The sequence below is a fragment of the Pseudomonas sp. SH10-3B genome (assembly GCF_019891415.1).
Classification (GTDB): Bacteria; Pseudomonadota; Gammaproteobacteria; order Pseudomonadales; family Pseudomonadaceae; genus Aquipseudomonas.
In genome coordinates this window covers 1-57,671 of the sequence record NZ_JAFLXD010000038.1, presented here as the reverse complement: position 1 = coordinate 57,671, position 57,671 = coordinate 1, and the positions used below count along the sequence as shown (strand labels likewise).

41 protein-coding genes (1 of these 41 running past the window's edge) are annotated in these 57,671 nt (G+C 61.5%); 9 read left to right on the top strand and 32 right to left on the bottom strand.

Going from position 1 to position 57,671, the window contains the following annotated elements:
• Together J1G35_RS23535 and J1G35_RS23530 are read right to left on the bottom strand one after the other, a co-directional pair.
• Positions 1–323: the 5' portion of a lactonase family protein gene (locus J1G35_RS23535; protein ID WP_223016148.1), read on the bottom strand. The gene continues 853 nt to the left of window position 1, outside the view; only the first 323 of its 1,176 coding nucleotides appear in the window; its start codon is at positions 321–323; the stop codon falls past the left edge of the window.
• On the bottom strand, positions 310–600 hold the full coding sequence (locus J1G35_RS23530; protein WP_053134006.1) for a DUF5629 family protein: 291 nt from the start codon (positions 598–600) through the stop codon (positions 310–312). Before J1G35_RS23530 ends, J1G35_RS23535 begins: the two co-directional genes overlap by 14 nt.
• 139 nt (positions 601–739) lie before the next feature.
• Between J1G35_RS23530 and J1G35_RS23525 the strand changes: the two genes are divergently transcribed.
• Both J1G35_RS23525 and J1G35_RS23520 read left to right on the top strand, forming a co-directional pair.
• The gene (locus tag J1G35_RS23525) at positions 740–5,521 is read left to right on the top strand and encodes a DUF6543 domain-containing protein (RefSeq protein WP_223016147.1); all 4,782 of its coding nucleotides are present in this window, start codon (positions 740–742) and stop codon (positions 5,519–5,521) included.
• A 40-nt stretch (positions 5,522–5,561) separates the two neighbouring features.
• Entirely contained in the window at positions 5,562–10,211 is a 4,650-nt protein-coding gene (locus J1G35_RS23520) for a hypothetical protein (protein WP_223016146.1), read from the top strand.
• A 128-nt stretch (positions 10,212–10,339) separates the two neighbouring features.
• On the opposite strand, the gene J1G35_RS23515 is transcribed toward J1G35_RS23520, so the two are convergent.
• Positions 10,340–12,715, bottom strand: a complete 2,376-nt coding sequence (locus J1G35_RS23515; RefSeq protein ID WP_053133968.1) for an RND family transporter — start codon at positions 12,713–12,715, stop codon at positions 10,340–10,342.
• Between the two features lie 15 nt (positions 12,716–12,730).
• Entirely contained in the window at positions 12,731–13,759 is a 1,029-nt protein-coding gene (locus tag J1G35_RS23510) for a YCF48-related protein (protein WP_223016151.1), read from the bottom strand.
• Positions 13,760–14,057: 298 nt separating this feature from the next.
• Between J1G35_RS23510 and J1G35_RS23505 the strand changes: the two genes are divergently transcribed.
• Positions 14,058–15,173 (top strand): Gfo/Idh/MocA family oxidoreductase, encoded by a 1,116-nt coding sequence (locus J1G35_RS23505; protein WP_223016145.1) that lies wholly within the window; start codon positions 14,058–14,060, stop codon positions 15,171–15,173.
• Positions 15,174–15,470: 297 nt separating this feature from the next.
• On the opposite strand, the gene J1G35_RS23500 is transcribed toward J1G35_RS23505, so the two are convergent.
• From J1G35_RS23500 to J1G35_RS23455, 10 genes are all read right to left on the bottom strand, one after another.
• Complete coding sequence (locus J1G35_RS23500; protein ID WP_223016144.1) at positions 15,471–17,174, bottom strand: AMP-binding protein; 1,704 nt, start codon at positions 17,172–17,174, stop codon at positions 15,471–15,473.
• Positions 17,175–17,205: 31 nt separating this feature from the next.
• The gene (locus tag J1G35_RS23495; RefSeq protein ID WP_053133979.1) at positions 17,206–18,504 is read right to left on the bottom strand and encodes an acetyl-CoA C-acetyltransferase; all 1,299 of its coding nucleotides are present in this window, start codon (positions 18,502–18,504) and stop codon (positions 17,206–17,208) included.
• A complete protein-coding gene (locus tag J1G35_RS23490; RefSeq protein ID WP_223016143.1) occupies positions 18,501–19,391 on the bottom strand; it encodes a MaoC/PaaZ C-terminal domain-containing protein in 891 nt (296 codons plus the stop codon). Before J1G35_RS23490 ends, J1G35_RS23495 begins: the two co-directional genes overlap by 4 nt.
• 3 nt (positions 19,392–19,394) lie before the next feature.
• Entirely contained in the window at positions 19,395–20,738 is a 1,344-nt protein-coding gene (locus J1G35_RS23485; RefSeq protein WP_223016142.1) for a 3-oxoacyl-ACP reductase, read from the bottom strand.
• Positions 20,739–20,853: 115 nt separating this feature from the next.
• On the bottom strand, positions 20,854–23,379 hold the full coding sequence (locus J1G35_RS23480; RefSeq protein ID WP_223016141.1) for an acyl-CoA dehydrogenase: 2,526 nt from the start codon (positions 23,377–23,379) through the stop codon (positions 20,854–20,856).
• A 289-nt stretch (positions 23,380–23,668) separates the two neighbouring features.
• Positions 23,669–25,084 carry an outer membrane protein transport protein gene (locus J1G35_RS23475; protein WP_223016150.1) on the bottom strand — a complete coding sequence of 472 codons (1,416 nt, stop codon included), beginning with the start codon at positions 25,082–25,084 and terminating at the stop codon, positions 23,669–23,671.
• A gap of 111 nt (positions 25,085–25,195) precedes the next feature.
• Entirely contained in the window at positions 25,196–25,699 is a 504-nt protein-coding gene (gene praB / locus J1G35_RS31050) for an alkane oxidation protein activator PraB (RefSeq protein ID WP_262417387.1), read from the bottom strand.
• 122 nt (positions 25,700–25,821) lie between these two features.
• Positions 25,822–26,316 carry an alkane oxidation protein activator PraA gene (praA, locus tag J1G35_RS23465; RefSeq protein ID WP_053133994.1) on the bottom strand — a complete coding sequence of 165 codons (495 nt, stop codon included), beginning with the start codon at positions 26,314–26,316 and terminating at the stop codon, positions 25,822–25,824.
• 117 nt (positions 26,317–26,433) lie between these two features.
• Positions 26,434–27,714 carry an alkane 1-monooxygenase gene (locus tag J1G35_RS23460; RefSeq protein ID WP_053133997.1) on the bottom strand — a complete coding sequence of 427 codons (1,281 nt, stop codon included), beginning with the start codon at positions 27,712–27,714 and terminating at the stop codon, positions 26,434–26,436.
• 306 nt (positions 27,715–28,020) lie between these two features.
• A complete protein-coding gene (locus J1G35_RS23455) occupies positions 28,021–29,019 on the bottom strand; it encodes an alpha/beta hydrolase (protein WP_053134001.1) in 999 nt (332 codons plus the stop codon).
• A 276-nt stretch (positions 29,020–29,295) separates the two neighbouring features.
• Here J1G35_RS23455 and J1G35_RS23450 point away from each other — a divergent pair, with 276 nt between their 5' ends.
• The 3 genes from J1G35_RS23450 to J1G35_RS23440 are packed head-to-tail and all read left to right on the top strand — an operon-like array spanning position 29,296 to position 32,570.
• Entirely contained in the window at positions 29,296–30,834 is a 1,539-nt protein-coding gene (locus J1G35_RS23450) for an NAD(P)/FAD-dependent oxidoreductase (RefSeq protein ID WP_223016139.1), read from the top strand.
• The gene (locus J1G35_RS23445; RefSeq protein WP_223016138.1) at positions 30,831–31,721 is read left to right on the top strand and encodes an SDR family NAD(P)-dependent oxidoreductase; all 891 of its coding nucleotides are present in this window, start codon (positions 30,831–30,833) and stop codon (positions 31,719–31,721) included. The genes J1G35_RS23450 and J1G35_RS23445 overlap by 4 nt, the downstream gene beginning before the upstream one ends.
• Positions 31,722–31,736: 15 nt before the next feature.
• Positions 31,737–32,570, top strand: a complete 834-nt coding sequence (locus J1G35_RS23440) for a metal-dependent hydrolase (protein ID WP_053128344.1) — start codon at positions 31,737–31,739, stop codon at positions 32,568–32,570.
• Here the strand turns inward: J1G35_RS23440 and J1G35_RS23435 are convergent.
• Positions 32,567–34,642 (bottom strand): EAL domain-containing protein, encoded by a 2,076-nt coding sequence (locus J1G35_RS23435; protein ID WP_223016137.1) that lies wholly within the window; start codon positions 34,640–34,642, stop codon positions 32,567–32,569. The genes J1G35_RS23440 and J1G35_RS23435 overlap by 4 nt on opposite strands.
• Before the next feature lie 290 nt (positions 34,643–34,932).
• Here J1G35_RS23435 and J1G35_RS23430 point away from each other — a divergent pair, with 290 nt between their 5' ends.
• Complete coding sequence (locus J1G35_RS23430; RefSeq protein ID WP_053128340.1) at positions 34,933–35,262, top strand: DUF6388 family protein; 330 nt, start codon at positions 34,933–34,935, stop codon at positions 35,260–35,262.
• Between the two features lie 7 nt (positions 35,263–35,269).
• On the opposite strand, the gene J1G35_RS23425 is transcribed toward J1G35_RS23430, so the two are convergent.
• The 16 genes from J1G35_RS23425 to tssA are packed head-to-tail and all read right to left on the bottom strand — an operon-like array spanning position 35,270 to position 55,017.
• Positions 35,270–36,112, bottom strand: coding sequence for a serine/threonine-protein kinase (locus J1G35_RS23425; RefSeq protein WP_053128338.1), 843 nt, complete (start codon positions 36,110–36,112; stop codon positions 35,270–35,272).
• Positions 36,109–36,834: a PP2C family serine/threonine-protein phosphatase gene (locus J1G35_RS23420; protein ID WP_053128336.1), complete on the bottom strand. Its 726-nt coding sequence runs from the start codon at positions 36,832–36,834 to the stop codon at positions 36,109–36,111. Before J1G35_RS23420 ends, J1G35_RS23425 begins: the two co-directional genes overlap by 4 nt.
• Complete coding sequence (gene tssM / locus J1G35_RS23415; protein ID WP_223016136.1) at positions 36,831–40,205, bottom strand: type VI secretion system membrane subunit TssM; 3,375 nt, start codon at positions 40,203–40,205, stop codon at positions 36,831–36,833. The genes J1G35_RS23420 and tssM overlap by 4 nt, the downstream gene beginning before the upstream one ends.
• A 15-nt stretch (positions 40,206–40,220) precedes the next feature.
• Positions 40,221–41,084, bottom strand: coding sequence for a type IVB secretion system protein IcmH/DotU (icmH, locus tag J1G35_RS23410; RefSeq protein ID WP_053128332.1), 864 nt, complete (start codon positions 41,082–41,084; stop codon positions 40,221–40,223).
• A 5-nt stretch (positions 41,085–41,089) separates the two neighbouring features.
• A complete protein-coding gene (tssK, locus tag J1G35_RS23405; protein WP_053128331.1) occupies positions 41,090–42,412 on the bottom strand; it encodes a type VI secretion system baseplate subunit TssK in 1,323 nt (440 codons plus the stop codon).
• Entirely contained in the window at positions 42,399–42,899 is a 501-nt protein-coding gene (gene tssJ, locus J1G35_RS23400) for a type VI secretion system lipoprotein TssJ (RefSeq protein ID WP_053128329.1), read from the bottom strand. Before tssJ ends, tssK begins: the two co-directional genes overlap by 14 nt.
• Positions 42,900–42,904: 5 nt before the next feature.
• Entirely contained in the window at positions 42,905–44,089 is a 1,185-nt protein-coding gene (gene tagH / locus J1G35_RS23395) for a type VI secretion system-associated FHA domain protein TagH (protein ID WP_223016135.1), read from the bottom strand.
• A 16-nt stretch (positions 44,090–44,105) separates the two neighbouring features.
• The gene (locus J1G35_RS31045; RefSeq protein WP_082340896.1) at positions 44,106–44,237 is read right to left on the bottom strand and encodes a type VI secretion protein; all 132 of its coding nucleotides are present in this window, start codon (positions 44,235–44,237) and stop codon (positions 44,106–44,108) included.
• Between the two features lie 55 nt (positions 44,238–44,292).
• Positions 44,293–45,828 carry a sigma 54-interacting transcriptional regulator gene (locus tag J1G35_RS23390; protein WP_223016134.1) on the bottom strand — a complete coding sequence of 512 codons (1,536 nt, stop codon included), beginning with the start codon at positions 45,826–45,828 and terminating at the stop codon, positions 44,293–44,295.
• Complete coding sequence (locus tag J1G35_RS23385) at positions 45,825–48,263, bottom strand: AAA family ATPase (RefSeq protein ID WP_223016133.1); 2,439 nt, start codon at positions 48,261–48,263, stop codon at positions 45,825–45,827. The genes J1G35_RS23390 and J1G35_RS23385 overlap by 4 nt, the downstream gene beginning before the upstream one ends.
• A 12-nt stretch (positions 48,264–48,275) precedes the next feature.
• Positions 48,276–49,283: a type VI secretion system baseplate subunit TssG gene (tssG, locus tag J1G35_RS23380; protein WP_223016132.1), complete on the bottom strand. Its 1,008-nt coding sequence runs from the start codon at positions 49,281–49,283 to the stop codon at positions 48,276–48,278.
• Positions 49,247–51,031, bottom strand: coding sequence for a type VI secretion system baseplate subunit TssF (gene tssF / locus J1G35_RS23375; RefSeq protein ID WP_223016131.1), 1,785 nt, complete (start codon positions 51,029–51,031; stop codon positions 49,247–49,249). The genes tssG and tssF overlap by 37 nt, the downstream gene beginning before the upstream one ends.
• Positions 51,021–51,422, bottom strand: coding sequence for a type VI secretion system baseplate subunit TssE (gene tssE, locus J1G35_RS23370; protein ID WP_223016130.1), 402 nt, complete (start codon positions 51,420–51,422; stop codon positions 51,021–51,023). Before tssE ends, tssF begins: the two co-directional genes overlap by 11 nt.
• A 14-nt stretch (positions 51,423–51,436) precedes the next feature.
• Positions 51,437–52,912 carry a type VI secretion system contractile sheath large subunit gene (gene tssC, locus J1G35_RS23365; protein WP_223016129.1) on the bottom strand — a complete coding sequence of 492 codons (1,476 nt, stop codon included), beginning with the start codon at positions 52,910–52,912 and terminating at the stop codon, positions 51,437–51,439.
• Between the two features lie 27 nt (positions 52,913–52,939).
• A complete protein-coding gene (tssB, locus tag J1G35_RS23360; protein ID WP_223016128.1) occupies positions 52,940–53,437 on the bottom strand; it encodes a type VI secretion system contractile sheath small subunit in 498 nt (165 codons plus the stop codon).
• 32 nt (positions 53,438–53,469) lie between these two features.
• Positions 53,470–55,017 carry a type VI secretion system protein TssA gene (tssA, locus tag J1G35_RS23355; protein WP_223016127.1) on the bottom strand — a complete coding sequence of 516 codons (1,548 nt, stop codon included), beginning with the start codon at positions 55,015–55,017 and terminating at the stop codon, positions 53,470–53,472.
• Positions 55,018–55,498: 481 nt separating this feature from the next.
• Between tssA and J1G35_RS23350 the strand changes: the two genes are divergently transcribed.
• Complete coding sequence (locus J1G35_RS23350; protein ID WP_053128310.1) at positions 55,499–56,014, top strand: Hcp family type VI secretion system effector; 516 nt, start codon at positions 55,499–55,501, stop codon at positions 56,012–56,014.
• Between the two features lie 52 nt (positions 56,015–56,066).
• Here the strand turns inward: J1G35_RS23350 and J1G35_RS23345 are convergent, their stop codons facing one another.
• Positions 56,067–56,888: an aldo/keto reductase gene (locus tag J1G35_RS23345; protein WP_223016126.1), complete on the bottom strand. Its 822-nt coding sequence runs from the start codon at positions 56,886–56,888 to the stop codon at positions 56,067–56,069.
• A gap of 106 nt (positions 56,889–56,994) precedes the next feature.
• On the opposite strand from J1G35_RS23345, the gene J1G35_RS23340 reads away from it, so the two are divergent.
• A complete protein-coding gene (locus tag J1G35_RS23340; protein ID WP_223016125.1) occupies positions 56,995–57,489 on the top strand; it encodes a DUF1543 domain-containing protein in 495 nt (164 codons plus the stop codon).
• The last annotated feature ends 182 nt before the right edge of the window (positions 57,490–57,671 follow it).

The window sequence follows — 57,671 nt, the reverse complement described above, 5'->3', positions numbered from 1 at the left end:
TGATGGTTCTGCGGATCGATGCTGTAGCTGCTCACGCGGCCAACCGGGTCTTTCTGGCCCGGGCCGTTTTCGTTGACCACGAACAAGTGCTTCTGGTCCTTGGACACGGTCAGCCACGACGGGTTGGCCGCCTTCGCCGCCAGCACCGGCTGGCCCTGGAAATGGCCGGTACGGCTGTCAAACTGCAGGCGGTAGATCCCTTGGCTGGTGCCAGCGGTGTAGCTGCCCACCAGCAGTTCGTAGGTGTCGGCCGGCGCGGCCTGTACCGACATCGCGCCGACACTGCCGGCCATCAGCAAGGGCCAGAATTTACGCATCATCATGCTCGTCTTCCTCGTCGTTATTGTTGCCGGTGAAGGCGGCCATGCACACCAGGCGGTGCTCGCCCGAATCACCGGTGAGGGTCCAACTTTGCAACGCGTCATCAAAGGTGGCGGCCTGCACTTGCGCCAGGCTGAAAGACCAACGTTTCTCAACGCGGCCGTCCATGGAGATGATCGACAGTTTTTGATCGTCGAGGGTGAAATCAAAGGCATGCAGGCCGTCGATTTCGAGCATGTCGCTGGCGTGAAGTTCAGTAAGCAGGGAGGCGGCAGTCATCAGGATCATTCATCACGGGAAAAAACGTTGATGATAGGCCAATCCATGGCCGGCGTCGTGTCGCGTTAACGGGCTACCGCACCCGGCCAACCACGGCTTGCCATTCTGAGGGCTGACCCTCCACAGAATGGATTCGCTGATGCCGGACACTTTATCCGCCCCCCTGCTGCTCCCCCATCGCAGCAACACCCAGGCCATGGCGGTGGCCCAACAGTTTGCCGGGCGCCCTACGTTGCGCCAGGTGCTCGAACGCCAATTGCATGAACGCCTGCTGGAACAATTCCCGTCGCTGGTGCTGGACATCTCCACCGTCAAGCTGGCGATCCCCAACCAGCGGCGCGGCTGGGACCTGCGGCGACTGACCGATGTGGTCCTCGACTACCTGGGCAACGGCACGCCGTTGAACCTCACCGAGGCGATCGACGAGCGCCGCTGCTTCCTCTCCCAGCGCCCACCGGCGCGCTTGACCTATGACACCGACGGTCCTCGCGAACCGGACATGGCGATTATCGAACAGTTGATTACGGACCTGCCCGCTACCCTGCCCGTCGGCTTTCAAGACGCCCTGAACACGTATTGGAACGGCGCCGGCGACACCGGTGCCAGCCGCTGGCAATGGCTCGGCGACCTGCTGGCCGACAACCTCAACAGCAGCGCCAGCCTGCTGCCGGCTGGACCCGCCCAGGACATGCTGTACGCCGTGAGCCGGCAACCGGATCGTCGCGAACGCCAGACCGTGCGCGCCTACTGCCTGGAAGGTTGTGTGATCCACCAGGGCCGCACCACACGCCTGCTGAGCACCGACCTGCTGTTGGTGCAAGCCAACCAGGTGCTGCTGTGCCAGGCCTCGGGCAATGTGGAAGGCTTTGCCTCACTGGACGCGTTCAATCAGGCCTGGGGCCAACGCCTGGCTGGCGGGTTGCTGGCCGACAAGATCCTGGTCAAGCACTACGAGCCTGACGGCAACGTGTTCGACATCCAGGCCGCTCTGCTGCTTAACCAGCAACTGGACGACCTCGACGCCATCCATCTGCCTGCCGCTGACGGTGTACGCGCCCTGGAGCAACGCTTCGCCGACGCCACCGACCCGGTACCGATGTTCGTCGACGCGCCGGCCCCCGACCCGACGCACCAGGAACGCATTCGCACAGCGCTGCCTGACTGGCTGAAAACGGCCAGCGCCGACCAGCGCTTTGCCTATCGCCAGGCGCTGGTGGACCAGGCGCGGGTGCAGCGACAAACCGGCGGCGCGTCGTTTGCAGACGGCATCGAGAGCCTGCAGGACTTCACCCTGCGCAGCTTGCGCGAACAGATGCGCCGCGATCATCCCGAGTCCAGCGTGGAACCCGGCAATCTGCAACTGACCTTTCATGTGCCAGTGGGCGATCTGCACGGCGGCTACCTGGCGCCGGTGAGCATGAGCCTCAGCGAATTGGCGATCAATAACCTCGCCGCCGCGCCACAGGGGCGCCTGACCCTGCACGACACCTCGGGCGCAGCCCTGCCCGCCTGGCTCAACGAAGACTATGTGCTGGGGGAGAAAGGCCTGTTAAGTAGCACACCGGGGCTGATTCGCCAGGTGGACATTGGCCGCCACTACCCACAAACGATCCGCGAACTGCTGCTGGGCGACAGCCCCGAGATACGCGAACGCGAAACGCTGTTTGGCGAGCAACTGGAGGTGCAACTGCCACGCCAGGCCCTGGAACACACGATGCGCCGGGAACACGGCTTCACCTTCGAGGGGTATCGCTACGTCAAGGCCGTGCTGCAGCGCAGCGCACCCGGGCGGGTGGTGGATGGCCAGGACATCGTCATCCGTCCGCTGGCCTTCGCCCGGGCTCCCGGTGCGCTGCCGGACATCGTCGCCCATATGTTTATCATCGAGCCCCGTGCCTCGGGCAGCGGCCCGCACCTGCTCTATCGGCCGTTGTACCAGGACGCGTTGCGGCAGTTCGCCAGCCGCCAGGCGCTGTTCGACGCCATTGCCGAGCCAGGCGCCCTGCAGGACAGTGTGCTGGCCTGGCTGACGGACAAGGCGCGGCCGATCTACAGCCATGGTGGCTTTCATAGCCCGCATATCCTGCGCTTCGGCCAGGGCGACGACACCGTACAGTGGCCCGCACCGCCGCCCGCGCAGTTGGCGCAGGACCCCAATGGCGGCGAAGTGCCGGGCTCCCTCGCGCAATCACTGGCGTCCGGCAACCTGACGCAATACCTGTACGGCAGCAATGCCCGGGCCCTGGTGGACCTGGCCGACCGAGACTCGGTATCGAATGCCGAAAGCCGCTGGGCGGTGCTGCTGGAAGGCGGCTGGTTGCTGTTCAACGCGCTGTTGATGCCGCTGTTGCGCGGCCCGGCGATGGCCGCGGGCTGGATCCTGCAACTGGCCGTCAGCCTCAAGCACGACATCACCGGCCTGCGAAGTGATGACGCGGCCGCCCGTGAACTGGCCTGGGTCGATGTGCTGTTGAATATCGGCTTGTTGGTGTTGCACGTGGCCTCTCCTACCGAGATCGCCCCGCGCATCCCCGCCGCGAGGATACGCACTGAACCCTCGCTGCCGACGTTGATAGAGCAAGGCCCGGTGGGCCTGCCGTCGGAGCCGGTGGCCGGCGACAACACGCAGGTGGACTTCGTACATTCCAACGCCCGCGATGCCTCACGCCGACGCCTGCTGGATGCCCTGCGCGAACTCCACGTGGCCTGGCCGGTGCCCGCGCCTTCGCCGGTGCAAGTTGGCCCGCACCGTGGTTTGTATGCGATCGGCCAGCGCTGGCATGCCTCCGTGGCCGGCTTGCTGTTCCAAGTGAAGATCGATGCAGAAACGGATGCCGTGTTTATCGTGCATCCGCAAAAACCTCTGCATCCAGGCTTTGAGCTCAAGACTGATGGCCAGGGCCACTGGTCACTGGAGCTGGGTTTGAAACTGCGCGGTGGCGGGCCCAAGAACCGGCTCAAGGCCAAACTGGCACAGATTGAACAACAACGCGCCCAGGCACGGGAGAACGCCCACCGCATTGAAGGCCTGATCGCGGCGGTCAGCGGCGAGCAACTGAGCTTTATCGACGGGATATTCCCCGCCAAGACCCTGCTTGAAACCCTCGACCAGCAACTGCTGGTCACCCACAGAGCGCTGCGGGCGTCGCCGGACAACCCGGTGCTTATGCAGGCGCACGCCACCACCGCGCGCTCCAGGGCCCAGGCCAAGGTGAGTTTCCAGGTGCTGCTGGAGCGCTTCGAACGCACCGCCGGCCCCCAACAGCAGCAGCGCCGCGACCTGCTGGAGGCCTACCGGCAAATCAAGGTGGCGGACGGCAAGTTCGACTATGAAGCCAATGCGCTGGAGCAATACACAAGCATGCTGGCCAGTGACGAGTTACGCGTTGCTTTCCGGGATGCCTTGCACCGAAGCACTTTCGTCTCTGACCAGGGTGAATCCCTCAGCGAGCTGGCCGGCGGGCCGGGCGACGCCCAGGCCATACGGTATGTCTACGACCTGGTGCAAACCAACTTTGCCGCCAGTGAGCGGCATTTAGAGGCGGTGATCGACATCGAAAACCTTCTCGAAACACTCGCCGGCGACCTCAAGAGCGGGCCGGCAGAGCGTTTGAAGTACCTCGGCGCAGAGCCCCACCGGCGCTTCTACAACAGCGTGAGCGGGACGCTGGAAAGCCTGGATCTGCTGTCACTGTTGAGCATCGACCTGGCATTCGAACCGACCACCGCAGAAGAGCTGCATTTCTTCCAGAACCAACGACTGCTGCACACCATCGAGTCCTCAAGGGTGGACACCCACCTTGAACTACTGAGCACCGAGGGCTTCACCGCCGCCGAACGCAAGGCGGTGCTGCTCAATCTGATTGACCATTACAGCCGGCGCCTGCAGATCTACCGCGCGCTGACGGACATCAATTCCCCGTTGGTCATGCCGCGTTATATGCCGCTGCTGATCGAACGCCTCGAGACCGTACGCAGCGCGGCCGAGGCTGACTTGGCCGAGGTGTTGCGCGAGGATGAGTTCCTGCCGCCGCAAACCGGTGCACTCAAGCGCCTGAAAATCGCCGCGCCGGGCAAGCGGGTATTCAAGTCCCGGGACAAGGGTGCACTGGTCGGCGAGTTGCAAGCGCCTGACGCAGACACGCCCTTCACCACCATCATCACCCGCAACCCGATCACTCAGCAGCCCAGTGGCCGCTTCATCGAACACCCAGGAGAAGGGTGGGTCGAGATCGTTGAGGCCAAGCCCAGCCACCCGGTAGCCCCCGCCCCGGCCCGTTCCCTGGCCAGCTTACGCACCCAGGCCCAGCAGTTACTGGACGACGTCGGCTCGATCGAGAGTTCCATCAAGTTCCAGAAAAGCAAACTCAAGGACCCACTGCGCCGCGACGACCTCAACCCCCACGACTGGGACGACATGCTCCAGTATCAGGCCCAGCGCATCGAGTCGATTGCCGATGAGATCCACCGACAGCACCAGGAGCCACAGACGGTGGAGCGCCTGCGCCAACGTGCCGGCGAGCTGCGCAACCAAGGTCGGCAACACTGCATCGAAGGGCTCAAGGCACAGCGGCCGCGCCAGGAAAATATCGACTACCTGCGCACCCACGCCGCCGTGGATATCGGCCTGGTCCACGGCCCGCAACGCACCGCCGCCGGCGACTATGTGAGCGAGTTTGCGGTGCGCGAGAAAAACGCGCTCACGGTGCTGTGGTACGCACATTTTCACTACGCGCGTGTCGGCGCACCGGCGGCTGAGTACACCAAGGCTCACCTCAAACGCCCCGAACACCGCTTTATCACCCTCAAGGATTTACTCGCCCAGGCCGGGCCCGACAGCCGCACCATCGCGCGCAACCTGTACAACCCGATCACCGCGCCGCTGGACCAGCGCCTGTTCCTGAGCCTGCAGCCCGCCTAGAACCTGCCATGAATGGCATTGAATTGCCAAAAGGATGTTTATGCAATCCCATGACTCTATTGCGCACGCCGTCAGCGCGCGCTTTGCTGATCGCCCCCTGCTGGAAAGCGTGATTCGCCAGCAACTCGCCACCGCCATCAGCGCCAGCTACCCCAGCCTGACGCTGGACCTGAGCCGCACGCGTCTGGCGAGGCCGCAACGCCGCAGTTGGTTGCTGCAACCGTTTATGCCGGTGGTCCAGGACGCCCTGGCCAGCGGCACGCCGCTGGACTTCAGCGATGTCGGCAACCTGGCCTGGTACCTCTCCGACGAACCACCCAAGCGCCTGAAACTCCCGGGTTTGACCCAGGAAAAACTCGATATGCAGGTCATCGCCAAGCTGGTGGGCGAAATCCCCCAGACCTTGCCCATCGCACTGCAAAACGCCCTGGCGGCCTATTGGGATGCTGGCCACTGGCGCTGGCTGGCCGATGTATTGAAGGACACCTTGCGCGCCGCCGCCCTGAGCCAGGCCGACCTGGATCACACGGCCCGCGAGACCCTCGACCAGTTATTGACCACCCCTGAGCGCGAGCCCCGCCTCGCTCGCCATCGCGAAGGTGCGGTGTTCGCCTACGGGCTCGAGGCCACCCTCAAGCGCGAGGCGCACAGTGTCAGCCTGCTGGGTCCGCAGCTGGTGCTGGCCCGCGCGCTCAACGGCAAGGTGTCGGTGTTGCTGTGCAGCCCGCAGACGGGTATCGAGGTATTCGCCAACATGGATGCACTGATCCAGACCGTGGGCCAACGCCTGGGCCATCAGTACCAGGTCGACGATATCGTGCTGCAACGCTATGAGCCCGACGGCGATCTTTTCGAGCACCAGGCCTCGTTGATCCTCAACCGCCAGCTCGAAGACCTCGGCAACCTGAGCCTGCCAACCGGCCAGCCCTTCAGGGTGTGGCAGGCGTTGTATAACGAGATCACCGACCCTGGGCGGTTTTTCCGTGACGCCCCGGCCACCCCGATCCTGGCGACCTTGCGCACCCATTTGCCGGCCTGGCTGCAAGGTGCCAGTGCCGACGACCAGGCCGCTTATCGCCGCTACACCCTGGCGCTGGCCGCAGCGAAACAGCGTGCTGCGGGCCGCACCGTGTTCAGCGGTATCGACGACCTCCACACCTACACCGTCAACGCGCTGTTGCAAGCCCTGCAAGGGGATGCAGTGACGTTTGAAAAGCTCGTGCCGACTGCGCCTTCCGTCGCGGCCCTGCATCCCGACGACCTGCTGCTGACCTTTTCCGTGACAGCCGGCTACCCAGGAACCGTCGGGATCACTCGCAACGAACGCATGAGCCTGACCCAACTCGCCATCGACAACCTGTCCAGCCGTCCCAGCGGCAGCGTAACCCTCGCCCACCGGCATGGCCTGCCCTTGCCGGCATGGCTGACCACAGAGTACCTGATGGGTGCCGGCGGCCTGGTGGAGCGGGTGGACATTGGTCAGCAGTACCCACGCCTGCTGGAAGCCCAACTGCTGGGTGACAATCGCGAGGCGCGCGAGCGTGAAGTGCTGTTCGCCGCACAGCAGGCCGTGCAATTGCCGTTGCTGGCCCTGGAACTGAGCCTGAAACAGCAAGGCGGTCTGAGCCCTCAGGGCGCGCGCCTGGTCGCGGCGGTGATGGAGCATGATATCGCCGACCAACAGGTCGACCGGCAGCCGGTGGTGATCCGCCACCTCGCCCTGCTGCAGATGCCTGGCGCCCAACCGGACGTGGTCAGCGCCATGTACCTGATCGAAGCCCAAGACCCCCGCATCGGTCCCCATGTGCTGTACCGACCGTTGTATGCCGAAGCCCTTCAGGAATTTGCCAGCCGCGGCGCGTTGTTCGAGGCCATCGCCGAACCGGGGCCGCTGCAGAACAGCGTCTTGACCTGGCTGAGCGACCCGGCCCGGCCGATTTACGCCAACGGCGGGTTCCGTGAGCCCCACTATGTGCGTTTCGGCCAGGGCGATGAGTTTGCGCCCCTGGGCAAACCGACGCCGGCGACGCTGTCCGCCGATGGCATCAACGACGAACTGCACCAATGCCTGGTGACCGGGCGACTGATGGCGTACTTGTTCAGTGACCATGCGCGAGCCTTGGTGGAGCAAGCCAACCGTGAGTCGGTGTCCAACAGCGAGAGCCGCTGGCAAGTGTTGCGCGAAGGCAGCAGCCTGTTGTTCGGTAACCTGCTGCTGCCCCTGCTGCGCGGCCCGGCCATGCTCACCGGCTGGCTGTTGGGGTTGATGGCCAGCCTGGGCCAGGATATTCCGGCGCTGGCCGCCGAAGACCCGCATGCCCGGGAGCTGGCGACCGTCGACCTGCTGCTCAACCTCGGACTGCTGTTACTGGAGGCCGTGCCGGTGGTGATCCCAACGCCCGCGCCGCTGGCAACGGGGCTCAAGCAGCAGGCGATGCCCTCGGCTTTGCGCCCGTGGATCGCCGAGCAATGGCCGCAACCGCCCGCGCCGAGCATTCGTGAAGGTGCAGTCCTGCTGCCCGAAGCACTGGCGCAGAAAGACAACACCGTGCTGGATTTCAGCTTTGCCCAGGCACGCCAGCGTCTGACCCCGACCCAACGCAACCGGCTGGCCACCTTCAAGGCCCCGCGCCCGGCACTCCTGCCCCAGCCGGTATTGAACGGACCGCGACGCGGCCTCTACCTCATCGAGAACACATGGCACGCGCTGGCAAACGGCGAGTGGCTGCAGGTCTCACTGGAGCCTGAGGGCGACATCCGAGTGGTGATGCCGAGCGATGCACGTGTGAATGGCCCTTACCTGCGCAGCGATGCCCAAGGCGTGTGGTCGGTGGACACGCGCCTGCACCTGCGCGGGGGCTTGCCACCCAAGCGGATTGCTGCCGAACGTCAACGGCGGGCGCAGCGCATCCGCGAGCTGCAGGACAGTTATGAACGGTTCATCCAGGGCCAGGTGGCGCGGCAAACCCGCATCGAAGTGATCCTCGGGGTCATGACCCGCGCTGCTGACGACCCGCGTTTCAGCGAGGCGCAACTGGCTGACAGCCGCCGGCGATTCGACACCGCCCTGCAAGAGCAGACCGAGGAATACCAGCAGCAACTGGACAACCTGAAAGAACGCAACGAGTTGGACATCGCCCTGCCGCCACAGTCCGTCGCGAGCCTGTTGGAAAATATGGTCAACAACGCGCGCAAGCATGTGGTGGTGGCCGAGAAAGACCGGGGCGCGCTGTACCGCACCCACGCTCATTTCACCTCCAAAGCCCCACGCCTGGCCGAAGCCATTCTTGGCGACTTCCCCGCTTACCAGCAGTTTATCCGCAGCATGATTGCTATCAATGAACGCTCGATCCGTTGGCTTGAGGTGCGTGATCGCTACCTGGACCAACTGTTCAAACTGGGCCCCGCCGGCAGCGACCATTACCGCCGCTTGACCTGGGAACGCCCGCAGGAAATCAGCGCCCTGGCGGTCAAGGACCTGCTGATGCGCAACTTTGAGCTGATGACCCACAAGCACCCGGGTCACGCCTTGGTCAGCGTGATGATCGATATCCTTGAGCCGCTGCAGGAGCACTTGCGCACCCACAGTGACCTGAACGAGCTGGAGCTGACGGCCGAGGAACGCATCAGCGTGTTGGAAAGCCTGGTGGAGCACTACGGCCGGGGCCTGGACGCTCTGGAGGGGGTTGGCATCGTGAATGCCGATGAGCTGGACGGCGAGTATTTCGCCAAGCTGGTCAAGCTGGTGGATGGGTTGTACCAGCAAGCGGCCCAGCAGTTGGCCAGTGAAATCAAGCCCGTCGCCCAAACCGCCCCGCGCCCAAGCCGGCGCCCTCCGGTGGTCGCCGGAAAACCGCCGAAAAAGGTCATTCGCACGGCGAAAAAGGGCACCTTTATCGGCGAGGTCAAACCCGTAGGCACACTGGAAACCGTCGAGCTTCGTTCAGAGGTCACCGGCGAGGTGTTGAGCACGTATTCACAACGAGGCGAGCAATGGATCGAGTTCAAGGACGCGACCCCGCCGCTTTCGCCCTTGACGCCGCGCAGTTTGAGCCTGGTCAAGGGTGAGGCGCGCAAGCTGCTGGGCATGCTGGAGAAACACCTGCTGCGCGGCGAGCAGTACAAGAAAGTGTCCCGGCACCCGCAGGAAGTCCAGGAGGTGCTGCAGTCTGAATCGGTGCGCTACGACAAGCTGGCCACCGAACTGCACCTGGCAATCCAGGCCCAACCCGCCGAAGCCCGCACGCCGGCTGACCTGGCCCTGGAAAATGACATGCGCCAGGCGGCAGTGCGCCTGAGTGAACGCGGCCAGGCGCTGCGCATTCAACTAAGCCTGGAACTGCCACCGACCCACGGCAACCTGGAATACCTGATCGAGCAGAAGCGCGCAAACATGGCGTTGCTCGGAGAGCGCATTCAACTGAGCGGCGAGCGCCGGGATTTTGTCCAGGAGTATGCGGTCAACGACTCGGGTGGCTATCCATTGTGGTACGCCCACTTCCACTACCCGGCCGCCGATACGCCCAAGGAAAACTACACCGCTGCCCACCTGAAAACCATTGAGCAACGCCGGGTCAGTTACTACTCGCAACTGGCCCGTGCACAAAGCCCACAGGCGGTGGTAGATGTGCATCGCGGCTTGCTTGGCAAGGCACTGGCCGAGCGCTGGTTCCTGCCGCTGGCCCGCTGAAAACGAGTCAAGGCTTTTTGTAGGAGCGAGCTTGCTCGCGAAGCACTCAGGGCCACCGCGTTTATGGAGCATGAACGCGTTGCCTGGGCGTTTTTCGCGAGCGAGCTCGCTCCTACATGACTGGCGCTTTAGTGGGCAAACAACGAGTTGCCCTTCTGCCCCGCCAGCTTCTCGGGCTTGATCAGGAAATGCGCGAGTGCCGGCAGCAGCCACAGTGCACCGAACATGTTCCACAGCAGCATGAAGGTCAGCATCAGGCCCATGTCGGCCTGGAACTTGATGGCCGAGAAGATCCAGGTGCACACGCCAATCGCCAGGCACAGCCCGGTGAACAGCACGGCTTTACCGGTGGACTTGAGCGTCTGGTAATAGGCTTCCTGCAACGGCAAACCCGCGCGCAGGAAGCTTTCCAGGCGGCTGTAGATGTAGATGCCGTAGTCCACGCCAATCCCCACGCCCAGGGCCACCACCGGCAAGGTCGCGACCTTGACGCCGATGCCCATGAACGCCATCAGCGCATTGCCCAACACCGAGGTCAGCACCAGCGGTAGCACGATGCACAGGGTTGCCGCCCAGGAGCGGAAGGTGATCATGCACATGGTCGCCACGCACAGGTACACCAGGATCAGGATGATCAGCTCCGATTCCTTGATCACCTCGTTGGTGGCCGCTTCGATCCCGGCATTACCCGCAGCGAGGATGAATTCCAGGCCGTCCTTGTTGTTCTCCTTGGCGAAGTCCTGCACCGCATGCACCGCGCGGTCTAGGGTTTCGGCCTTGTGGTCGTTGAGGAACACCAGCACCGGCGCCAGCGAGCAATTGTTGTTGTACAGGCCATCGGCACGGGCGATGGAGTTGTTCAGCACATCAGGGTTACGCGACAGGGTCTCCCACTTCAGGTTGCCCTCGTTCATGCCCTTGATCATCTGCTTGGAAACGGTCACCAGCGAGATCGCCGACTGCACGCCCTCGGTGTTCTGCATCTTCCACATCAACTGGTCGATGGGCGCCATGGCTTCATAGCGCGAGCAGCCTTCGGCCTTGGTCTTGACCATCACCACCAGCACGTCGGAGCTGGTGGAGTAGTTGCTGATGATGAAGTTGTTGTCCTTGTTGTAGCGCGAGTCGGGGCGCAATTCCGGCGCGCCCTGGTCGAGGTCGCCGATCTTCAGGTTCTGGCTGTACCAGAGGCCTCCGCCAAACGCCACCAACGCGAGCAGGACCGAGACCGGCGCGACTTTGGGGCTGGCGAATTTCGACAGCAGGCGCCAGAACGGATGTTCGCGGTGCGCGTCCTTTTTGCTCCGGGCGATGGCCCGCTTGCTGATACCCGCATAGGAAATCGCCACCGGCAGCAGGATCAGGTTGGTGAACACGATCACCGCCACGCCGATGGACGCGCCGATGGCCAGTTCGCGGATCACGCCGATATCGATGATCAGCAGCGTGATAAAGCCCACGGCGTCCGCGAGGATCGCGATCATCCCCGGCAGGAACAGTTGCCGGAAGGTACGCCGCGCGGCGGTCAGCGCGTTGTCCGCCTCGCTGGATTGCAGGGCGATACCGTTGATCTTCTGCACACCGTGGGAAATCCCGATGGCGAAAATCAGGAACGGCACCAGCATCGAATACGGGTCCAGCCCGAAGCCGAAGAAGTGCATCAGGCCGAGTTGCCAGACCACCGCCACCAGCGTGGTGCTCAACACCGCAATGGTGCTGCGCAGGCAGTTGGTGAACCACAGCAATAGAACCAGGGTGATGATGAACGCAACACCGAAGAACAGCACCACCATCACCAGGCCGTCGATCAGGTCGCCGACCTTCTTGGCGAAGCCGACGATGTGGATCTTGACGTTGGGGTTCTGGGCTTCGAACTTGTCGCGGATCTTGTCTTCGAGCTCATGGGAAAACTTGCGGTAATCCAGGGCCAGCAACTTGCCTTGGTCCTGCGGGTCCGGGTAGGACTCCAGCAGCGGGATATCGACGATGCTCGATTTGAAATCGTTGGCCACCAGGCGCCCGACCTGGCCGGACTTGAGCACGTTGTTGCGCAGTTGATCGAGGCTTTGCGCCGAGCCGTTGTAGCTCTGCGGGATCACTTCACCGCCGGCGAAGCCCTCTTCGGTGACTTCGGTCCAGCGTACGCTGGGGCTCCACAGCGACTTGAGGCCCGAACGATCGACGCCCGAGATGTAGAACACCTCGTCGTTGATCTGGCGCAGGGTCTCCATGTACTCCTTCGTGAAGATGTCACCGTCCTTGGCCTCCACCGAGATGCGCACCGTGTTGCCCAGGTTGGCCAGGTCGTTGCGGTGTTCCATCATCTTTTCGATGAAGGGGTGCTTGAGCGGGATCATCTTTTCAAAGCTGGTGGACGGGCGAATCAACGTCGCCTGCCAGAACAGGAAAATACTGACCAGCAGGCAGATCACGATGACTGCCGGGCGGTTGTTGAAGATCAGGCGCTCAAGAAAGGTCGCTTTATCGTTGTGATGACTGCTCATGCTTTCCCCGCCTTCTTATTGTTTTGTCGGTTCGGCGCCAGTGGCTGTAGCGACGCGAACACCACCCTGCCCGACCAGAATCAAGTTGCCATTGCCTGCCGCCGTGACGGCCGATAACGAAATGCGGTCCGGGCGGTTGAACACGCTGAAGGTCTGGCCGTCGTCATGGCTGACCACCACGCTGCCACCGTTACCGACGACCACGATGGCGCCGTCCTCCAGCAACGTCGCCCCCGACAGGCCGAACTCCAGGGCGCCGCGTGCGGCATTCAGTTCGACCTGTTCCCAGGTGCTGCCGAAATCCGTGGAACGGTAGAGATTGCCGCGCAAGCCGTAGGCCAGCAGGGTTTGGGGTTGTGCGGTGCTGATCACGCCAAACAGCGAACCCTCGTAGGGGCCTTCGAGTTTTTCCCAGGTCTGGCCGTCGTCGCTGGAGCGGAACATGCTGCCCTGCTCGCCGACGATAAACAGGCCGGCGTCCTTGATCTGGGCGATGGCGTTGAGGTGGAACTGGTCTTCGTTGTCGAGGCGGTCGCTGACGTCTTCCCAGGTCTTGCCGCCGTCGGTGGTTTCGATCAGCGCACCGTAGGCGCCGACGGCCAGGCCGTGGCTGGCGTCCTTGAACCAGATGTCGAGCAGCGGGGCTTCGCGCTTGAGGTCCTGGTATTGCTGGGTCCAGGTAGCGCCGCCGTCGGAACTGGCGAGGATTTGCGCATCATGGCCGACCGCCCAGCCCTGCTTGTCATCGACGAAATACACCGCCGTGAGCAGTTGCCGGGTGGGGACCTTGGCTTGGGTCCAGGTACTGCCCTGGTCATCGGAATAGAGGATGTGCCCGCGATCACCGACCGCCACCAGGCGCTTGCCGACATGAACCACATCGATCATCAGGCCTTTGGCGGCCTTGGGGGATTCAATCGCAAAAGGGGTATCGCTGGCGGCCTGGACGACGGTCGGCAACGCGACAGCCCCAAACAGCGAGAGCGCTGCGGCCAGCAACGCAACCTTGCGTGCGGCGCGTGGGCGGCAAACAACCCAACCCATGACAGGCTCACTCATAGACCTTTCTCCCATTTATTATTGTTAGGTCGTCTCGCCTTCCCGGGCCCTGAAACCTGCAATCTAGAGCGCCTGGAGGAAGCAGGGGCCATCCTATCGGGCTTTCGAATCGTCTGACAATCGGTGCTACGTTATCTTTTGTTAACTGGCGGCGTTTAGCCATGCCTGAATAGGAGGACATTAGCCAGACTGATTAATGAATTTTTATTCCATATCTTGAGTTATGCGAATTTTTATTCCATTAATAGCCTTCCTGAAAACAATAATCCAAAGGACCACGGCTATGCGTGAACTCGGAATCGGCTTGATCGGCACAGGCTTCATGGGCCGCGCCCATGCCCTGGCGTTCAACAACGCCCGGGCGGTTTTTGAACTGCCGGTACACCTCAAGCTGGCCGCCCTGGCCGATGCCGACACCGAACGCGCCCAGCGCTGCGCCACGGCCTGGGGGTTTGCCCAGGCCCACGGCGACTGGCAGGCGCTGATCAACGACCCGTCGGTGGACGTCGTGGCCATCACCACCCCCAACCACCTGCACTACCCCATGGCGATGGCGGCGATTGCGGCGGGCAAGGCGGTGTATTGCGAAAAACCCCTGGCGGTCAGCCTCGAACAGGCCGACGCGATGCGCCGCGCCGCCAGTGCGGCGGGGGTGGTGACACGGGTGGGCTACAACTATCAACACAACCCGATGGTCGGCCTGGCGCGGCAACTGATTGCCAAGGGCGACCTCGGCGACATCATCAGCTTCCAGGGCGAGTTCAGCGAAGACTTCATGGCCGACCCGGCGTCACCGTGGTCGTGGCGCTGTGAAGTGGAGCATGCCGGTGGCGCCCTGGCGGACCTGGGCAGCCACTTGCTGTCGATGGCGCGTTACCTGGTGGGCGACGTGACCAGCGTGTGTGCCGACACCCAGACCGTCCACGCCCAACGCCCGACCGTCAAAGGCAGCGCCGAGCAGAAAGCCATCGCCGTGGACGACCAGGTACACGCCCTGCTGCGCTTCGCCAACGGCGCGCGCGGCACGGTGAGCAGCAGTTGGCTCAAGCACGGTTACAAGAACCACCTGAGTTTCGAGATCAGCGGCACGAAGGGCACGTTGGCGTTCGATCAGGAACGCTTGAATGAACTGCGCCTGTGCCGTGTCGGCCAGGACGGTTTCCAGCGTTTGCTGGCCGGCCCTGCCCTGCCCGGCTACGCGGCCTTCAGCCCGGCTGCGGGGCATCAGCTGGGGTACAACGAGCTGAAGACTCTGGAAGTGCAGGAGTTGATCATGGCCGTGACGGGGCAAGGCGCGGATGGCACCGACTTTGAAGCCGCGTGGGAAGTGGAGCGGCTGGCGACGGCGATTCGCGTGGCTGCCCAGGAAGAACGCTGGGTCAACGTGAACTCGCTCTGAAGCACAATGCAAAACCCTTGTGGGAGGGGCAAGCCCTAACGCCAGTCAGTTAAGGAGGAACATCGTAACTGTGGCGAGCGGGCTTGCCCCGCGTTGGGCTGCGAAGCAGCCCCAAAACACAACCCCGGGGCTGTCTGGCACACAGCAGCGTTCTTACTTGGGGCTGCTCCGCAGCCCAACGCGGGACAAGCCCGCTCGCCACAGGGAGATTTGTCAGGGTCTGAAAAGTTGTGTGGATACCCAAGGCCATCGGGAGCAAGCCCCCTCCCACATTTAGATCGCCTACACACATTTAAATCAGCGCAAGGCTCGGCGCAGTACCTTGCCCACCGTGGTCTTGGGCAACTCGGTAGTGCGAAACTCCACATACCTGGGCACCTTGTACCCCGTCAGGTATTCCCGGCAGTGCTCAAGAATCTGCTCCTGGGTCAGGTTCGGATCCTTGCGCACCACGATGATCTTGACCTTCTCCCCCGTCACCCCGTCTTCCACCCCGATGGCCGCCACTTCACCGACGCCGGGGTGCAATGCCACCACGTCTTCGATTTCATTGGGGTACACGTTGAAGCCCGAGACCAGAATCATGTCTTTCTTGCGGTCCACCAGGCGGATATAGCCGCGTTCGTCCATCACGCCGATATCACCGGTCGACAGCCACCCCTCGGCATCCAGCACCTCGGCGGTCTCCTTCGGCCGTTGCCAGTACCCCTGCATCACCTGCGGACCGCGCACTTGCAGTTCGCCCTGCTCGCCGATATCGGCCAGTTCGCCGTCTTCACGCATGAACCGCACCCAGGTCGACGGCAGCGGGACGCCGATGCTGCCGGTGAATTCCATCTCGCGCATGCGCGCAATGTTGATCGGGCTGATGCTCACCACCGGCGAGCATTCGGTCAGGCCGTAGCCTTCGATGATCGGCAGCCCGGTGACTTCCTTCCAGCGCTTGGCCACCGCCGTGTGCGTGGCCATGCCGCCGGCAATCACCATGCGCAGGTCGGAGAAGTCCCGCGCACAGAACTCCTTGTTCTCCAGCAGGCCGTTGAACAGCGTATTGACCCCGGCGATGCCATTGAAGCGTTCCTTGCGCAGGATCATCTGCACCCGTTTCACATCCCGAGGGTTGGCGATGAGGATGTTGCGCCCGCCCAGGCACATGAACATCAGGCAATTCACCGTCAGCGAAAAGATGTGGTACAGCGGCAGCAGGGTAACGTTGGTTTCCTGTTTGTCCTGGTCCAATTGGTCGCCGACCCAGGCCTTGGCCTGCAGCAGGTTGGCGATGATGTTGCGATGACTGAGCATCACGCCCTTGGCGTCCCCCGTGGTGCCGCCGGTGTATTGCAGGAAGGCCAGGTCATCGAGGTGCATGTCCACCGGGAAGTGGTTGAGCGCGCGGCCCTGTTTCAACACCTGGTTGAACCGCACCGAACCAGCCAGATTGAAAGCCGGCACCTGTTTTTGCACGCGGCGCAGGATGAAGTTCATCGCCGCGCCCTTGAAGGTGCCGAGCAAGTCGCCGATGGCGGCCACCACCACGCGCTTGACGCTGCTGCCGGCAATGACTTTTTCCAGGGTGTGGGCGAAGTTTTCGAAGATCACCACGGTTTCCGCGCCGCTGTCCTTGAGCAGGTGCTTGAGCTCGTGGGAGGTGTACAACGGGTTGACGTTGACCACCACCGCGCCGGCCAGGATGGTGCCCAGCAAGCAGATCGGGTACTGCAAGCAGTTGGGCATCATCAGCGCAACGCGGTCGCCCTTCTTCACCCCTTGGCCCTGCAGCCAGGCGGCAAACGCAATGCCTTGCACCTGCCAGTCGGCGTAGGTCATTTCGGTGCCGATGCTGACGTAGGCGACCCGCTCGCGAAACTTCTCCAGGTGCTCCAGGAACACCTCGCGCAGCGACGGGTAATCCTCGATAGCGGCATCGATGTCCGCCGGGACGCCGGGCAGGTAAGCGTTCAACCAGACCCGTTCGGTGTGTTCCAGGCTGATAGCGTTCATGGCAGTCTCCTTATTGTTGTTTTTGATAGCGCTACTTTTCGACGATGGCGGTAATGCCCAGCCCGCCCGCCGCGCAGATGGATATCAGGCCGCGACCGCCGCCCCGCTCATGAATGGCCTTGGCCAGCGCCGCCAATTGCCGGCCACCGGTGGCGGCAAACGGGTGACCGCAGCCGAGGGAGCCACCGTTGACGTTCATTTTGGCGCGGTCGATGGCCCCCAGTGGCGCGTCCAGGCCGAGGCGTTCGCGACAGTAATCGGCGTCTTCCCAGGCCTTGAGCGTGCACAGCACCTGGGCGGCAAACGCTTCGTGGATCTCGAAGAAATCGAAGTCGGCGAAGCTCAGCCCTTCACGCTTGAGCATGCGCGGTACCGCATAGGCCGGGGCCATCAGCAGGCCTTCGCTGCCGTCGACAAAATTCACCGCCGCCGTCTCGCCCGTGCGCAGGTAGGCCAACACCGGCCAGCCATTGGCGGCCGCCCACTCTTCGCTGGCCAACAGCACCACCGAGGCGCCATCTGTCAGTGGCGTGGAGTTGCCCGCCGTCAGGGTGCCGTTCTGGCGATCGTAGGCCGGGGACAGCCCGGCGAGTTTCTCCAGGCTGGCGTCGGCGCGCAGGTTGTTGTCCCGCGCCAGGCCGCGATGGGGGCTGATCAGGTCGTCGAAGAAACCGCGCTTATACGCGGCGTCCAGGCGTTGGTGGCTGGTGAGGGTCAGCTCATCCTGGGCCAGGCGCTTGATCTGCCAGCGCTGGGCCATTGCTTCGCAATGCTCGCCCATGGACAGGCCGGTGCGCGGCTCGCCATTGCGCGGCAACAGCGGCTTGAACAACATCGACGGACGCACCTTCAGCAGCGCCTTCAACTTATCGCCCATGCCCTTGGCGCGGTTGGCCGCGAGCAAGGTGTGGCGCAGGGATTCATTGATGCCGATGGGCGCGTCGGAGGTGGTGTCGGCGCCACCGGCGATGCCCACCTCGATCTGGCCGAGGGCGATTTTATTCGCCACCAGCAAGGCTGCTTCCAGGCCGGTACCGCAGGCTTGCTGCACATCATAGGCCGGGGTCTGCGGTGACAAGGTGGTCGACAGCAGTGACTCACGCGCCAGGTTAAAATCCCGCGAATGCTTGATCACCGCGCCAGCGGCAAACTCGCCCAGGCGCTGGCCGTGCAGGTTGTAACGGTCGACCAGGCCTTGCAGCGCCGCCACCAACAGGTCCTGGTTGCTGTCGTGGGCGTACACCGTGTTGGAACGGGCAAACGGGATGCGGTTGCCGCCGATGATCGCCACGCGGCGGGTCGGGGCCGGATTGAAGCTGTAGTCACTCATGTAGGGCTCTCATTCCAGACAAATAGCCCGCGCATATGCGGTTTGTCGCCGGCGAAATTGCGCACTTCGAATTCGCGGCGCGGGCCGCTCACGGGGTGTTGCCACAGGGCGACCTGGCCGGGCAAAAAGATCGGTAGCTTGAAGTCGCAGTGAGCTTCGGCCTGATCCAGGCCAGCGGGCGGTTGTTGAGCGGCCAATGCGCGGCCGAGGGTCCACATGCCATGGGCAATGGCGCGGCGAAAGCCGAAGAGCCTGGCGCCGATCAGCGAGGTGTGAATCGGGTTGAAATCCCCCGAGACCTTGGCGAAGCGCCGGCCCAGATCGGCGGGCAACACCCAGCGCTGGGTGCGCAACAGGCCCTCCTCCTGCAACGCCAGCGCGTCTTCCCACAGCTCGCCGACGGGGCTTTTCACCTCGCGGCGCAGGTACAGGCTGTCGCTTTCCCACACCAGGGTGCCGTTGCTGTAGGCGCGGGTGGCGATGCTCAGCGCCTGGCCCTTGGCGTGGGCCACCCAGCGTTCGCAAAAGACTTCCAGGCGCAACGCCTGGCCTTCATGCAGGCGCTGGTGCTGCCGGATGCGGTTGGCCAGGTGCACCATGCCGCTGGCCGGGTACGGAAAACTCGGACGGGTCAACAGCATCAGGTGCAGCGGGAACGCCAGCACATGGGGGTAGGACAGCGGCACACCCTGCTCGCGGCGAAACCCACAGGCACGGCCATAGGCGGCGATGCCGCTGGCGGACAATTCCACCACCGAGCGCACCAGGCGCTCCTTGGGCAACGGCGGTGCGCCGTCGAGCTTGGGTTTGCGCAAGCCACGCACGCCGTCCAGCAGCAGGCGCATGCGCGAAGGCGGTGGGTCGATAATCTGCGTCACGTAGTCCATGGCTCAGGCTCCCAGCAGGCTTTGGCCGCACACGCGCACGACCTGGCCGTTGACCCCGCCCGACGCCGGGTGCGCCAGCCAGGCAATGGTCTCGGCCACATCGATCGGCTGACCGCCCTGGGACATCGAGTTCATGCGCCGCCCCGCTTCGCGAATCATCAGCGGGATCTTTGCGGTCATCTGGGTCTCGATAAACCCCGGCGCCACCGCATTCACCGTGACCTGTGCCGCCGCCGCACGCGGCGCCAGGCCTTGCACCAGGCCAATCACGCCGGCCTTGGAGGTGGCGTAGTTACTTTGCCCGAGATTGCCGGCAATACCGGAGATCGACGACACACACACGATGCGACCTCCAGGATTCAAACCCTGGTTGTCCAGCAAGGCATTGCTCAGGTTCAACGGCGCTTCAAGGTTGACAGCCAACACGCTGCGCCAGGCCGCTTCAGTCATCTTGGCGATGGTCTTGTCGCGGGTGATCCCGGCGTTGTGCACCACCACGTCGAAGGCGCCGTATTGGCTGACCTGGGCTTGAAGCTGTGCAGCGGCATCCGCCGCCGTGATGTCCAATGGCAGTGCCGAACCGTCCACACTGGCGGCCGCCTGTTGCAGCGATTCCTGGGCCTGGGGCACATCCACGCAAACCACGTGGGCGCCATCGCGGGCCAGTACCTGGGCAATCGCCAGGCCGATGCCACGGGAAGCCCCGGTCACCAGCGCGCGTCGGCCGGCAAAGGGTTTATCCCAGTTGACGCTGGGGTGGCCGTCCACCGGTTTTTCCAGGCGCACCACCTGCCCGGAGACGTAGGCCGAGCGGCGCGACAGGAAGAAACGCAGGCTGCTGTCCAACGCCGCTTCGGCACCCGGCGCGACATAGATCAACTGCACGGTGATCGCGCGGCGCAGCTCCTTGGCCAGCGAGCGCACCAGACCTTCGAGGGCACGCTGGGCGATGGCCTGGGGCAGGTCCGCGCAGTGTTCGGGCGCCGTGCCCAACACCACCACCCGACCGTGCTGGCCGAGGCGTTTGGCGTTGGCGTGGAAGAACTCGTACAGCTCATCCAACTGTTTCAGGTCGACCACAGCGCTGGCATCGAATACCGCGCCTTGCACCTTGACCGTGGACGGCGCCTTGAGCGTCGCCGGGGTGGCAGTGACCGTGTCGGTAGCGCTGAACACCTGTTGCACCTGCGCAGCCAGGCGCCCTGCCCCGGCGACAATCACCGGGTTGGCCAGGCCAGGCTGGCCGCTGCGATGGCGTTGCAACGGTACCGGTTGCGGTAAACCGACCGCCTGGGCCAGGCGACGGCCCCAGGGGGAATTGACGAACGATAGGTAGCTGTCACTCATAGATAGATCCACTCACAACACAAACTTGCCGTGTAAACCCGATCCATGTCGGAGGGGGCAAGCCCTACATGACTGGCATTGGACCCTCCCCCATCCCACATTGACCGCGTTTGTCCTAGTTGACCGAGGCGTTTTCGCTTTGGCTGCTGCGCCGCTTGGCGACCGGCTCCAACGCCTGCTTGCGCTGCTGCAACGCCTCCAGCAAACCGAAGTCCTGCGGGAAGTCATCCACCTGGATAGCGTGGTCGGCGTATTCCACATAGCGTCCCAGCAAGGCGTCTTCGTCTTCGCTGATCAGGTCCAGCGCCCGCGCCTTGACGCGCCAAGCGGTGAAGGCCGTGGCGGAGATCGGCATCGGGTCGAGCAGGCCCTGCTTGATGGCTGGCTTGAGTCGGGCGTCGATCAGTTCTACCTGCGGCAACAGGCGGAAACCCAACTCGCCGTAGGCCAGCTTGTCGATTTCCGGGCGCGGAATGTAGGAGTTGGCCAGCAGACGGTCGCGGGTTTCGCCGGGGATCTGCACCACATCCGCCACCTGGGCCAGCAGGCGATCCGAGGGTTTGTGCAGGGGAATGCCGAACGGGAAACTCAAGCCACGCACCACAGCTGCTGCGGCTTTCGACGGGTAGTTATCCAGCACTTCGGCCAGGGCTTCATGGGCCCGCAGCAACGCATCCTGCGCCGCCCAATGCACCAGCGGCAGATCCGCCTGGGGCCGGCCGTCGTCCTCAAAGCGCTTGAGCACGCAAGACAGGATGTACAGCTGCGAGAGAATATCGCCCAAACGCCCGGTGATACTTTCCTTGCGCTTGAGGGCACCGCCCAGCACGCCCATGGAAATATCCGAGATCAGCGCCAACACCACCGACAGACGATTGGCCTGGCGATAGTAGGTTGCCAGCGCCGGGTCGGTCTTGGCCGGTGCGGAAATCAGCCGCCCGCCGGTCAGAGAATGCACCGCCGCGCGTACGGTGTTGGCCAGCACAAAGCTCACATGACCGAACATCGCGCTGTCGAATTCCTCCAGCGCCTTGCGCCGATCCGGGTTGCGGGCGGCCTCCATTTCCCGGAACACATAGGGATGGCAGCGGATCAGGCCCTGGCCAAAGATGATCAGGCAGCGCGTCATGATGTTCGCGCCTTCCACCGTAATGGCGATGGGGCTTTGCTGGTAGGCGCGGGCCAGGAAGTTATTGGGGCCCATGCAGATGCCCTTGCCGGCAACAATGTCCATGCCGTCGTTGACGATCAGCCGCGCGCGTTCGGTGACGTGGTACTTGGCGATGGCCGAGATCACCGAGGGTTTCTCACCGGCATCCAGGGACGCCACCGAGACCTTGCGCACCGCATCGCAGGCATACAGGTGTCCGGCCATGCGTGCCAACGGCGCCTGCACGCCTTCGAATTTGCCGATGGGCAGGCCGAACTGTTTACGCATCGCCGCGTAGGCCGTGGTGCCGCGCACCGCGACCTTGCCCAGGCCAACGTTGGCCGACGGCAGGGAAATCGCGCGGCCGGCAGCCAGGCATTCCATCAGCATGCGCCAGCCGTTGCCGACCTGCTCACGGCCGCCGATCACCCATTCCAGCGGGATAAAGACATCCTTGCCGGTGGTCGGGCCGTTCTGGAACACCGCGTTGAGCGGCCAGTGACGACGGCCGCTGTTCACGCCGGGATGGGAGGTAGGAATCAGGGCGCAGGTAATGCCCAGCGAGCCTTTCGGCCCCAGCAAACCGTCCGGGTCTTCGGCACGAAACGCCAGGCCGAGTACCGTGGCGATCGGCCCCAGGGTGATATAGCGCTTGTCCCAGGTCACGCGAAAGCCCAGCACTTCCTGGCCTTCATGGGTGCCTTTGCAGACGATGCCCAGATCGGGAATCGCCCCGGCATCGGAGCCGGCATACGGGCTGGTCAGGGCAAAGCACGGGATGTCTTCGCCCCGGGCCAAGCGCGGCAGGTAGTAATTGCGCTGGGCGTCGGTGCCGTAGTGCAACAGCAACTCGGCCGGGCCCAGGGAGTTGGGCACCATCACCGAAATCGCCGCCGCCGAACAGCGTGTCGAGAGCTTCATCACCACCTGCGAGTGCGCATAGTGGGAGAAGCCTTTGCCGCCGTACTGCTTGGGAATGATCATGCCGAGAAAACCGGCATCCTTGGTGTACTGCCAGCCTTCGGGAGACATGTCCTGCCAGACCTGGGTGGTTTCCCAGTCGTTGGCGATGTCGCACAGGGTTTCCACTTCATTGTCGAGGAAGGCTTGTTCCTCGGCGCTGAGGCTCGCCGGGGCGGCTTGCAGCAGGCGCTGCCAGTTGGGTTTACCGCTGAACAGCTCAGCGTCCCACCACACCGTGCCGGACTCGATGGCGGCGCGTTCGGTGTCGGACATCGCCGGCATGATCGTGCGAAACAGGCCAAGAGCCTTGCTAGTCAACAGCGTGCGGCGCAGCGGTTTAATGGTCATGAGCAAAGCCGGTAACACCACCAGCACCGCCGCGACGGTGGCACCAAAAGCCGCCACCACGTTGAACAGGTAACCAATCGCCAGCCAGACCAGGCCAGCGCCCAACCACAGGGTGGCGGCGGCTTGTCGATACGCCAGGGCAATCGCAGCTGCGAAACCCACCAATAACCAGATAACCATGGGGATACCTCTACTCGATTCAGGGCGTGGTTTACGTGCGGAAGGTCGGATTGACCTTTGGCTTAAAGCCACACTACAAACTTGGAAAACTAAATTCAAATTTTGTTTTGAAATTTTTATTTAATGCTTGGGCGAAAAAATAGCGACTGAACCTATCAGCCGAATCAAAGCGTACTGAACGACTATCGGAACGGGTCGCGTGGGCGACCCGCTCGTTGCGCAAGCGGTGCAAAACCTGCAGAAAGATGCGCTGACTGCGGGTTTTTCATCGGCATGGCGTGACGCGGGATCAGAAGTTGTAGGTGATCCCCAAGCTCACGACATCACCATAGGCATCGGCCTTGCCGTCCAGAGTTGCCCCCCCCAGACGATCCTGGTTATGGGTTTTCAACTTGGCTTTTTCCACGAACTGGTGAGAGTAGGAACCGTCGATACCCAGGCCTGGAATAGCCCTGATTTTGTAACCGAAGCCCAGCGAGGTGAAGATCCGGTCGCCATCGGGGATACGAGGGTCACGGGTGGAGTTACGGGTAGGCGTCTGGTCCGTCGCGACACCGGCGCGCAACGTGAAATCATCGGTGAGCTTGTAGTCGCCACCGAGGGAGACCATCCAGACGTCCTTGTAGTTGTAAGGGATGGCGACGATGGTCGAACCCTCAGACTTCAAGGTCAGGTTTTTGAATGAAGACCATTGGGTCCACAAGACACTGGCACCGAGGGTAAAACGATCATTGAACTGGTGAACCCAATCGATCGCTGCGCTGGCAGGAACGTCCAATTGAGCACTGGCTTTCCCGCTCATCTGAAGGTTCAGACCTGGATACAAAATGCCCGGCAACCCCGCGTCGATCAGGCCCTGGGAGCCTTCGTCAGCGTAGATGTTGTATTTACCTTCGAGTTTGTTCTTGATCTTGGCGTGGTAGTTCAACCCCAGGGTGTCTTGTGGGGTTGGCTTCCAGGCCAGGCCGGCAAACCAGCCCACCGAGGTATTGTCGACTTTGACTCGCATCAACGAATAGCCTATGCCCGCAGGGAATGGGATCGAATTCGGAGCAAGTGCGGCGGCGGCGTAGAGGTCAACGTTCTGGCTGACGAACCCTTTGGTGTGCTGAACAATCGCGCCACCACCGATGGAAAACTCATCGTTGACCTTGAACGAAAGCGACCCCGTCAAGCCAACGGTTTCGATACGCGTGTCAACCGCAAAATCCCTTCCTTTCCAGTCATTGTCCCAGGTGGTACGCGCGCCCATCGGCACAACCTGGCTGAGACCAAAGGCGAAACGGTCACCGATGGGGATGACCATGAACCCAGTCGGCACCCATGCGGTGAAACCGCCTTGTCCTCCATCACCTTCGCGGGGCACGGAATTGAACTCAAAGGTATTAGGGTCAACGGTCGTTGTCGAAGTGGGGTTGCCCGCATAGTCTTTGGCGGTACCCTTGTAGTGGATATTGATCCGCGCGTAGTCAATGTTGAACTGCGAAATATTGTGATCAATGAACGCCATCGCCGCCGGGTTGTTATAGGCCGATGACGGATCATCCTTAAACATCGAACCACCACCAAACGCACGGCCCCAGCCCTCCGCCCCGAACGTCGGAGTAGAGAACCCACCGGCTTGCGCACCGCCAGTTATAACCATCAGGCCGCCGATAACGGCCACACTGATTAACGTGCGTGCGTGTGCTTTCTTATTATTCATGCCCGACTCCTTATTGTTGTATTCCACGCGTGCGATCTATTCAAACAAGTGCCTCTTGCGAGGCACTTGCCAGTTTCAACGTGTGATCATCACGTCAAGTACTCAGCGTACTTATGGGCTAACGGTAAACGCCGGACTTGGAACGGCGGTGAGGGCGGTAATTGTGCAAGAGCCCACGGTTTGAGGACCAGGAATGCTCAACGTGTTGGTGGAGTTCTTCCAGTTCACCGCGATACTCACTGGCGTAGTGTTGCAGTCGGACGCGATTTTGAATTTCACACCCGAAACAGTGCCGCTGAACGCATCAGGACCTGTGCCAGCGACGGTCAGCGGCCATGGCAGGTTGCTCAACACCGGAACGGCGCACAGCGGGTTGGAACCGCTGACCGTCGCGCCGGTAATCGAGGCGCCTGCACCGCCACTCGCCACGGTACCGGTAAAGATAATGCTGCAAGTGACCGGGATATTAAGGGAAGCCGGCGACTTTACGGTGATGGAACCCGCCGTGGTAAAAGCGGCGCCGGCAGGTGCAATGGTCGCCGCATTGGCCATCGAAACGGCGCCAAAGCACAGAGCAAAAGACGTTGCACAAACGAGGGTTTTCAAACTTTTCATTGTTTTTCCTCACATGTAATGGCGAGTCATTTCGCCAGGGGTAATGGCCATGAACGAGAGGTCACGGTGAATCTGCAGAACTTCCCTTTCCAGCCAAATTTCAATTCAATTACCGCAGCACGTTATTCAACAACTTTGAAGTTCGGTGGCATCTTGATCGACACCGTCTTGATCTTGCAGTCTTCGCCAATCGGTACATTGGCGGCTTCCAACTTGCCGGTGGCGTTATCCCAGGTGCCATCGGCGGTAGAAGGCCCGCACTTGCCGCCCAGGCCGAAGGCGTGAACATCGACGCTGATCTTCGACATGGAACCGCTCTTGGTATCTTTGGCGACCAGAATCCACGGCAAGTTGATGGCTTCGACCCGGCTGCACTTGAGGCCACCGTCGAATTCAACTTTGTCGACATTGACCGAGGTACCGTCAGGCGCCACTTTGCCGGCGACCTTGATGGTGCAGTCGGCGCTGATCAGCGCGCCTTTGGAGAAGCTGATCGGGCCTTGGGCGGTAAACGCGCTGCCGGCCGGTTCGATACGTGCGGCCTGGGCCTGGTGATAGGCGAGCAGGCCCAGCACGGCCAATACGATATGGGTGGTGAACTTGGCAGGTGTTTGCATGGTGTACGTCCTTCCCTTTAATTATTTTTGTTCGGGTCAAAGCACTTTCTCTGGGCGATAAAATCCTGCGCGGCAATTAGGCCCCGAGCACACAACGAAACTAAGTGTTACTTCAGATCAAAACGGCTTGGCACTGCCGCTGTACTTTTCCAGGTACTTCAAACGCTGTGAAGGTTGAAGATTGGTCAGGGTGATATCCCCGGCATAGTGGTTGAGGACTCGATGGTCCATGCGTCGTCGCCACAAGTAAGGCACATACGCCCAGACAATCATGCTCGCGTAGCCATAAGGCAGTTGTGGCGATTCATCAAAGTGACGCAACGACTGATAACTACGGGTGGGGTTGGCATGGTGGTCGGAATGCCGCTGCAACTGGAACAGAAAGATATTGGTGACAATCCGATTGCTGTTCCAGGAGTGCCGAGGCGAACAACGCTCATAACGACCGTTGGGCAACTTCTGGCGTTTAAGGCCGTAGTGCTCCACATAGTTCACCACTTCCAGCAACGAGAAGCCGTAGATGCCCTGGATAATCAGGAACGGAATCACCGCTGCCCCCAGCCAGGCAATCATCGCGCCCCACAACACCACGCTGTACATCCAGGCACTGAGCACAGCGTTTTTCCAATGCCAGGCCGGCAGGCCGAGTTTGCGCAGACGCTCGCGCTCCAGGTTCCAGGCTGAGTGTGCGCTGAACCACACCGAACGCGGCAGGAAAGCCCAGAAGCTCTCGCCCAGCCGCGAGCTGGCGGGGTCTTCCGGCGTGGCAACACGTACGTGATGGCCACGATTGTGTTCGGTGTAGAAGTGCCCGTAGAAGGTCGGCGCCAGGGTCACCTTGGCGAGGAACACCTCCAAAGCGTTGGGCTTGTGCCCCAGTTCATGGGCGGTATTGATCGCGATACCGGTGGCGGCACCGGTCGACATCGCCATGCCCAGGTAAGTGAACCAGCTCGGTTCGCCATGCAGTTGAGTGCGGGCGGTGATGTAGCTGGCGGCGTGGGACAGCCAGCTGGAAGGGTCCAGGTTCGCGGCAGCCTGCAACAGGCCACCCTGGATGATCCAGTCGATCCCGCCGGCGGCCAGCCAGCCGGTGATCACCACCGAGGAGATCACGAACAGCACGCCGGTATAGACGATCCAGCGGTAGTAACTTTGGGATTCGAGGTGGCCAACGGCGGATTCGGGCGGGTTGCTCACGTCTTCACCGAGCAGGCCGTCGATCAATGGGATCAGGCCGAAGATCACCAGCACGCCGACCCACCACAGTTGCTGGATACCGGTCGTGATCGCCAGGGTGCCGGACAACAGCGGCGTGGCCAGCGGCATGATGCCCAGCCACCACAGGTGACGCTTGCCGTCGGTCCACACGCTTGGGGCAGCCAATGTCTGATTCATGGCTGCCTCCGGATGAGGCGGGTTGGCAGGGACGCAAAAAACAGGTTCGAGGAATGCTGGGCACCCCAGGAAATCAACCATGCGATAAAAGACGTTTTTTTCATTTTTATTCGCTCTTAGGCATTTCAAAAATCATTTCAAAATAAATATTGAAATATTTTTTTAAATAAATAGCGCGGAATCGATAGGTCGTCAACTACTTTTTCGAGGCCTTTTGGGCGTGACTGAACAGTCGTTTTTTCAGCTGTTGGGTCAGGTCTCTAGGGCAGGCATTTCGGACATTCGATCCAGCAATCGGGGCCATGATTATTTGTTAGCCAGGGCAAAGGGCGCGTGCAACACCGTAGCGCTCTGGGCCGGTCGGACACGCTTGGCTATCTGCTCCACCACCGCCGCCACCCGTTCAGTCGCGGTAATGGGCAACATGTGGCCGCGTCCTTCCACCAGCTGCAATTTAAGCCCCGGCACCTTGCTGGCCAGGGCCTGACCATGTTTCTGGAAGTCCAGCACCTTGTCCCGCGCGCCATAGATCAGCCCGATCGGCAGGGTCAGTTGCGGGTAGCGCTTGACCATGTCCGGCAGGTGATCGTTGACCTGGTTGATCTCGGTGGACGCGGCATAGAAGTTATCCGGCCGCATGCCGAGCAGCCCACCGCCACGCGTGGCGAAATCGGCCGGGGCGGCATCGGGGGCGAACACGCCTTTGACCACCGAGCCTTTGGTCAGCAGGCCGATGGGCACCGTCAAGGTGTGCGACAGCCAGCGCCGCAGCCACGCCGGGCGCACCGCCAATGACAGGAACACCAGTGGCAACAGGCGTTGGGGATGGGTCAGTGGCGCCACCAGGATCAACCCGGACACCGCGTGAGGGTGGTCGAGGGCCAGCGCCAGGGCAATCGCGCCGCCGAGGGAGTGCCCCAGCACCAGCGGTTTTTCCAGGCCCAGCGTTTGGATAAAGGCCGCGATTTGCCGGGCCTGGGCCGGCAGGTCGGCCGGCGTCCCCGCGTGGCGGGTGGAATAGCCCGATCCCGGGCGGTCGAGGGTGATGACCCTGAAGTGCTCACGCAACTGGCCGGACAAGGCGTAGGTCAGGTTGCGGCTGCTGCCCATCAGCCCGTGAATCATCACCAGCGGCGGGCCCTTGCCCTCTTCGTAATAATGAAAGCGCTCGCCATCGACCTCCACAAAGCGCCCATTGCCTGGAACCGCTGCTTCAATCCGCCGTGTCATCCAGGCACTCAAGCCCCAAAACACGACGCTCGCCCCCACCAGCACACCCGCAGCAATCAACCATTGCACAGCCATAGCTCGGTCCTCTGCTTCCCTGCTGCCGCCGACCTGACCGGAATTGGTCAAGGCCTCGGCCAACGTCCACACCCTGGACCTGAACAGCGTGCGTACCTCGCTCGTCCGTCGGACAAGTCGCACATAAGGAACAAGGTCCTAGCGTAGGCGATATTTTCAGGTAGATTATTTAAAATCTTTTTTAAAATAATTAATTCATTTTTTCTTTGCAATGGTGTTCCATCTAAAAGACACAACAAAAACAGGAGCAGATCCGATGCCCAAGAGAACCTGCCTATGAATGCCCACAGCGAATCCATCGACATCGCCATCATCGGCTCGGGCTTTGCCGGCCTGTGCATGGCCATCAAGCTCAAGGAGGCGGGGTTCACCGACTTCTTTATCGCCGAGCAGGCCGACACCCTCGGCGGCACCTGGCGGGACAACCACTACCCCGGTTGCGCCTGCGATGTGCAGTCCCATGTGTATTCGTTTTCCTTTGCCCCCAACCCGGACTGGACACGGCAGTTCGCCCCGCAAGCGGAAATCCGCGCCTATCTGGAGCAATGCGCGGCGCGCTTCGGCTTGGCGCCCTATTTGCGTTTCGGTATGGGCCTTACCCGCGCGGTGTTCGATGAACCGCAGCAACGCTGGCAGTTGAGCTTCAGCGATGGCCGCCACGTCAGTGCGCGGGTGCTGGTGTCGGGGATGGGCGCGCTGGCACGCCCGGCGCTGCCGGATATCCCGGGGCTGGAAAGCTTCAAGGGCAAGCGCTTTCACTCCCAGCAGTGGGATCACGCGTACGCCTTGAAGGGTAAGCGCGTGGCGGTGATCGGCACTGGCGCCAGTGCCATCCAGTTCGTGCCGCAGATTGCACCCCAGGTGGCGCACCTGGACCTGTTCCAGCGCACCCCGCCGTGGATCATGCCCAAGCCCGACCGCGCGATTTCGCCGCTCGAACGCTGGCTTTTCAAACACGTGCCCTTCACCCAGCGCCTGGTGCGTGGCGCGTTCTACTGGGCACTGGAAGGCCGTGTGGTGGGCTTTGCGCTGCACCCACGATTGATGAAAATGGTACAGAAAATCGCCCGACGCCACCTGCACAAACATGTCACTCGCCCTTCCCTGCGCAAGGCCCTGACGCCGGACTACACCATCGGCTGCAAGCGTGTGCTGATCTCCAATGACTACTACCCGGCGCTGTCGCGCAGCAATGTCGAGGTGGTGACCGACAACATCCTGCGCATCGAAGCCGACGGCGTGATCACCGCCGACGGGATCAAGCACCCGGCCGATTGCCTGATCTTCGGCACCGGTTTCCAGGCCACCGACCCGCTGCCCCGCGACTGCATCGTCGGTCGCGACGGCGTTGACCTGATGGACACCTGGCGCGACGGCGCCCACGCCTACAAGGGCACCACGGTGCCAGGCTATCCCAACCTGTTTTTGATCATCGGGCCCAACACCGGCCTGGGGCATAACTCGATGATCCTGATGATCGAGGCGCAGGTCACCTACATCCTCGACGCGCTCAAGCAAATGCAGCGACATCGCATCGCCACCGTGGACGTCAAGCCCGCAGTGGAGAGCGCCTACAACCAGCACCTGCAAGACCAGCTCAAACGCACCATCTGGAACACCGGCGGGTGCCAGAGCTGGTACCTCGACCCACGCACCGGCAAGAACACCACCTTGTGGCCCGGCTCGACCTGGCGTTTCAAGCAGGTGACCCGGCAGTTTGCGCTCAAGGACTACGTGGCCGGCCTGGGGCCGGTCAATGCCCCTACCCGGCCGATGCCGGCGCCCCATTCCACCGCAGAAGGTAGCCTGTCATGAAGTCATTCAACGGCCGCGTGGCGGCGATTACCGGCGCGGCGTCCGGCATGGGCCGCGCCTTGGCCCTGGCCCTCGCGCGTGAAGGTTGCCACCTGGCGCTGGCAGACAAAAACAGCCAAGGGTTGGAGCAGACCCTGGGGTTGATCAAGACCTCGACCCTGTCGCCGGTGGTTGTCACCACCCAGGTGCTGGATGTGGCCGACCGCCAGGCCATGGAGGCTTGGGCCGCACGCTGCGTGGCCGACCACGGTCAGGTCAACCTGGTGTTCAACAATGCCGGCGTGGCCCTGTCGAGTACGGTCGAAGGCGTGGACTACGCCGACCTGGAATGGATCGTCGGCATCAACTTCTGGGGCGTGGTCCACGGCACCAAGGCGTTCCTGCCGCACCTCAAGGCCAGCGGTGACGGCCATGTGATCAACACGTCCAGTGTGTTCGGCCTGTTTGCCCAGCCTGGCATGAGCGGCTACAACGCCACCAAATTCGCCGTGCGCGGTTTTACCGAATCCCTGCGCCAGGAACTGGACATGCAACGCTGCGGCGTCTCGGCCACCTGCGTGCACCCGGGCGGCATTCGTACCGATATCTGTCGCAGCAGCCGTATCGACGCGAACATGACCGGCTTCCTGATCCACAGCGAACAGCAGGCCCGCGCCGACTTCGAAAAACTCTTCATCACCGATGCCGACCATGCCGCCAAGGTGATCCTGCAAGGCGTACGCAAAAACAAGCGCCGCGTGCTGATCGGCCGTGACGCCTATTTCCTCGACCTGCTCGCCCGCTGCCTGCCGGCGGCCTATCAAGCGCTGGTGGTATTGGCCAGCAAACGCATGGCGCCCAAGCCGCGCCCCCCGGTATTTGAAACCCACGACGAGCCCCGACTCTGAACAGGAGCACGCAGCATGTTGCCGATTCGCCGCGATATCCATTTCGACCTGCCCGCCGAACGCATCAAGAACTGGCACGAACAAGGTCCGTTCATTACGCATTTTTTCAATGCCCTGTCGCTGCTGTTCCCCCAGGGCGAGCTGTTTTTCATGGACAGCGTGCGCCACTACCGCCAGCGCATCGAGGACCCGGAACTGAAGAAACAGATCCAGGGTTTTATCGGCCAGGAGGCCATGCACAGCCGTGAGCACGTGGCCTACAACGACCTGATGCAAGCCGCCGGACTTCCAGCGCACACCCTGGACCGTCGGCTTAAATTCATTCTCGACCTGCAGAAAAAACACTTTCCGCCGGCCTTCAACCTGGCGATCACCATCGCCCTTGAGCACTACACGGCGATGCTGGCCGAAATCCTGCTCAGTGACCCGTCACGCTTCGGCGATTCGCTCAAGGGTTACCAGCAGATGTGGTACTGGCATGCCCTGGAGGAAACCGAACACAAAGCCGTGGCCTTTGATGTATGGAACACGGTGATCAAGCCTGGGCCTAAACGCTACCTGCTGCGCACGGGCGCCATGCTCACCACCACGGTGTTTTTTTGGCTGGTGGTGCTGGATTTTCATGTGCGTCTGTTGATAGCCGACCGCAAGGCGGGTGGGCACCTCAAAGGCTTCTGGCGCATGTTGAAATTTCTTTATGGTCCCAAGGGCGTTTTCCCACGGATGCTGGTGCCGTGGCTGCACTACTTCAAGCCCGGTTTTCACCCCTGGGACCACGACAACCGTGCACGCCTGGCGGGTATTGATCGCCTGGTCGAGGACATCGAACAGACCCAGCGCGGCTACTAGACCTGCGCCATGGCCGCACGCTGGCGCACAAAGCCTTCCAGCTGATCGCCCGGCAGCGCCTTGCTGAAATACCAGCCCTGGATAATCAGTTCGGTGCCGGTGTTCAGGAAGGCCAACTGCTCGGCGGTCTCCACGCCTTCCACCACCACGCCCAGGTTCAGCGCTTCACAGAAACGCAACATGCCGGTGAGGACCTGCGCGCCCTTGGGATCGTGCTGGGCCACCACGAAACTGCGGTCGATCTTGATGAAGTCCACCGGGAACTGGTGCAGGTAACTCAAGGCCGAAAACCCGGTGCCAAAATCGTCGATATAGACCTTGGCGCCGATGGCCTGCAATTTCTGGATGGTCTGGCGCGTGGCCGGGATATCGCTGACCAGTGCGTCTTCGGTGATCTCCACCGACACCTGCCCATGGGCCTGGGCGAGGATCTCCACCAGGCGCTCGCCATAGGCGGCGTCGGTCAGGGTCGCGCTGGAAATATTGATGGTCATCGGCAGGGCAAAGCCGAGCTTCTGCCATGTCTGGTACTGGCGGATCGCCTGGGACGCCACCCACATATCCACGTCCGGCATCAACCGCGCCTGGGCCAGCCACTGCAGGAACTCCCACGGTGAATGCACCGCGCCCTGCTCATCGCGGGCGCGCATCAGCGCTTCGCAACCCGTGCACAACCCGGTGCGGGTCGAGACCTGCGGCTGGAACTCAAGATAGAACTCGTAATCGCTGAGCTGTTGGATGTGGTTCAGTTCATTGGCCTGGCGCGCCAGGATCCGATGGGACGCCAGCACCGGGTCTAGCTCGCGCAGTCGGCCTTTTTCTTCCAGGCCGCGAAAGGTCATGTCCAGGGACTTGAGGTACACCGTGCCACCTTCGGTCGCCTGGCGATGAATCGCACGCACATAGGGTGCGTACACCAGCGTGCCCAGGACCAGGAGCGTCACTTGCAGTGCAACGGCCGCCAAGTCGCCGTGGGTACTCAGGTAGGCATTGAGCAGCACCGGTGCGGTAAACGGTACGCTGGCCACCGCCGGGGAAACCCACCCCAGTTGCACAACCGTAAGCGCCACCATTGCGTTCATCGCGGGCACCACCAGAAACGGAATGAACAAGCGCGGATTGAGGATGATCGGCAAGCCGAACAGCAGGACTTCACTGACGTTGAACAATGAGAGCGGCAAGCTCGCCACGGCCACCAGGCGCATGGACTGGCTCTTGGAAAACAGCAGGATTGCCAGCAACAGGCACAACGCTCCGCCCGAGCCGCCGATAAACGCAAAGCTGCCCAGCAGGCCGCTGTTCAACATGTATTTGATCGGCTCACCCGCTGCCAGCGCCGTGCTGTTGAGCACCACGGCCTGGTCCAGCACATCAAACAGCGGCTGCATGGCGTATACGCCGTGGATCCCGAAAAACCACAACAGCGAATTCATCAGGGTGACAAACAACCCGCTGCCGTAGGGCGACTCCAGCGCATCGAGCACCTGGGGGCCCTGCATCTGTGCCACGTAGGGCATTTGCAACAGCAAGGACAGCACCGCCACCAGCGCCAGGGCGGTGATGACCCCAGGCACCACCATATTGATCGTGCCTCGCAGGTTGTGCCCCACCAGGTCTTCATTGATCAGCCGCGTCCAGCGAAAACGGTGCAGCCAGGCCACCGCCGGTACATTCAGCAGCGGCGAAGCAATCGCAATGAACAGCACAAACGTCGCTGACGCCCGGGGGTACTCCCGCAGGATAAACGTCGCGACCACCACATGGGCCAGGCACAGGAACGCTACCGGCAGTTGCGGCAAGCGGTGCTGGATCGCCAGCATGTACCCAATGGATGCGGCCACCAGCAACGGGATCACCGAGCTGATCTGGTTGTGCAGCCCCGCCAGGAAGGTCACCACCTGCGGGGCCAAACCCATCACCCGGGCGCATTCGGACAGAATCAGAAAGCCCGCCGACACCAGCAGGCACGGCAGGATCCATAGCAGTCCTTCGCGGATCGCGCGCAATGAATCGGCACTGGCCAACGCTGCCAGACGCTGGGTAAAGAAAAGTTTGAACAGCGTTTGCGCCATGACCCATCCCTCTGCCCATCGCCCGCGGCCCTTGAAAGGCAGGGTCGGAAACATCGCGGCTAACGCTACACGTCCTGGCACCGGGTGCGAAAGTCTTTTGCCATGGGTATCGTTGAATTTTCAGCAAGGGGTGACAGGCACAGCCCTGTTTTCCCCAAAATAGTTGAATTTTCTGACCTGGACCGATCCTGGAATCTGCTTCAATACCTGTTATCTGTGTGCCGTGTGCCCACAGCGCTCGCCTCGAGCCAGAAACCGAGGCCTGATCCCACATGATTTGGAGTACACCCTTGTCACCTCCCGGCGATAACCACCAGCTCGCGCTGGATCGATTCTTGAACGAACACCCTGATGTGGCTGCAGAACTGAACACCCTGAACCCGCTGGCCGCGCAGGCCAAGGGCGAAACCCTGGAGCAGTACCGCGCCGAGCGGCTGCATGAAGCCTTCGAGGCCGAAGCCGAACGCCAGGGTTTGTTTGCCTGGGAGTTGACCCTCAAGCTGACCGCACAATCCCCCGCAGACTTCGAGACGCAGCGCCTGGAAGTGCACAAGGAAGTCGCCCAGATGGCCGGGCTGAGTTGGATCGAATACTGCCAACTGCATGATTTGAGCGACTGACGCGCCCCTAAAGAAACCAGCGGCGCCTGCGCCCATTCATTGCTTCACACAATTCCTCGACGCACATGGTGCGGTACTCAGGGTCCATGGCCAGCGCAGAATGCAGCGCCGACCAGCACTGCCGAGGCAGTTGCCGGGGCCTGGGCAGTGGCTTATCCGGCTCGCGCTCGCCGGGCCGTCGCCCCTGGGCCAGCGCATAAATCACGCAGGCGGCGGCATACACCTCGGCCCTGGCGGAGATGTCCTCCCCCGCCAGCAGTTCCGGCGCCGCATAGGCTGGGGTCCAAGCGTTCAAACGGCTGCGACTCAAGCTGGGCAACCCCGCAGCCTGCTGTGCCTGGGCATGGCCCAAGCCAAAATCGAACAGCCGCACGCCCTGCTCGCCCACCATGATATTGGCCGGCTTCACATCGCCATGCAGAACGCCCTGCTTGTGGGCATAAGCCAGTGCATCCAACAGTTGCAAGGCGATGGGTTGCAGCTCCTGCCACGGCAATCCGTCCGGATACTGCGGCAGCAGACAGTCCAGGGTCATGCCCTGCAGCAACTCCATGGTGAAGAACGCAATCTGGTGCGGCGTATCGACCTCGAAAGCAAACGTTCTGACCACGTGATCGTGCCGCAGGCTTCGGGTCATGGCGAACTCGCTATACAGCAATACATGGCCGTCGGGGCATTCAGCGAGGGTATCGCCCAACAGCTTCAGCGCCACCCACGCATTGGGCTCACCGAACGCCTCGTGCAACAGATCGCGGGCCCGGTAGACCACACCCATGCCGCCGGTGCCCAATATCCGCTCAAGGTGATAGCGCCCCGCAAGCAGTTTCGGCGGGGCGATGACGGCACTCATGGCTGCACCACCACGGCCGTCAGGTCATCCCGGGCCGGCCCCCGCAATACCTCGGTAAACAAGCGGTCCACGACCTGTCGGGACGTGCCCACACTCAGGGCACTGCCCAACTCGCCATGACTGAGGCCCTGATACAAACCATCGCTGCACAACAAAAACACATCCCCTGGCTGGGTAGTGAACTCCAGCACCGCCAGGCTCAACGGCTGCCGGCCGCCTATGGCGCGGGTCAAGGCCCTGGCATCCGGGTGGGCCAGGGCCTGTTCCAGGCTCAACTGCTGCTTGTCCATCAGTTGCTGCCACAGAGAATGGTCCCGCGACAGCTGGTACAAGCGTCGTCCCCGCCAAAGATAGCAACGGCTGTCCCCGACCCAAATACAGGCAGCGCGATTGCCCTCCAGCAGCAACGCAACCACGGTGCTGCCCATGATGCCGTCAGCAGCCTGCTCAGTCGTTGCTTGCCCCATTTGCCGGTCGAGCCCGCGCAAGCAGCGCCTCACTGCCTCGACCCGCTCGTCAAAGCTGCCCTGACAGGGCAACGACGCCAGGCTGCTGATGACCCAATGGCTGGCCACATCCCCAGCCTGGTGCCCCCCCATGCCGTCGGCCACCGCCCAGCAACCACGCTGGGGGCAATCGAGGAATGCGTCCTCATTGCGCGCACGCGCCTTGCCTCGCGCCGTTCGCCCGGCGCTACGCCCATCAGCAGGTACCTGGCTCACAGTTGCTCCGGCAAGCGGAAGGTGCGCCAGTTCGCCATCTGAAACGGGCTGGGATCGCGTTGACTGGTAAGCAGGAAGCTGGCGCGCATGCCCGAAAGCTCGGCCATGAGCACTTGTGCATCCCGATCACTCGCATGCTCACTGTGCATCAGCTCGATAAACCGGAACAACGACCAGGGGCCGGTGTTTTTCTCAATTCCTAATGGCCGCTCCTCGCCCCGCTCCAACACCAGGCTGCTACGGCCATTGGAGGCTTCGTTGGGCCATTGGAACGCCATGGGCACGATCGGGCCATGACGGTATTCCAGGTGTTGATCGGCAACGCTCAGGATCGCGCGGCTGACCCCCTGATCCAGGCTATAGGGTGCCAGCGTGAAGCGAACCGCCCACTCGCTCTGGTCTTCAGCGAAAAACCCCTGGCGAATCATCTGGGCTTTCGTCAGTTGCTCCAACAGCGAGCGCGACAGCGCCAGGCTACGGCCATCCAGGCCCCTTGGACGGTAGCGACTGCCCTCGACGCTGACAAAGGGCCGCAGGTAGCTTTCATAGAAGCGCACCATCGCGCCTTGGGGCTTGAAAAACGCCTGGAAGTCGCCAAGGGCGACATCACTGTTGGCCCGCGCGTTGAACGGATACCGACGCTGGATCGCCTTGGCGTAAAAGCCATAGACCTCGCTTTGGTAGCGCCGATTGACATACACATAGGCGTCATTGAGCAGCAGCCGCCAACTCTCATCGGCTATGTTTTCAAACCAGCCCTTGAGCGGTAACGGCAAGCGTGCGGACACATCACGCAAATGGCCCAGTAACGGCTGCTGCCCCTCCATACGTTGCTTGACCATCATGAATACCGCCTGCTCTGGCGTGCTCTCACGGTTAAGGGCCGCCAGTTGCAGATGCCATTCATCGAGCAGCCGCAAAGCCTGCGTCAGTTCAGCGCCTGGGTTCTGATCCGCGTCCAGCAATTGGTGCAAGTGCTCGAACCGACGCTGCAGTGCACGGCGGGCAGAATCAGGCGCGGCCTGATCATGCAGCTCGCTGAGCAACACAATGGAGGCCGTAGCGCCCAACTCGTCGGCCTGCTGGCTCACCGCTTCAAGGCGATCATTGGCCGACAGCAAGCGCGTGTTTTCCCGAACCTGCCGCAACAGTTTCAGCAACGGTGACTGCGCTGAGGCCAGGCTGGAAAGCCTGTCTGCATGCTGGCTCAGGCTGTCACTTTCCTGGAGGCGAACCTGGCCAATGGCGTGACTCCAGGTATCGGCGTACTCGTTGAAGTAGCGCTGCTCCAGCTCCTGCATCAACTGGCGCAGGTCCATTGGGCTGAGGTCAACGCTCTCCCCCAGCACCCAGTTATCCTGCGCAATGGCATTGACCAGCCGAGGGCCCTGCTTTTCGAAGTACTGCACATACCTTTTGGTATAGAAGCCGGGGATCGGCTGCTCGGCAACGGCTAATCCCCGCCCCTCGGCCAGCCGATAGGGCTCCAGGATCCGTGCCTGGTTACGCAGCGCCCTATAGACAACCCCCGCCAATGATTCCCCGCGCAGTTCCTTGCGGGCCTCGGCAACCAGCTCAGCGTTCATGGGCGTCACGAAGGGAAGCTCAAGCAAACGTGCGAGATGTTCGTTCAATCGTTTTTGCACGGACGCATCACCGGCATAACGGACAGACCAATGACTGGCCACGCGTTGCGCCAGCCAACCGTTATCGCGACGCTCGCGCAGGCTGAGCATCAGGTAAGCCCGCAGGATATCCAGTAGCCCCTCGCGGTCGCCCAGGCTGGTCCGTACCTGTTCTTCAAGCATCGTGGACACCAGGGGCAACAACTGCTGGTGCAGCAACGTTTCATAGGCACCGACCAGCACCGGCTGGCTCATCGTCCCCTGGTACAAGCCGCCACGCTCGCCCGGTCGAACGTCCGCCAACGCTGGAAACACCTGGGTAGCCGCCAAGCGAACGTCCAGCAGCGGCAGGAGCGCCAGGGTGGCGTCCAAACCGGATGAAGCGGGCAGCTGCGGTTTGCTCAATTGCGCCAGTTGCACCAGGCGCTGGTGATTGACCGAATAACTGTATGCCCATAGCGACCCCGCCCCGCCAATGACCAGGCACGCGGCCAACACCACTAACCCCTGATGTCGACGAATACGTTGTCGCTCCGGTGTCTGCAGCCCCGCAAGATTGGCCTCGGCAAAAATTACCCGGGTGAACAAGCCTTGGACGAAGTGGGAGCGCCGGTCGGCAGTCTGCGCACAGGTCAGGTAAAACCCGCGTAGTCCGTTAATACGCTGAAAACGGTGGGCGGAGAACGCAGACTCCACAAACCCGCACAAACGTTCACCGATTTGCGCGGCCTGCCGAGGGAAATCAAGCATCTGGCCACGGCGCTCGGCATTTCGCTCCTGATGCAAACGCGGGATCAGCTCCGCTGCGAGGCGCTGCAGCATCGCCTCGAACGCCTCGCGGACCTGGTTGATGGCGGTACCGGTCGTGCCCATGACCAAAGGTTCTCCGAGCAACGCTTCGGCACTGTCGCCCTGCGCCGTGTCAAAGAACTCGACAAAGCCTGGCAACCGGTCGGCCTGGGTCAATACAAGATAGATCGGCACATCCACATGCAGCGTCTGCTGGATGTCCTGCAGCCGGGTGTGCACGTGGCGGGCGTGCAGATCCAGCTCGCGCTCATTGCTGCCCAGCAGGGTCTCAACCGCCAGCGTCACCACCACACCATTGAGTGGACGGGCCCTGCGCCGCCATTTGAGCAGCCCCAGGAACGTCGACCACCCCGCGCTATCCACTGCATGGTCAGGCTGGGCCAGGTAACGCCCGGCGCTCTCGACGAGTACGGCCTCGTCAGCGAGATACCAATCAAAATACTGGGTTGCGCCTGAGGCCATGGCCGCGTCCCGGTCGAGCGGGAAGTGCGATCCGCAGGCCGCCAGCAGGCAGGTCTTGCCACTGCCCTGCTGGCCGATCAACAGATACCACGGCAAGTCGCTGCACCAACGCTCGCTGTGTCCACCATAGCGAGGGGAGGTTTTCAGCGTGTGCAACGCCTCTTTGAAACGACCTCGTACCTGCTTCTGCTCGTCGTCAATCAACCCCTTGCGCTGATGGCGCTCCTGGTGCTCAGGTTGATTCAATCGTGCGGTACGGCGCGCGCCCACCATGACCATCGCCAACCCCCACATCAGCAATAGCCCGCTGATGGTCAACAGACGGGCCGGTGCGCCGTGCCAGAACCGGTGGTCATCCACCGCCAGCAATGGCCCGAAAAACCACACCAGCAGCGCGCTGGACAACACGACAATCAGGCTCCAGACCCAACTCTTGCGCAGAACCGTGCCTACGTCCTTGAAGAATGCATTCATTCATCGCTCCCAGCGTTACAAAGGCGACCGTGTCTGATCCGGCGCCAAAGGTTGAAAGGCATGCAGCACCGCCATGCGTTCATTGCCCAATGCCCAGGCAAAGCCCAGGTACATAGCCAGCAAACAGGCGAGAGTGAAGACGCCCACCCCGGTCGCGGAAATAATCCGCAGCCGGGCGCCGGGCGGCAGGTCTGAGGCTGCGGGCACAGACAGCTGCAGGCGATCACCGCGCACATGCCTGATCTGCCGATACAAGCCATCCCGTACCGCTTCCAACTGCGGCCCTCCCCGTTCCATGACGCGGTATTTGCCTTCAAACCCGAGCGACAGGCACAGGTACATCAGCTCCAGCATTGCCACGTGCTTGACGGGGTCGCGGGACAAGCGCTCGAGCAGTTGGAAGCACTTTTCGCCACCGAAGGTTTCGTTGTGAAAGCGGCTCAGCAGGCTGGACTTCGACCAGTCACTGCGGTCGCCCCATGCCGTAGTGACCACGGCTTCGTCAATCACGCTGCACAACACATAGCGCGCCGACATGACCTGACTTTCCTCCGCGCCCTGGTGCAAGGCATGCGTTTCAAACGTCATGATCCCCGACGACAACCGATTGTTGAGGCTCTGCAGGTCTTCGCGGCCGGAACTGCTCTTGAGCTGAACGACCTGCGACAAGAGTTCCCAGGCGGCGGCTACCAGGCTGTTGGGGCCGATATTGAAACTCAGTGCTCCTTGCAGGCCGGCGGTGTAGATAATTCGGTCTTCCAACTGCTCAAAGCGCGGCGGCGATGGAAAGTCCGTCACCGATGCCTGTGCGGGAGCACGACCATCGCGGTCGAGCAGGACGGTTTTTTCGTCCTGCGGGTATTCGCTGTCGATCGTCATGGCATTCAGTTCCTGATGGCCCAGAAATTGAGTTCGAGTTCGGCAAACTCGCCGCTGGCGTGGAAGGCAAAACCACCGGATTGCTCCAGCTGCGTGATGTCACGGGCACTGAGTTCGAGCATGAAATAGGTTTTGCCGGCATGGAACGGGATCTGTCGGGGCGCTACCGGCAATGGCTTGATCCTGATGCCGGCCAGGTGCAGATTGACCAGCTCGCGGATGCGCTCTACAGAGCCAATTTTCAGGTGTGCAGGAAGACGGTGGCGCAACTCTTCCGAATCGCACTGGGCGGTTGCCGCCAAAATGAATGTCGCGCTACCCAGCAGTTTGAGATCACTCACCGGGCACACGAGCACCCCGTACTGTCGCGGCTCCAAGGCCAGCTCAATGGCATGTTGTTCCAGTACCAACGACAGCACCGTGCGAATGCCTTCCATCAACCCGCGAAAACTCGCCCCCTGCTCTCCATGCTGGTAACGCGTCTCCAACTGCGGGCGTTTGTTGTCGATGGCGAACGTGGACAACTCGCCGAAAACCGACAACAACTCGCGATACAAGGCCTCTGGCCGCACCTGGCTCTGGCCCAGGAAGTGCCGCAACACCAACTCGCTACGATTGATCAATTGCAGCATGAGAAAATCGCCGACCTGAGCCCCCTCCGACCCGCCGCGGATACGCGCAGCAATCGCATCGCCTCGGGTGGCCAGCAGGCTGATCACTTCCTTGATACATGACGCCACGTAACCTGAGCGCTGCAGATAGATGAACGTCGGTACAAAATCCGCGTCCAGCCGCACGCCCGCCTCGCGCGTCGAATCCAGCACCTGGGCGACCTGAAGTGTCACATGCAGCGGGTCCGTGGCGTGCTCCCCTGACAGCAATCGCAAGTCCGGGCGTGCACAGTTGATCTGGCAACGGGTATCAAAGCCTGCATTGGAATCCGTGATCTCTGCTGCGCAGCTGACGTAACGCGCCAGCACATCAGTGTGCTGTTGCTGGCGCACTTCAACCTGATTGCCGATGGCCAACGGCAACGCCAGGTACACCGCTTGCCCACCGGTGTTGGGAGGGACCTGCAACACCAGCGGTTCCATCGCGTTGCTCAGTTCGAACAGGCTGCCATCGGGAAATACACCGCTGGCCTGGTTAACGACTACCTTCCCCAAATTGAGGTACTGCACATCGACGTCAAGGGTCAGGAACCCCCAACCATCAACGCCCAACAAACGGGTGCGGTTGAGCTGTTGGCGATAGTAGCGATCGTTGTGCTGCAAGTGTTGGGGGCGCAGCAGCATACCCTCCTGCCAGATGACTTTATGAACCTGCATTTCTATCCTCCAACCTTAGGACTTGAGGGTCGACGACGCGGACACCGGACTCGTCGAGTAGCAGGTCAACACGCGTCCGTCGCTGCTGGAACACGGACAGCACGAGCCGCCACTGCACATGGGGTAAGTCCCGATAGGCCGCCAGCACCCCGACATAACGACTCTGTGGTTCGAGACTGAGCTTGAGCGCCAACAGCTCACCGGGGCGCAGTTCCAACTCTTCGCTGGCGACCCAATCCTTGGGCAGCGCCTGCTCGGCGCGGCCATAGAGGGTGAAGAAGTCAGCATTTTCGAACGCCACCGGGTGGCGCAGCTCAATCAGGCGCACCACGACAGGAGATGGGCGCCCATGGAGGTCGGGGTTGACGGCTTCGCTGGCCCTCAAGGTCAGGTCCAGCTTGGTCAGGGTTGAAAACGGGGACACGTTGGCACAACCGGCCAGCAGGCCCATTACGAACAACATGGGTATTAGGGTGGCTCGATACATGACCGTCATCCCGGATGAGCCGCGTGCAGTGTGGCGACCAGGCGCACCTGCTCCGCGTAGGCTTTGGAAAATTCGTTGCGCAACAACTGCTCGCCCAAGGGTTGCTCGTCGAGCAGTCGTCGGTAATAGCGTTGATAAGCCCGCCAATGGGATCCGTCGGTAGAGAACCTGACCCGCATGTCCTGGCGCTCGAAGCACAGCAGCAGGTGGCTCGGTGCAAATGCCGCCACCGCGCCGCGCATGGCGGCACGGCAGGCCACGACCAAGGCCAGTTGGTGGACTTGCATTTCCCGCAGTGCCTGGTCGACTGCCGCCTCGGCGGACAACTGGCCCAATTCGCCGGGCCCCAGCAGTGAGGCCAAGGCCGTCTGGGTATCGGCGCAATCCTTCAAGGGGTTGTGGCTCTTGAGCGCAGGCAGGGTCCAACCCAGATTCAACTCGCCGTTCAGCTCATCGCGGGTACGCAGGCTCTGCTGCAGCCCTTCGATGGTTTGCCTGAACAAACCCGCCACTTTGATCGCCTGGGCCTCGCAGGCTTGCGTATCGAGGACATCCATGGGCATGCCCATCGCCTCGGCAAACTGCGGCCAGAATGGGTTACAAGCGTCTGCTGCAACCGGGGTGGGTTGAGTACAGGCCTCATCCGTTACTGGCTCGGCCCATCTCGGCACGATCAAGTGATCCCGCTCTACGGTGCCGTGAGAAAGTGCATAGGCCGCCCTCTCCGTTGCCGGTTCCAGTACCTCAGGATCCTCGAACGAGGTGTCATACCCCTGCGCAAAATTCGGTGAGTGCAACGGCGCCATGACTAAGAAGGCGTCATCCGGAATCGTATCGTCACGGGAAAAAACCTGCTGGTCATTGGGTGTCACGTGCGCCACCAGTCGTGCACAGATATCCACCGACCCCAATTGATAGACATCTCCCTCGCAGATCAGGCGTGCCTGTCCCTTGGACAAACGTTCCGTGCTGCCCGACACGCCAATGCCGTTGGTGCTGATATCGGTTAAAAAATATTGACTGTCCCGATAACTGACCAGCGCATGGTGACTGGAGAGCAAGCGACTGGCGTCGGGGATAATCCAATCACAGCCCGTCCCGCGGCCGATCACGCCGCCGACGCGGTCAAATGTCTTACCGCATGCAGGCTCACTGCTCCCGGTATTGCACACCTCAAACACTAATTGCATGGCAAGGCTCCCCTGTTCAATCGCCACGGCGGCTCGCCTGGGGGTCACCCAGCGGACGGTAGTCAGCATCATCAAAAACGTAGTTGGCGTTGCATCCACTCAACAAACACAGGACAAGCCCCAAGGCTTTCCACGTACGAAGAGGCATCAGGTATCTCCAATGAAAGTAAGGCCGACGGTGAAGAGCGGGGTCTGTACGTGCGTCATTCAATGCCACCTCGGACGTCGCCATCAGGGATGTTCAAGCGTTTAAGGCGATAAAGCAGCGTGCGGCGTGCGAGCCCCAACTCACGTGCAGTCCGGGTCCGATTGCCACGGTTCTTGTGCAGGCAGTCGATCAGGAATACCCGCTCAACCTGCTCCAGGCGCTGGCGCAACGTCGGGTCGACAGTGGCAGCGCCCGCCCCTGGCGACAGGGACAGATGCTCCGGCAGCAGAACGGCGTCGTCACAGAGCAGCACCGCGCGCTCCACCAGGCATTTGAGTTCACGAACATTGCCGGGAAAAGCGTGGCATGAGAGTTGATCCAAGGCCGCAGCCGACCACTCCACCGGCGCGCGGCCCAGGGCAACACAAGCCGATTGCGCGAACTGTCGCGCCAACAACGACACATCGCCGTCGCGTTCACGCAATGCCGGCAATTCGATCGGGAACTGTGCCAGTCGGTAATACAGGTCCTCGCGAAAACTCCCCTCGGCCACCATTGCAGCGAGGTCACGATGGGTCGCCGCGATAATCCGCACATCGACCTTATGTGCCGCGCTGGCACCCAGCGGGCGAACCTCGCCTTCCTGCAATACCCGTAGCAGCTTGGCCTGGAGCGCCAGCGGCATATCGCCGATTTCGTCCAAGAGCAATGTGCCGCCATCTGCGGCGTCAAATAGCCCTACATGGTGACGCTCAGCGCCTGTGAAGGCGCCTTTGCGATAGCCGAATAGCTCACTTTCCAGCAGTCCTTCGGGAAAGGCCGCGCAGTTCTGCACCACAAAGGCTTTGCGATTGCGCCGCCCGGCAGTATGGATGGCCCGCGCGACCACTTCTTTGCCCGTTCCGGTCTCGCCGCGCAGGAGCACCGTGTAGGGCGCATTCAGCACCTTGCCGATCAGGCGGTAGGTTTCGTCCATGGCCGTGCTGTTGCCGATCAGCCCATACGTCATACGCGCTACGGGTACGCAAGACGCGGCCTGGGTGCTGTTGCGCGCAGGATGCAGGCGTCGCAACAGCGCCAGTTGACTCAAGGCGAAGCTTCCCAGCTGCGTTAATGACGCGCCGTAGTCCTGCAGCGGTTTCGCCTGCTGGCTGGTGCACAGCAACAGACCCGCAACCGCCTGGTGTCGACCGAACAGCGGCACGCCGACCAATGCGCGCCAAGGTGTCGCTGTCGCCGGTAAAAAACCGCCCTCATACGCACTGTCCGCCAGGTTCTCCAGGCTCAGGACACCGCCATGGTTGAGGACGTCATGCAGCAGTTGCTGATGCTGGAAGTCGGAGCTGCAAGCGAGGTCGCCAAGGGGCAAGGCGCCAGGTAAATGCTGGGCGATCAGCTCAAGTCGGCCCGTCACCTCGTCGCGTCGATACAACTGGCTGAGTTCGCATTGACTCAGTTGCGCGGCCGCTGCAACACACAGGTCTGGCAACGTTGTCTCGTCACCATCGAGCCCCATGCGGTTGAGCCAGGCCAGCAGGGTATCGGCGTAGGACAGGGGCTGGGGTAAATGAGCAAGCACGCTGTCCCTCATTGGCTGAGCTCGCAGATCGGCACGCCGTCACCATCCAGGCTGGCATGGGCCAGCGACAGCGCCTCACCCATCGCCATCGCCCGCAAAAGCCGATCGACTATCTGCGGCAACAGGTGGATTTCGATCCATTGGTCGAGGTATCGCGCACCGCTGTCGTCATGGGCACACCGCTCGGCCATATGCGTGACCAGCTCGGTCGTATAACTCAATGCCAGCTTGCGCGCCTGCAGCCTTCGCCCAAGGCCGTCCAGCTTGAGCCTTGCCAGGTCATGCAACACAGCGCCTGCGAGCGGGTAATAGGGCACGACCCGCATCCGGGCGAGCAGTGCCGGCTTGAAATAGTCGCGCAGTACGGGCCGGATGGCGTCGTGCAAGACCTCAGTGTCAGGCCGTCGGCCGCCGGCACATAAGTCGACGATGCAGTCACTGCCCAGGTTGGACGTCATCAGGATCAGCGTATTGCGAAAATCGATTTCCCGGCCTTCGCCATCATTGACCAGCCCCTTGTCGAAGATCTGATAGAACAGGTTCAACACCTCCGGGTCGGCCTTTTCGACTTCGTCGAGCAGCACCACCGAGTAGGGCCGCTGCCGCACGGCTTCCGTCAGCACGCCGCCCTCGCCATACCCGACATAACCAGGGGGTGCGCCAATCAGCCGAGACACGGCGTGTTTTTCCTGAAACTCCGACATATTGAGGGTGGTGACAAACCGCTCACCGCCATACAGCAAATCACCCAAGGCCAAGGCCGTTTCGGTCTTGCCCACGCCACTGGGGCCCACCAACAGGAACACACCGACCGGTGCGGCGGCCTGGTTCAGCCCGGCGGCCACTGCGCGCAGGTTGCGGTCAAGCGCCTGGATCGCGGGTTCCTGGCCGAGGATGCGTGAGCGCAGCGCATCGGCAACGCCCCGCACCGATTCACTGTGCTCAAGGGCCAGCTGTTCAACAGGAATGCCCGTCCAGGCGCTGATGACCTGAGCCACCAGGCGCGGGCACACGCGCACCTGCTCCGCCAGTGCGCGCTGTTCCAGCCAGCACTGCTCCAAATGTTGACGCTCACCCTCGACCGCCGCCAATCGCCGGCTCAACGCTTGTACAGCCGGCTCATCCGTAGGCAACCCAGCGTCCCTGTCTCGACTCAGCGCCTCGCGCTGCCGCGCGCCTTCAGCCTGTTCGGTACATAAGCGTTCCAGCGCCTCGGGCATCGTTACCTGGCTGATTCGCGCACGGGCGCAGGCGGTGTCCAGCACATCCACGGCCTTGTCGGGAAGCTGACGCCCCGCCAGGTAGCGAGCGCTCAACTGCGCCGCTGCGACGACGGCATCGTCACGGATGTATACGCCATGGCTGGCTTCATAGGCCGGAACCAGCCCGCGCAGGATCGAAATCGCCTGTTCGACGCTGGGTTCGCTAACCAGCACAGGTTGGAAACGCCGCGCCAAGGCCGGGTCTTTTTCAAAGTACTTCTTGTATTCGCGCCATGTGGTGGCAGCGACGGTCCGCAACTCGCCGCGGGCCAAGGCCGGTTTGAGCAGGTTGGCTGCATCGCCGGCACCCGCTTGGGCGCCCGCACCCACCAGGGTGTGCGCCTCATCGATAAACAGAATCACCGGTTTCGGCGAGGCGTTCACCTCGTCGATCACGCCGTTGAGACGCCGCTCGAATTCACCCTTGATGCTGGCACCGGCTTGCAGCAAGCCCATGTCCAGGATCAGCACCCGCACGTCCTTGAGGGGGTCGGGCACCTGTGAGCTGGCAATGCGCAGGGCGAGGCCTTCGACCACTGCGGTCTTGCCTACCCCGGCCTCACCGACAAGGATCGGATTGTTCTTGCGCCGACGCATGAGGATGTCGATCAACTGGCGAATCTCGCCATCGCGACACAGCACCGGATCGATACGCCCTTCATGGGCCCGGCGTGTCAGATCATGGGTAAAACGTGCCAGCACTGACTCGCCGCTTGCTGCCGGGACAACGTCAGGTTCCTGGCTCAGCACATAGCCGTGGACACGCTGTGCATCCAAACGGCTCAACAGCGCGTGATAGCCACTGCCTGCATGCTGTTGCAGGTGACGCAGCAGGGCCAGTAACAGGGCTGCGTGGTCGACGACGCTTTGGCGCAACTCCAGATGAGCAACCATCAACGCCTGTTGCAACCAATGCACAAGCGCCTGGGCAAATACCGGATTACGTGAAGCACTTGCCTGCCCCTTGGGTTGCAGCGTTGCCTGCAGCGTCTGCACCTCAATCCCCGCGTCGGCCAAGGCACGCATCAAAACGCCTTGGGGACGTTCCAGTTGGGCCAGCAGCAGGTCTTCCACCAGGACCTCCAGGCCGCCACGGGTCACACAGCGTTCGGCCGCGCGCTCCAGGTCTTGGCGGACGGGGGGCGTCAATGTCTGGATCAGTTGTTGCAGGTCTACATTCATCATAATCCTGAGTCCCTAGTGAGCATTGCTGGCCACGATGACCACACCGTCGGCGCACTCATGCGCCAGCCAACTGGTCCAACCCAGCCTGCAGACGTTGTGTTCGCCCACGTACAACGGCCTGATCGCCTCCTTGGCCAGCACCAGGCGCAGGTCGTATTCCAGTGGGTCTCGCACGGTCATTCGTACCAACGAACACAGCAACGGATACTCCGACCCCGTCGGTAAAAAACCATGAAAGCGCTGCCAATCCAGCGCCTGGATATGCACCCTGAACTTACCGCTGCGGTCGGCGACCCGACTTCCCAGTACCTGGTCGAGGCCCAGCACGCTGTTGGCACAGCCCAACTGGTTCAACTGCGGGGGAGCCACAACAACCGTGCGTTCCACCCATTGCTCTATAAACACGCGGTCGTGCCTGAAGTAGTAACGCAGCACCGTCTCGATCACTGCCGCCGAATGCACCCGCAGCCCAAGCAACCCCAGGTAGGGCAGCAGTCGCTTGCAGTCCAGTTGCGCTGCCGTGCGAATCGGCAGGCCCTTCAATCCAATCAATGCAAACATCTGGTCGGAAAACGCATCACGCGCCTGCGCCTGGAAACACGCCTGGTAGCGGTATTTGCGCCAGATCGGCAACATCAGCCGCTGCAGACGATGGTGAAACAGGTCCAGCAAGTCTCGGGTCGCGTGGCCGCCCGCCCCGTCGGCACACGCCTGCTCGCCGTAAAACGCCGGCAAGGGCGAACCTGCGCCACACAGGCCCAGAACGTTGAGGCGCAGGCGCGCGCGCAATTGATCGTGTTCAACAAAGAACTCCACTCGGTCGATATCGTGACCGGGAAACCCCAGGCCTGGGTTGGCCTGAAACTCCAATCGGTCATACAGCGCGTTGTCATCCAGCAACGGATGGGCATCGCGCAGGCGCTTGATCACCTGCAAAATCGCCTGGAACAGCGAGTATTCGCGGATGCCGCTACACAGTTTTTTCAAAGCAGGGGCTGCTGCCCCATCCGAGGTGGCCATAGGTACACATCTCCTTGTGTGCTGATGACACGTAGTTCGTGGTAGGCATTAAGGCTGGCGTACAGCGCAAAGAACTCGTTGAGCACCGAGGCGAACACAAACGCTTCGCCCTGCCCCAGGAAACCTTGGGAATCAATCGCCAGGTCGATCCGCAGCCCTCGAAACGGCATCCCTAGGTGCAAACGATCGACGGCCGTATGGCGGATGGATCGCAAGGCGCCGAGCTTTCTCTGGCTGATCTTTTTCGCTTGCAGATCGTAGTAGCGCGGCACGTCATAGGTTTCGAGGACCATCCTCAAGGCACCGATATCGCTCAGTGACACGTAGTTGAGCGACATATTGCTGATAAGGCGCCAGAGAAAATCCTGTTCCAGGGGCGGTGCAAAACTCGCCGTCGGCGCGCAGATATTGCGAAACGACAACCCTTCCGGCGTCTGCTCACAGGCCTGATTGATCTCCCCTGCCTGCAGTTGCCCTGGCAGGTTGTGATTGGTACATGTCAGCTCGATCGACAGCGTTTCCTGGGTATGCCCCTGGCCGTCTGCGAATCTCAGCCAGGTATCGAGCCCGGCATGATGGGCCGACGCGCGCTGGCGAATGCAGTAGCTGGCAGGGGCTGCCGAGGGGGCGGTATCACCCTCATGTTCGAAGGATTCAAACGGCACGTACGCCTGATACCCCAACCCACCAGGACGCCAGCCCGTGACCTTGTCTACGGAAAATACACAGGCGTTTGCACGCGCGTATTCCCCGGGAATCAGCAGGTACTCGTCCTGCTTGCCGTCCAGGCGAATCGGCACTGCATCCTGTTTGAACAGATTGACAATGGGCGTGCAGTACAGCTTCACGTTGTCCAGCGTGGGGCATTCGGTTGCCTGGCCCCTGCGTAGCTTGAAGCACACCTTGAGGCTGCAGATTTTCTTGAGCACGTCCTGGGGCAAGCAGTGCAGGACATCCAGGCCCCCCACATCCACGAACAGGTACTTTTCGGGAAAGGCGAAGTACTCCTGCAGATGGCGGTACCCGCCAAACGTGTTCTGCGGATAGGGCATCAGTGCATTCTCCTCGGCAAACCCTACCGGTGTTACCTGATCGCCGCCCAGACGCAACACCAGGGCCTGGCCATCCGCCCCACTGACAGCACGCCCATCGCCGCCCAAGGGCAGCAGCTCGATGCCCTCGACCTCGCGCAGCAGGCTCAGGTACAACGCCTGACTGATGTAGCGGTCTCCGGACAGATGCAGGCGCAATTGATCGAACGTACATTCGCTGAAATTGCCTTCGGCACTCATGTCCAGGCGCAGGCTCAACAACGCCTGCTCTCCATGGACGTAGTACTCCAGCGCAGCCAGTTGCAGCGGCTGGATACGTGTGGCGTAACAGGTTCGAAAGCGGCAACGCTCGCCCTTGACCGCAACGCTTTCCACCGGCGTATCCCGAGCGACCATCACGCCGGGCCCGATCTGCCTCAACGGATCAAACTGCAAGATGCTGAACGCGGGTATCGGCCGCATGTAGTTGGGCCACAGTAAATGCATCAACGAATGCGTCAGCTCGGGCAACTCGTCATCCAGTTTCTGGCGCAAGCGTCCGGTGAGAAAGGCAAAGCCTTCCAGCAAACGCTCCACATCCGGATCCTGACCGGCCTCCCCCAGAAAGGGCGCCAGCGCCGGATTGCGCTCGGAGAAACGCCGTCCGAGCTGACGCAACGCACTGAGTTCGCTCTGGTAATACGGGTTAAAGGACATCCGGCATGACCTCAACCTGTGCTGCACTGTGCAGGCGCGCGGTGAACACCACAGGCCGCGTCACACCGTCGACACAGAGCGTGGCATCGATGGCAAACGCCAGGGCCAAAGGATCGTGACCACAGCGCAGCGCCCTCACACGCACGTGCTTCAGGCGTGGCTCATAGGCGCGGATAAACCGCTCGATCAACACGCGCGACTGGCTCAATGACTCATGCAGACTCTGGTTCATGTCATTGAGGTCCGGCATCCCGTAGTCGGCCAGTGTCTGCACACTGCCGACGCGAATGCTGAGCATCTTTCCCAGATGGGCTGCAACGGACGTCGCAGCACAGGCCGGATGTGCGGCCGGATGTGCAAGCCGCTCAAACAGGCTTTGGTTACGGGTCATCCGTTGGCCCCTGTTCATGCTTTATCAAGCTTGCCAACCAGGGACAGCGTGAAGTCAGCCCCCATGTATTTGAAGTGCGGGCGCACGCTCAGGTTGACGCGGTACCAGCCAGGCTCACCCTCGACATCACTGACAACGATCCGTGCCGCACGCAAAGGCCGCCGCCCCCGCACTTCGGCACTGGGGTTTTCCTGGTCTGCCACGTACTGGCGAATCCACTTGTTAAGCTCCAGCTCCAGGTCGGTACGCTCCTTCCAGGAACCCAATTGCTCGCGTTGCAGAACCTTGAGGTAATGGGCCAGGCGATTGACCACCATCATGTAGGGCAACTGAGTGCCCAGGCGGTAATTCAGCTCAGCTTCCTTGCCCTCGGCACTGATACCGAAATACTTGGGCTTTTGCACCGAGCTGGCGGAGAAAAACGCGGCATTGTCACTGCCCTTGCGCATCGTCAAGGCAATGAATCCCTCTTGCGCCAGCTCGTACTCGCGACGGTCGGACACCAGTACTTCAGTGGGAATCTTGGTTTCGATTTCGCCCATGCTGTGGAAATGATGCAAGGGCAAGTCTTCCACGGCGCCACCGCTTTGCGGACCGATGATGTTCGGGCACCAACGAAACCGCGCAAAACTGTCGGTCAATCGTGTGGCAAGGGCGTAGGCGGTATTGCCCCATAGGTAGTGCTCGTGACTGTTCACCACGGTTTCCCGATAGGCAAAGGTCTTGACTGGACACTCCAGGGGATCGTAAGGCGTGCGCAACAGGAATCGCGGCACGGTCAGCCCGACATAACGGGCATCTTCGCTCTGGCGAAAGCTTTGCCATTTGGCGAACTGCGGACCTTCGAAGTGGTCCCTGAGGTCCTTCAAGTCAGGCAGATCGGTGAAGCTTTCCAAACCGAAAAATGTCGGCCCTGCGCCAGCGATAAAGGGGGCATGGGCCATGCAGGCAACCTTGGAAGCGTATTGCATCAGCTTCACATCGGGGGCACTGGGAGAGAGAAAAAAATCAGCGATGATCGCGCCTACAGGTTGACCACCGAACTGACCGTATTCGGTACTGTAGACATGCTTGTACAGCCCTGACTGGGTCACCTCGGGCGAGTCTTCGAAGTCATCCAGCAGGTCCTGGCACGAGACATTCAGCAGTTCGATCTTGATGTTTTCTCGAAAGTCGGTGCGCTGGACCAGTAACTGCAGGCCCTTCCATGAGGATTCCAGGGCCTGGAAACTCGGGTGGTGCAGAATCTCATCCATTTGCCGACTGAGTTTCTCGTCAATCTCGGCAATCATCCGGTCAACCAGGCGTTTCTTGACCGGTTCACCGTTGTTCTGCGGCTTGATCAGCTCTTCGATAAATGCCGAGACGCCACGCTTGGCGATGCCGTAGGCCTCGTCGTCCACACTCAGCAGCGTCTGGGCGATGATGTTGTCGAGGATGCTGTACTCGTCAGGCGTGTGTACAGGCATCGGGGTGTGTTGAGTCGTCATGGCGTCAGTGTCCTTTTACTGAAAATGTCAGGCGGTTTGGCCGCTCAGGCCCAGCTCCGCCAAGACCCGGGCACGGGATTCGTCATCGGCCAGGGCCTGCTCGATGGCTTTGCGAAAGCTAGGGGTGTTGCCCAGCGGCCCCTTGAGCGCCATCAGCGCCTCACGCAGGGCCATCAGCTTGTGCAACTCGGGGATCTGCTCCACCAGGTTCGCGGGGTTGAAATCCTTCATCGAATTGATGCGTACCTGGATGACCAGCTCTTCGACATCCGCGCAGTCCTGGAGGCGATTGGGTACATTCAGCATCAGGCTCAGCACCTGTTTGGCCAGCACCTCATCGAACGTGTGCGGGTTGATGGCGATGGGCTTGCGATCTTCAAGCTTGCGCACGTCCTCACGCTGGGTGAAGTCGCCCAGCACCAGAAGTTTCAACGGCAGCTCGACTTCCTCCTGTGCTCCGCCGATGGCGGGTTTGAAGGTGATATTGATGCGTTCCTTGGGTGCTACCGAACCTTCTTTGGCCACGGTAAATCTCCTTTTTCAAGTGGCTCGTAAGCCTATTCAAGTACCGCTTCGAGATCGAAGAGGCACAGCCTGCGGTGGGTGTCTTCCTTGCGTTCGCGTACGGCATGGTTTTGTGGCATCAGGTCACAGCAGCGATGCAAGAGTTGTGTCACTTGAAACGCCAGCTCGGGCTCCCAGCGTTCCAGGCCCGAGCGTTGCAGTTCGAGATCCAGATGTTCCAGCTGGATCTTCGCCAGTTCATGCTTGCCGGCGTGCACACATAAGCGCGCCTGGGCCAGGCGCCAATAAAAGCGGGAACGATCGCCGCGAGCGGCGTGCAGGCCATGCTTGAGCTCGTGCACTGCGGCTTTGAGCCCCTCCTTGCGCAGCCGTGGCAGCAGCGCCTGCAAGGCGATCTCCCAGGGCGCGGTGTCGACCGCAACGCTGGGCGGCTGCGGGGCTTGCAGGTGATGGGAAACGTGCAGTGCGATCCAGTCACGAGTGCCGCTGCCGGCAAAAGGATCGCCCCCTTGGAAGCGAAACATCGGCAAGTCCGGCAAGCGTTGCAGCAACAGGGCGAAACTCACTTCCAGCTCGGTCATAGCCAGGTCTGCTTGCTGGGCTTCCAGGCATTGCCAGAGCATGTGCAGCCCGTCGAACCAGAACATCGCACCCGAGAGGCAGTCCTCCAGTTCAAGCAACAGGTCGGCGTAGTGGCCTTGGTCAAAACGTTCCTGATAGCGCTTGAGTTTGTCGGGTGCAGGCCCGCACAACGCGGTGACGCGCTCACCGTTGGCATCCGGATAGCGGACGATAGCCAACCAAGCCAGCGTTCGCCCCAGGCGCAAGGCCCGCAGGTCGGTAGCGTGCTGGCGTAACCACCAGGCACACAACGGACGGGCCTGCTCCTGCAAGGCACACAGCAATTTATGCGCGTCTTTTTCGTTGTTTAACGTCAGTTCGGTGTTTACCACTGGAGTGGCAGCCGATTGCACGTGTGCAGTGACGCCGTCCAGCGCTGCGACTGGACGCTGGTCTTGTACAGCCCTCTCCAACCATTGGTCCAATTGCCTGCGAATCGGCAGCAACAGCGGCGCGTCATCGGCCAAATGTGCAGTCCAGAGTTCATCGAGGCACCCAAGGCGCTCAAGCATGGAACGGACCAAGGGCTGATGGTCCTGAAGCGAAAGGCGTTGAGCCGGCAGTGTCTCAAGGCGCAGGACCAACCAGCCGAACGCAGCACTGCGGGTGCGCAGCTTTTTCGGGTAAACGTCTGACCAGTGATGCTCACACAGATGGTGCAACAGCCCGAGGCCAGCCAGCAGACCGGCAAAGGACTCACGCTGGTACAGCGCCCAGGTCAACCAGACAGCCACGCGCAGATCTTTGGATTGCTCACGCAACAGGCATTCGCTGATGTCCAGAAGCTTTTGCCAGTCAGGCTGGCCAGCGCCATGAATGGACTGCACCTTTTCCAGTTCGGACTCCAGCGTTTCAAATTCACTCGAATAGCGAATATCACTGCCCGCAAAACTAGTTGCCAAACAGGGAAAGCTGGCAAGTTCAAGGTAATAAGCGCAGAGCTTGTCTGAATACACCATATTAGGACCGCACGCGACTAATCAAGGTACGAACGACAAACTAAGCGCATTTAAATTTTGCACCAGAATGCCATATAAACTTCGCTGGATACGCCGCGAAGTTCGCAAACCTTAGCCACGTCAATAATATTCAGCAAGCAATAGACTGACACTTAAGATATTTCCTACGACAGGCGTAAATCGAGGCATACGCAGGATTTTGCACACTTACAAAGTTATATTTCGCCGATTTTCGGCAGAGCACCAAATACCTAGCGCCGCATCAGCATGAGCAACTAACTGCGCACGGGTGCGCAAACAACATGCGCAAAACGGCGATCAAAACCATAACAACGGACTAAATCCCACGCCGATAGCCACATCACGCCAAGCCGTTATTGGTTCCCACACTTTCCGGCACGGTTTTTGTTATAGGCATTCCCACCCGGCCAACACAGTTGCCGGTTGGGATTATTTTTTTAATCAGGCAAGGAAACCCGTCATGCCAACACCCGCGTATCTTTCCATCACCGGTGTCAAACAAGGTTTGATTACGGCAGGCACATTTACCAAGGACTCCGTAGGCGGCAGTTATCAGAAAGACCATGAAGACCAGATCCTGGTCCAGGCCTTTGCTCACCAGGTGATCATTCCCCGCGACCCGCAGTCCGGTCAGCCGACCGGCCAGAGGCTCCACAAGCCCTTGATGATCAGCAAGGTCTTCGATAAGTCGTCGCCATTACTGTTCGAGGCATTGACCCGCGGTGAAGAGGTCACGTGCCGGCTGGAATGGTTCCGTACCCAACCGGCGGGCACCCAGGAGCATTACTTCACGATTGAACTCAACGGGGCGAGGATCGTGGACATCCAGTCGCGCATGCCCAATTGCCAGGACCCGGACAACGCGCATTTCACTCACTTGGAGGATGTGTACTTCACCTATCGCAAGATCGTATGGACCCACGAAGTATGCGGCACAATCGGGTCGGATGACTGGTGCAGCGCGGTAGGCGATTAAGTCGGATCTGCACAGGGGAGGTGCCAGGGACGGCACCTCACCGGCCGGCCAACTACACCATCGCCAGGGGATGCTTGCGCTTGGGTGCGCCGAATACCCGATCAATGGCATCCAGGTCGTGCTCATCCAGCACCACCTTGGCGGCGCCCGCGTTAAGCCGCACGTGCTCCGGAGTTACCGCCTTGGGGATGGCGATCACACCGTCCTGGCGCAGCACCCAGGCCAGGGCAACCTGGGCAGGCGTGACCTCGTGGCGGCGGGCGATCTGTTTGAGGGTCTGGCTGGCCAGCAATTCCCCACCCTGGGCAATCGGGCAGTACGCCATCAGCGGTAAATGGTGCTGTTGCCACCAGGGCAACAGGTCGAATTCGATCCCGCGCTCTTCAATGTTGTACAGCACCTGATTGGTCGCGCAGGCCGGGGATGCGAGTTCCTGCAGGTCGGCCACATCGAAATTGGACACACCCCAGCGGCCAATCTTGCCGGCCTCGCGCAGGCGCTCGAACGCTTCGACGGTTTCTTCAAGAGGGTATTGGCCACGCCAATGCAGCAGGTACAAATCAATGTAGTCCGTGCCCAGGCGCTGGAGGCTGGCTTCACAGGCACGGGGCACACCCTTGTGGCTGGCGTTGTGCGGGTAGACTTTGCTCACCAGGAACACTTGCTCGCGCTTGCCGCGAATGGCTTCGCCGACAACCTCTTCGGCGCCGCCCTCGCCATACATCTCGGCGGTGTCGATCAGGGTCATGCCCTCATCGATCCCCAATTGCAATGCTGCGACTTCAGCGCGGCGCTGGCTTGGGTCTTCGCCCATGCGCCAGGTGCCCTGGCCGATGACAGGGACGGGAACGCCCGCCAGATCAATGGTGCGCATGACAACCTCCTGATGAATTCGCGAATTAACAGTGTGGCATTGACCGGACAAAAGGGTTCAATCGAAGTATGGTTGCGCTTTGCCAAGTCGCCAGGAAGGACCTGCAATGCTGTTTGTCGTGATGCTCGGGGGCAAGCACCCACGGGCAAGAATTGAAGTTCACGATGTGGTGTTCGCCGTAGCGGACACGCTGGAAGGCACCTACCCGCAATTGCGTGAAGCTTGGTTCGGCAGCCCCAAGGGTGTGCATATCGATTCGTGGATGGCGGTGGATGGCGTCGACGGCTGGAAGGTCGAACTCAGCCACCTGGCCCCCGCTGCCGACGCCCATCACCTGTACTTCATCAACCTTGGCGGTTATGAAGCCAACAGCTTTGGCGAAGCCCACCACTACCTGCTGGTGGTCGCCCGCAGCAAACGGGAGGCGACCGGCAAGGGCAAGCAAAAGATGCTGCGCCATTGGTCCCAGGCCCACACGGACGGCGTACTGGATATCGACGACTGCCTGCCCATCGACCTGGTGGACGGCCGCTACCTGCACCTGGTGCAAGGTGACCATCGACCGATCATTCAGCAGAATGACTACATTGTCTTGAATTGATGAGGGCTTATTCGACCGGACATCAGATGACTTAGGTAATGTCAGACGTAACACTGCTGTTGCTGTTGCTGTTGCTGTTGCTGTTGCTGTTGCTCTGGCTCTGGCTCTGGCTCTGGCTCTGGCTTTTGATCTTGATCCTAGGCGCCCCGTCAAACACGCTGGCCGAACGCAGGCTTGAATCC

Coding starts and splice junctions, on each gene's coding strand:
- J1G35_RS23530 (WP_053134006.1), bottom strand. CDS start 600: ATGACTGCCGCCTCCCTGCTTACTGAACTTCACGCCAGCGACATGCTC.
- J1G35_RS23525 (WP_223016147.1), top strand. CDS start 740: ATGCCGGACACTTTATCCGCCCCCCTGCTGCTCCCCCATCGCAGCAAC.
- J1G35_RS23520 (WP_223016146.1), top strand. CDS start 5,562: ATGCAATCCCATGACTCTATTGCGCACGCCGTCAGCGCGCGCTTTGCT.
- J1G35_RS23515 (WP_053133968.1), bottom strand. CDS start 12,715: ATGAGCAGTCATCACAACGATAAAGCGACCTTTCTTGAGCGCCTGATC.
- J1G35_RS23510 (WP_223016151.1), bottom strand. CDS start 13,759: ATGGGTTGGGTTGTTTGCCGCCCACGCGCCGCACGCAAGGTTGCGTTG.
- J1G35_RS23505 (WP_223016145.1), top strand. CDS start 14,058: ATGCGTGAACTCGGAATCGGCTTGATCGGCACAGGCTTCATGGGCCGC.
- J1G35_RS23500 (WP_223016144.1), bottom strand. CDS start 17,174: ATGAACGCTATCAGCCTGGAACACACCGAACGGGTCTGGTTGAACGCT.
- J1G35_RS23495 (WP_053133979.1), bottom strand. CDS start 18,504: ATGAGTGACTACAGCTTCAATCCGGCCCCGACCCGCCGCGTGGCGATC.
- J1G35_RS23490 (WP_223016143.1), bottom strand. CDS start 19,391: ATGGACTACGTGACGCAGATTATCGACCCACCGCCTTCGCGCATGCGC.
- J1G35_RS23485 (WP_223016142.1), bottom strand. CDS start 20,738: ATGAGTGACAGCTACCTATCGTTCGTCAATTCCCCCTGGGGCCGTCGC.
- J1G35_RS23480 (WP_223016141.1), bottom strand. CDS start 23,379: ATGGTTATCTGGTTATTGGTGGGTTTCGCAGCTGCGATTGCCCTGGCG.
- J1G35_RS23475 (WP_223016150.1), bottom strand. CDS start 25,084: ATGAATAATAAGAAAGCACACGCACGCACGTTAATCAGTGTGGCCGTT.
- praB (WP_262417387.1), bottom strand. CDS start 25,699: ATGAAAAGTTTGAAAACCCTCGTTTGTGCAACGTCTTTTGCTCTGTGC.
- praA (WP_053133994.1), bottom strand. CDS start 26,316: ATGCAAACACCTGCCAAGTTCACCACCCATATCGTATTGGCCGTGCTG.
- J1G35_RS23460 (WP_053133997.1), bottom strand. CDS start 27,714: ATGAATCAGACATTGGCTGCCCCAAGCGTGTGGACCGACGGCAAGCGT.
- J1G35_RS23455 (WP_053134001.1), bottom strand. CDS start 29,019: ATGGCTGTGCAATGGTTGATTGCTGCGGGTGTGCTGGTGGGGGCGAGC.
- J1G35_RS23450 (WP_223016139.1), top strand. CDS start 29,296: ATGAATGCCCACAGCGAATCCATCGACATCGCCATCATCGGCTCGGGC.
- J1G35_RS23445 (WP_223016138.1), top strand. CDS start 30,831: ATGAAGTCATTCAACGGCCGCGTGGCGGCGATTACCGGCGCGGCGTCC.
- J1G35_RS23440 (WP_053128344.1), top strand. CDS start 31,737: ATGTTGCCGATTCGCCGCGATATCCATTTCGACCTGCCCGCCGAACGC.
- J1G35_RS23435 (WP_223016137.1), bottom strand. CDS start 34,642: ATGGCGCAAACGCTGTTCAAACTTTTCTTTACCCAGCGTCTGGCAGCG.
- J1G35_RS23425 (WP_053128338.1), bottom strand. CDS start 36,112: ATGAGTGCCGTCATCGCCCCGCCGAAACTGCTTGCGGGGCGCTATCAC.
- tssM (WP_223016136.1), bottom strand. CDS start 40,205: ATGAATGCATTCTTCAAGGACGTAGGCACGGTTCTGCGCAAGAGTTGG.
- icmH (WP_053128332.1), bottom strand. CDS start 41,084: ATGACGATCGACAGCGAATACCCGCAGGACGAAAAAACCGTCCTGCTC.
- tssK (WP_053128331.1), bottom strand. CDS start 42,412: ATGCAGGTTCATAAAGTCATCTGGCAGGAGGGTATGCTGCTGCGCCCC.
- tssJ (WP_053128329.1), bottom strand. CDS start 42,899: ATGTATCGAGCCACCCTAATACCCATGTTGTTCGTAATGGGCCTGCTG.
- tagH (WP_223016135.1), bottom strand. CDS start 44,089: ATGCAATTAGTGTTTGAGGTGTGCAATACCGGGAGCAGTGAGCCTGCA.
- J1G35_RS31045 (WP_082340896.1), bottom strand. CDS start 44,237: ATGCCTCTTCGTACGTGGAAAGCCTTGGGGCTTGTCCTGTGTTTGTTG.
- J1G35_RS23390 (WP_223016134.1), bottom strand. CDS start 45,828: ATGAGGGACAGCGTGCTTGCTCATTTACCCCAGCCCCTGTCCTACGCC.
- J1G35_RS23385 (WP_223016133.1), bottom strand. CDS start 48,263: ATGATGAATGTAGACCTGCAACAACTGATCCAGACATTGACGCCCCCC.
- tssG (WP_223016132.1), bottom strand. CDS start 49,283: ATGGCCACCTCGGATGGGGCAGCAGCCCCTGCTTTGAAAAAACTGTGT.
- tssF (WP_223016131.1), bottom strand. CDS start 51,031: ATGTCCTTTAACCCGTATTACCAGAGCGAACTCAGTGCGTTGCGTCAG.
- tssE (WP_223016130.1), bottom strand. CDS start 51,422: ATGACCCGTAACCAAAGCCTGTTTGAGCGGCTTGCACATCCGGCCGCA.
- tssC (WP_223016129.1), bottom strand. CDS start 52,912: ATGACGACTCAACACACCCCGATGCCTGTACACACGCCTGACGAGTAC.
- tssA (WP_223016127.1), bottom strand. CDS start 55,017: ATGGTGTATTCAGACAAGCTCTGCGCTTATTACCTTGAACTTGCCAGC.
- J1G35_RS23350 (WP_053128310.1), top strand. CDS start 55,499: ATGCCAACACCCGCGTATCTTTCCATCACCGGTGTCAAACAAGGTTTG.
- J1G35_RS23345 (WP_223016126.1), bottom strand. CDS start 56,888: ATGCGCACCATTGATCTGGCGGGCGTTCCCGTCCCTGTCATCGGCCAG.
- J1G35_RS23340 (WP_223016125.1), top strand. CDS start 56,995: ATGCTGTTTGTCGTGATGCTCGGGGGCAAGCACCCACGGGCAAGAATT.